This window comes from Clostridium lentum, from assembly GCF_014287815.1.
Classification (GTDB): domain Bacteria; phylum Bacillota; class Clostridia; order Clostridiales; family Clostridiaceae; genus Clostridium; species Clostridium lentum.
In genome coordinates this window covers 115,344-173,014 of sequence record NZ_JACOOQ010000003.1, presented here as the reverse complement: position 1 = coordinate 173,014, position 57,671 = coordinate 115,344, and the positions used below count along the sequence as shown (strand labels likewise).

The window sequence follows — 57,671 nt, the reverse complement described above, 5'->3', positions numbered from 1 at the left end:
TGTAAAACCAAAATACTCACCAAAGCTTCTGTCCTTCAAAAATGTATATTCATCAAACATATTAAGTGCTGAGCCACTTGAATATTTTTTTATTGGTAATACTCCTGTCATATAACAAAGAGATACATAGGGCTGATCCTTTAATAAATTTCTCAAAAACTCTAAAAAGTCATTTTGATTTTCTACAAACATATTATTATTAAAAATATAATCCCATTCATCAAAGATAAAAATAAATTTTTCTTGTGTATCCATAAGCATAGAACTTATATTAAAATATTTATCTGCTTTAATATGAGTATATTTTTCTGTTATATCTCTAATAAGTTGTGTTCTAATCATATTTATATAGTCATCATAACTTTTCATGTTATCAGGTATTTCATTAAATGATATACTTATAACATTGTATTTATTAAGATTTTCCATATAACTTTCACTACTACTTATTTTAAGATTATCAAAAATTTCTTTTGACTTTACGGCTTTTGAATAATAAGCTCCAATCATACTTGCTATTGAAGATTTTCCAAACCTTCTTGGTCTTGTTATACATACATACTTATCAGAGGTATTTAATAATTGATTTAAACTATCTATAATTAAAGATTTATCTATAAAATATTTACTTCTATATAAATTTTTATAGTTTTCTAAAAGTACATTAGTGTTTAAATAGTTTGACATTTATATCACCTCACATCTAAATAATATTAACTTCATTATTAAATTATAAATATTATAACATACCTTAATATTTTTATATAATACAAATAAGACAGCATATAATCATAAGATTTATATACTGTCTTTCTTATTTTTACTTATCTTAAACTCTTTATTCTGTCTGCTCCACTAACAATGTTATTAATTCTTACTCCGAAGTTTTCATCTATAACAACAACTTCTCCTTCAGCTATAACCTTGCCATTTACAAGCACTTCCACTGGCTCATCTGCTAATCTATTTAATTCTATAAGAGATCCATTTCCTAGATTTAAAATATCTCTTATACTCTTTTTAGTTCTTCCTAAAACAACAGATATATCTAATGCAACATCTAATATTAAATCAATATTATCATGAGACTTTCTTACGTGTTCTGTCCCTAATGGTGCAAAGTTTGCTTTTTGTACTTCCACTGATGGTTGCATCATTGGTTGTGTATGACTCATAGGTGGTGCATAATTTGCAGGTACTTCATATGCAGGCTGTTGATATGCTGGCTGCCCATGTACCGGTGCTTCATATGTTGGTTGTGGTGAACTTGGCATAGTAGATGCTGATGCCGGTGTTGGTGCTGGCTCACTTACAGGTGCATCTACCGGAGCTTGTACTTGCTCTTCTCCCATCATAATAGAAACAATTTTCTTTGCTGTATTTAAAGGTAATATTTGCATTATATTAGACTTTAATACATCTCCTACTTCTAAATCAAAAGAAATCCTAACTACCTTTTCTTCTTCTTCAATATCGTTTGAAAGACTTTGTTCTTTACTTTCCCATAATGTTGATTGAGGAGGTGATATATCAACTCTTCTGCCAAACATAGTAGCCATTGAAGTTGCTGCAGAACCTATCATTTGATTCATAGCTTCTTGCACTGCACTTATTTCTATTTCTGATAATTCATCACTTTCTATTTTTCCATCTCCACCCATCATGCAATTGGCGATGACAGCTGCATCTGATATTTTCATCATCAGCATATTTCTTCCAGAAATACCTTCAACATATTCTACATCTAGTATTATATTAGGAACATCAAAATTCTCTTTAATTTGTTTTATTGTTGTCACCGTTACTACTGGTGTTGTTATGTTAACTTTTTGATTAAGTAATTGATATAATGCTGTGGAAGCAGATCCCATAGATATATTTCCAACTTCCCCTAGCAAATCTTTTTCTAAATCACTTAATAATTCTTCATTATTTTCAACTTCATTATCATTATTTAACTCACCATTTAATAATGAGTTAATTTCATCTTGAGATAAAAAACCATTACTCATCTGTTTTCACATCCTTATTTATAGTATCTAAAAGTTCTACTCCTGCCATTTTCCCAATAATTCCTGGTTTTCCACTATAGCATAACTCATCTTCTACATATACCTTTATAGGCTCTATTGTTTTAGTATCTAGCTTTAGTACATCTCCAACTACTAAATCCAAAAATTCTTCAACATTTATTTGAGTCTTACCAAGTTCAGCTTTTATTTTTAACTCTACAGGTTGGATTGTTCCCTTAATAATTTCCACTAAATCTTCTTCATCTTCATCATCAGAACTTCTTAACCAATATTCTACTACTAACTTATCTAGAAGCTTTTCTATACTTAAATAAGGAATACATAAATTAATATATGTACTATCCTCTCCAAATTCCACTAAAAAGCTTATTAACGCCACAGGCTCATTTGGTGCTAATGTCTGGTTTGCAGTAGGATTTGTATCTAATGATTCAAACTCCGGAGTTACTTCCATTATTTCAGACCACCCAGATTCTAATTGTTCAATAATTTCTCTGCACACTTTAGATAGTATATTTTTTTCAATTTCAGTTAAATCTTTATCTATTCCTCGTTTAACTCCAAAACCACCCAAAAGTAAATCCAATATTTGAAAACCAAATTCCGGATTTAATTCCATTACTATATTTCCTTGCATTGGATGTAACTTAAAATATGAGATTATAGTAGGATTTGGAATAGATCTTATGAACTCTTCATAAGGAACCTGTTCAACATTTTCTACATTTACTTTAACACTCTTACGAGTTTGCATAGTTAAATAATTGCTTATTAATCTCGCAAATTTAGTATGAACCTTTTCTAATGTTCTAATATGATCTTTGGAGAATTTTTGTGGGGTTTTAAAATCATATTGCTTCACTTTATGTATGTCTTCTTCCACAGAATCTATAGTTTCTGGCTCTACATCTCCTGATGACAAAGCTGATAAAAGTGCATCTATCTCTTCCTGAGATAGTACTTCCGCCATAAATATTCCTCCTTATTTTTTACTAAATCTATATATTAACAATTTTATTTATATCAATAACAGTTAATAAATATTTATTAAATTCTATTACACCTTTAATATATTCTTTGCTGTCTATTGATGTGTTTTGCAACATATTTAAGTCTATATCTGCCACTTCTATCACTTCATCAACAGCTATTCCCACTTCTTCTTCATCAAGTTTTAATATTATTATATTTTGATTTTCACTTTGATTTTTAATATTTAAAAGCATACCAATATCAACTAAAGGTTTGATGCTACCTCTTAAATTAATAAGACCTTTTATATAAGACGGTGCTGTAGGAACTTTAGTTATTTGCATAATATCACTTATATTTTGTATTTTTTCAGTTTCTGTAGCAAAATATTCGCTACCTAATCTAAAGATTATAAATTGCATAGCTACTCCTCCGCTATAAAATATTATCCTACTATTTTCTTAACTGCTTCTAAAACTCTATCTGCTTGGAACGGCTTAACTATAAAGTCATTTGCTCCTGCCTTTATAGCATCCATAACCATTGATTGTTGCCCCATTGCTGAACACATTATAACTTTTGCAGCTGGATTAACTGCTTTAATTTGTTTCACTGCTTCTATTCCATCCATTTCAGGCATTGTTATATCCATTGTTACTAAGTCTGGTTGATGTGATTTATATAATTCTACTGCCTCTACTCCATTTGCTGCTTCAGCTACTACTTCATATCCATTCTTTGTTAAAATATCCTTTATCATCATTCTCATAAACGCTGCGTCGTCAACTATTAATATTTTTGCCATTTTTCTATTCCTCCTAAATTTAAACCATTCCTAATTGCTTCAATATATTTTCTAAAGACCCTGGCTGCGGTATGTAGTAAAAATGTCCTAATACATCTTGGCCATTGTGCCCTTTAAATAATGTTTCTATATCTAAAATATAATCATCATATTGACCTGACTCAATAAATGTCGAGGTCAGAATTGCATTAAACATATCATGAGTCACTGCTGGAACAGAAGCAATCATTTTAATCCCTGTAAATGATACAATGGAATTCATATAAGATGATGCTATTATATTACCTATTTCAGCTATAGCAGACATTCCTATATCGCTAAATACATCACTATGAGAAATCAACGCTTCTATTATTTCTTTAGCAACATGCTTATCAAAGGCATATAATATATTTCCTGGAGCTTCTCCTATGACTTTTACCAATACTGCAATGACCTCATTATTTAAGTCATTTTCTAAAATCTCTTCTAGCCTTACTATTTTTATATTGGGTATCCCCATATCTATCTTTCTATTCAAAAGAAATGACAATGATGTAGCTGCATTTCCTGAACCTATATTAAATACTTCTCTCAATGCATCTAACTGCATAGAACTCAAGTTTCTATAATCCATCGTTCTCACCTCATCACTATACCAATGAACCAACATCTAATATTAACGTTACTAAACCATCACCTAATATAGTTGCTCCTATATAAGCCCTAGTATCTTTAAATATCTTTCCTAATGGTTTTATAACTATTTCTTGTTGTCCAAGTAAAGAATCTACTAATAACCCGCTTAATTTATTGCCTATTTTAACGATTATTACATACTCTTTTCCTCTTGAACCTGATTCAATGCCTAATATTTTATTTAATCTTACTAACGGAATAATTTTATCTCTATATACAATCACTTCTTCTCCATTAGTTTGTTTCACATATTCATCTTTAAACTCTATAACTCTATCGATAAATCCTAAAGAAATTGCAAAAGTTTCTTCTCCAACTTTAACTAATAGAGCTTGAATTATTTGTAATGTTAATGGAAGAGTAACTATAAATGATGTACCTTTTCCTAGTTCACTATGTAATTCTACTGTTCCACCTAAAGCTTCTATCTTAGTCTTTACAACGTCCATTCCAACTCCTCTTCCTGAAACATCTGTAACAACTTCATTAGTTGAGAATCCTTGATGGAATATTAAATTCTTTATTTCTTGTTCAGTAAGCCCTGATGTAGAAATACCAACCTTTTCAGCTTTAGCTTTTATCTTATCAACATTGATTCCTGCACCATCATCAGTAACCTTTATGATAGCTTTTGTACCTTCTTGGTAAGCCATTAGCTTAACTGTACCTTGCACTGGCTTTCCAGCTGCTATTCTATCTTCCTTCTTTTCAATTCCATGATCAGCAGAATTTCTTAATAAGTGAATAAGTGGTTCACCAATTTCATCAATTACAGTTCTATCTAGTTCTGTATCTGCTCCTTCAATGATAAAATCTATTTCTTTACCTAAATCAACAGCTAAATCTCTCATCATTCTAGGGAATCTATTAAATACAACATCTAACGGAAGCATTCTAATCTTCATTACCAAATCTTGTAAATCAGAAGTAGTTCTCTCAACTTGTTCTAACGTCTCCACCAATTCTGGTGATTTGTTATTTACAACTATCTGTTCAAGTCTTGTTCTATATATTACAAGTTCTGATACCATATTCATAAGTGTATCTATTCTTTGTAAATCTACTCTTACTGACTGATGAGCCTTCTTGTTGTTAGCTCTAGGTTCTCTCTTAACTTCTGGAGCTTTTTTAGTTGCAATATCTTTAGGTTTAACAGGAGTTGCTACCACTTCAGATTTTTGAACTTGCGCTTCTTCTTGTTCTAAATCTTCAATATCTATATCTACATCTTCAACTGTTACACTTACAACTTCTGAAATATTTTCAACAATATCACTGATTTCTTGTGCAGATTTTTTAGTTACAAGAAGGAAATAAATATCAAAGTCAAAGTTTTCAGTTTCTATATCTTCAATTGTTGGTTTTGATTTTATTATTTCACCTTGTGATTCTAACTCTTGAAATATTAAGAAAGCTCTTGCAGATTTTAATAATGTTTCTTCACTTAATCTTATCTGAACATTTAAAGTGTTAAATCCACCTTTAATAGCTTGCCTTACAATTGATATATCATATTGATTTAACTCAACCTTTATTTTCTTATCTTCTTTTCCGCCTTCTTCACCATGTTCAACAACAACTTCTAATTCTTTCCCATTACCATTTACTATATTTCCCAAGGATTGTACTATATCTGTTACATCAACTTCATCATCTACCCCTGCTTCTATATTATTAACCATAGTTTCTAAGGTATCAAGACAATTAAATAGCACTGTAACAACATTTTCACTTACCTCTAATTTACCTTCTCTAAAATTAGATAAAACATCTTCCATTTTATGAGTTAATTCAGCCATTGCTGTGAACCCCATAGTTGCTGCCATACCTTTAATAGTATGTGCCACTCTAAAAATTTGATTTAACATTTCTATGTCATTTGGATTTTGTTCTAAATTAAGTAACGCTTCATTAAGTGTTTGAAGATTATCCATTGACTCATCCAAAAACATACTTAAATATTGTGATGTATCCAATTTTTACCCTCCTTATATTTTCTTATAAATAAATGGTGATAATTTTTCTAATCCACTTGTCTTATATGTGTTTATACTTTCTGTTGCTCCAACAAAAAGTAGTCCTCCTACCTTTAAAGATTTAATAAAATCTTCTATTATCTTTTGTTTTACTTCATCTTTAAAGTAAATTATCACATTTCTACAAAGAATTAAATCAAAGTCTTTTTCATAACTATCTAAAATCAAATCATGTCTCTTAAAATTTACTTTTGACTTTATTTTTGAATCTACTATATATTTATCGTCATATTTATTAAAATATTTATCTAAATATTTTTTATCCAAAGTTTTAACATCAGCTGCGGAATAAACTCCTTTCCTTGCTTTTGCCAAAATATTTTTGTCTATATCTGTAGCAAGAATAGAGTAACTAACTTTATCATTCATATCATCAAACATCATTGCAAGACTATAAGCCTCACACCCCATGGATGATCCTGCACTCCAAATTTTAATATTATTTCTATTGGGAATTATTTCTGATAGTAAATTTTTTCTTAACGCTTCAAAAAACTCTGGATTTCTAAAAAATTCTGTTACATTTATTGTTATGTGATCCATAAACTTTTCTCTTTCAACTGCATCTTCTTTTAGCAGTTTAGTATATTCCTCCAGAGTTTTTACACCTACTCTCTCCATAAGGCTTCCTATTCTTCTATTTAGCTGAGTAGGCTTATATGAATTTAAGCTTAATCCAATTTCTTTATATACCCAATTATGAAATTCTGTAAATTCCATTATTCCTCCTATCAATCAGTAAACCATTTAAATTTCCTTAATTCCTTGTCCCACTATTCTAATTAATACTTTTCCACTTTCAGATTCAACAAACATTGTTCTTCCTTTGCTGCCTCCAACATCTTCTGCTGCTATAATTATTCCTTCTCTACTAATAGCTTCTCTTACAGCTTCAATATTTCTATTTCCTATATCACTATTAATAGATTTCTCAGAAAACTTAAACATAGAAGCTCCTCCTGCTATCTTTGCTACCACATTCTTTTTAATACATCCTCGCTTTGTCATTTCCTCTAATATTAAAGGAATGGCCAAATCTGCAAATTTATACGGATTAGTTACACTTTTAAAGGCATGACTATCAGGAAGCATTATATGTATAAGTGCTGCAATTTTTTTCACTGTATCATATAATGCAATTCCAACACAAGAACCTAGCCCTATGGTCATAATACTGTTAGGCGCTGATATTATTTTAGCATCAGCAATTCCAACTCTGACCTCATTTTTTCTTACTGCTTCCATGTGCCTTACTCCACCCTTTCAAACACAAGCTCCTCTTCTTTTTCTAATAAAACCTTATTTAAATCTAATAAAATAATAAGATTTTGCTTTTCTTTTATAATACCTTTAATATATTTTTTTGAAATTATAGTTGCTACAGATGAAGAATAATCTATTACTTCTTCATTTACTGTAGTTACTTCATTAACATCATCTACTATAACCCCAAATTTTCCTAACTCTTTTTTTACAACAATAACTTTATTTGTTGAATCAACACTACAGCTATTAAAACCAAATTTTTTATATAAATTAATAACTGGTATTACTTCTTCTTCATGCTTTATAATACCTTCTAAGAAGCTAGGTGAATCTGGAAGTTTAGTAGTTCCAACATTGCCTAATATTCTTTCAACCTCCATTATATCTGTTGCAAAATATTCACCATTTAATTTAAATACTAATATTCTTATCTCGTTCATATAAACCTCCTTATAAGATACTTGTCAACTAAATTTCTGCAATTATATTATCGTATAAAATATTACAACCATTACCGCATTATTATCTAAATTATATCATAATACAAATTAAATTAAAATTATATTTATATATTTTTAATTACTTTTTTAATTTTATTTAAAATATCGCCTTTTAGATATAAAAAATAAGGTATATCATCTTTTTCATTGATATACCTTTATATTCATCACTTAAACTTATTGAGTTATTTCCATTTTAATATATCTATTTCATGTTGTTTTTTATAATTTATTAAATATGGATTACCTACAAGATCCAACAACGGTTTATCTGATAACGAATCAGAAAACATATAAGAATTTTTAAAGTCAGCTCGTATATTTTTTTCCTTAAGTACATCCTTAAGTCTACGAACTTTTTCCTGTCCCTTGCAATTATTGCCATCCATACTTCTTATAAATTTACCATTTTCAAATTTAAATCTTGTTCCAATAATTAAATCCACTTCATCTATTGCATAGAATTCCTTAATATAAAACTCTGGAGATGCTGATATTAAAATCACCATATATCCTTCGTTTTTTAATTTTTTTATCATTTCCACTGCATCTTTATAAAGAATAGTACTTAATCTATCATGGTAAAATTCCTTTGTTAAAATAGCTAAATCCTTTTCTTCTATATTTTCAATAAACTTCAAAAATGACTCTTTAACTCTTTTTTCATCATATATTCCAATACCATACATGGCACCAGAATATAAGGCTCTAGGTAAAAATTTAATATTTTTTATATCCCTACTTACTACATATTTATAAAATTCCATTAATGTTTCTTTTCTTGTTATAGTGTAGTCTATATCGAATAAAGCTAATTTCTCCATGCCATTCTACCTTTCACTAGTATACATTAGAAAAAACCACGGTTAAAAATTCGCAGTTTTTTATTCTAATTAAGTTATTTATTTTTAACTTTATAAATTTATTATCATATAAAATTTATTTAAGCTTACCTATAAAAAATTTAATTCTTTCCAACCCTTCCTCTATAACTTCCATAGAGGTAGCATAAGATAATCTTATATAATTTTCTAAACCAAAAGCCGCTCCTGGAATTACAGCTACCTTTTGTTCTTCTAATAATATTTTTGCAAAGTCAATAGAATTATTTATGGTAATTCCATTTATGCTCTTACCAATAAAGCACTCTATATTAACCATAATATAAAAGGCACCTTGAGGTTTAATGAATCTTACTCCATTGATTCCTTGTAACTTTTTCATCATAAAATTTCTTCTCTCTTCAAAAGCACTCTTCATCATCTTAATACTATCTTGTGGTCCAGTCAATGCCTCTAGAGCTGCATATTGAGATATTGAACATACATTAGACGTCATATGACTTTGAATATTGCTCATTACCTTAGCTAACTTAGCAGACGATGCTGTATAACCTACTCTCCATCCTGTCATAGCATAAGTTTTTGATAAACCATTAACGACAATAGTTCTTTCATATGAGTCTTCTGATAAACTTGCTATACTAACATGTTCTTTTCCATCGTATATAAGTTTTTCATAAATTTCATCTGATATTATTATGAGATTATGCTTTTTAGCTAATTCTGCTATTTCTTCAAGTTCCTTTTTATCATAAACAATTCCTGTTGGATTATGTGGTGAATTTAATAATATTGCTTTTGTCTTACTTGTCAACACTTTTTTAATATTCTTTGCAGAAAGCTTATATCCACTATTTTCGTCACAATCAACTATTACTGGCACTCCATCTGCTAATTTGATTAATTCAGTATAGCTTACCCAGCAAGGATTTTGTAAAATAACTTCATCTCCTGCATTTAAAATAGCTAAAAAAATATTAGCTAAACTTTGCTTTGCACCTGTAGAAACAACAATTTGCTCTTCACCATAATTAAGATTATTTTCCTGATTCAATTTTTTACATATAGCTTTTCTAAGTTCAACTATTCCTGCTGTTTTTGTATACTTTGTGTGTCCAGCTTTCATTGCTTTAACTGCTGCTTCTATTATATTTTTAGGAGTATTAAAATCTGGTTCTCCTGCAGCAAAACTCATTACATTAACGCCTTGATCTTTAAGTTCATTTGCTTTCCCTGTAATCTCTAAAGTTATTGATGGTGAAATACTTTTTGCTTTTTTCGATAAATTCATTCTCAATCCTCCATATCATACTACTTAAAACTTTTCATAAACTTATCTAGCATTATTTCATCTAGACCGTAACTACCTATGTTATTTTCTTTATATGTGCTTCCACCATGAAAATCACTTCCTCCAGTAATGGTAAGTTTATATTTCTTTGCTAAATTGTAAAACTCATTACTATCCCGCTTATCATGACTAGGATGATAAACCTCAACTCCACTAAGCCCAAAGCACTTTAATTCTTTTATGATCTTTTCCACTTCCATACGTTTATAAATCTGTCCTGGATGAGCAAGTACAGCCACTCCACCAGCACTTTTTATTATATCAATTGCTTCTTTATATGACAATTTAAAACCTCTTTCATAACCTGGTTTTCCTTTAATTAAAAATTTTTGAAACGCTTGTTTGTAATTAGCAAAATACCCCTTTTCTACCATAGCATTGGCTATATGACTCCGGCCCAAAGTTTCGTTGTTATTTTTATACAACTCATCAATTTCTAACTGTATATCATATTCTTTTAAGTTAGTTATTATTTTCTGCACTCTCTCTAACCTTTTATCATTAAGCATCTTAACACTTTCTCTTAACCGTTCATTATTTACATCAATACAATACCCCAAAATATGTAGTTCCATTTCATTATACTCCGCACTGAACTCAATTCCAGAAATAATTTTAATATCTTCTATCCCTTTGCTATTAATATACTGGCCACCAATAGAATCATGATCAGTTATAGATATATATTTAACTTCATTTTTTCTGGCAATATCTATTATTTCTTCAGGAGTATATGCACCATCAGAATAACTTGAATGAATATGTAAATCTGCATACTTCATTTTATACACCTTTTTTCTTTCGTTAAAGTTAGCTTTAATACCTTATAAGTCAACCTATATTTTTAATTAATTATAGTTAAAATATATCATTTTGGTATAAAAAAGTAAATGTATTAATACTAAAAAAAGTGCCCACTAAGGGGCACTGTAAATTATTGATCTGCTAACACTTCTTCGTAGTACTTAGAAACTTTATCAAATTCAGCTTCTTCTGGTACTGTTAACTCACCATTTTCCAATGATTTAAATAAGTATACTGAGTCATCTTCTGGATTTTGAGCTAAAACATATTCAGCTTCTTCATATTCAAAAGCATCTACTATTGGACATGAAATTATATTTCCGTTATCGTCTTCTAAATCTATTACAAAGTGTTCATGTTCGTGTTCTCCACAACCACATCCACATCCATCATGTCCGTGGTTGTCTCCACATCCACAGCTATCTCCACATCCACATTTATCTAATTCTTTTTCGCTCATTGTTTTTCCTCCTAATATTATTAATCTTTATCATTGTACCCCCAATCACTAAAAAATAAAAGTAAAATCTGATTATATTTAAGAAAAATTTTCTATTAAGAAAAAAACTCAGTATATTAGGTTAAGTAAGATTTCATCTTTAATTAAGTCAGTTGTTATAGCTATCGCAAACAACTTAGTTAAGTCATTTTTAAAATCCTATAAACATTTTTACTATTCATTTTCCTTTGAAGTTTTAATTATTTTTACTAGCATTACTATTATTTCTGTAATATATTTATTAAGTTTGATATATATCTCCTTATCTATGTATTCACCTTTCCAAAGTAACTTAATCCAATATTCACTTTCATTAGCTTCCTTTAAAGCAATATGCATTTTTGAAATAAAGTCTTTCTTACTTTGTGCAAATCTACTTTCAGCAACATTAGCACCTATAGATGTAGAACTTTTTAGTAATTGTTTTGACATAACGAATTCTTTCTTTTCTATTAACAATTTATAAATTTCTATAATTAACACTGAAAAATTTTCACATTTTACATATATAATGCTTTTATTCACTTTATCACCTCATTAAAAGCATTGACATATATTCTCTTTTATAAACTCTTAACAAATAAAATTTTCACTATTGCTTGCAATAACTTAATCGAATTATAACTTTAGTTCATAATTCCCTTAACAAAAAAGAGACTTAAAAAAGCCTCTTTTTTCTACTCTTGATTTGCAAGCCTCTTGTAGTTGTTTAGTCTTTCAATTGCATCAGCATGTGTCTTTTCAAATAATTGATCAGCCACTTCTGGGAAAGATTTAGCAAGAGATGCATATCTTACTTCACCCATTAAGAATTCTTTAAAATCGCCCTTAGGTTCTTTAGAGTCTAAACTAAATGGATTTTTTCCTTCAGCTTTTAAGCTAGGGTTATATCTATATAATGACCAATATCCGCAATCAACAGCCTTCTTAGCTTCTGCTTGTGAATTTGTCATACCAGCTTTAATACCATGGTTAATGCATGGAGCATAAGCTATTATTAATGATGGTCCATCATAACTTTCAGCTTCTGCAATAGCTTTAAGTGTTTGATTCTTATCAGCACCCATACAGATTTGAGCTACATATACATAACCATAGCTCATTGCCATCATACCTAAGTCTTTCTTCTTAGTTCTCTTTCCTGATGCAGCAAACTTAGCTATTGCAGCAGTTGGAGTAGCTTTCGAAGATTGTCCACCAGTATTTGAATAAACTTCTGTATCGAATACAAATATATTTACATTTTCTCCTGAAGCTAGTACATGGTCAACTCCGCCGTATCCTATATCATAAGCCCAACCGTCTCCTCCAAATATCCATTGAGATCTCTTAACCAAGTATTCCTTGTCTTTTAATATTTCTTGTGCTATTGGAGCATCGCATCCTTCTAAGGCAGCAACCATATCCTTTGCTCTTTCTCTAGTTCCCTCAGAATTATTCATATCTTCAAGCCATGCTCTTAATACTTCCTTTACATCTTCAGATATTTCTTCTTCTAAAGCATTTTTAACATTTTCAGCAATTCTATTTCTTATTGCTTCAACACCTAAAAACATACCCAAACCATATTCAGCATTATCTTCAAATAAAGAGTTAGCCCATGCTGGTCCATGTCCTTCTTGATTTACAGTGTATGGTGTTGCTGGAGCAGAACCACCCCAAATTGATGAACATCCTGTAGCATTAGCTACCATCATTCTATCACCAAATAATTGAGTAATTAGCTTAGCATATGGAGTTTCTCCACATCCTGCACATGAACCTGAAAACTCAAGTAAAGGCCTCTCAAATTGGCTTCCTTTAACTGTATTTTTGTTCATTGGGTTCTTCTTATTTTTAACCTTTGCTACTGCATAATCCCAAGCTTCTATTTGATCATGTTCAGTATCTTGTGGCTTCATTACCAATGCTTTTCCTGGAGCCGGACATACTTCAGCACAATTTCCACATCCTGTACAATCAAGTGGAGATACCCCTAATGAATAATAATATGGTGTTTCATTCTTTAACCCTTTAGCTGCAACTATCTTCATACTTGCTGGTGCATTGTCCTTTTCTTCTTCAGTTAATAAGAAAGGTCTAATGGCAGCATGAGGACAAACAAATGCACATTGATTACATTGAATACATTTATCTTCCTGCCATTTTGGCACATTAATAGCTATTCCTCTCTTTTCATATGCAGCAGTACCTGCCATGAAAGTACCATCTTCCATTCCATTTTTAATGAATATTGAAACTGGAATAGTATCACCTTGTTGTCTATTCATTGGTTCAACTATTTCTTTAACGAATTCTGGAATGTTAATTGTAGCTACTGCTTCCTCATTAGAAGTAGCTGTAGCCCATGAAGCTGGTACATCTATCTTAACTATAGCTTTTACCCCTGCATCTATAGCAGCATTATTCATGTTTACAACTTTTTCACCTTTATTACCATAAGAAGTTACAACTGCTTGTTTTAAGTATTTAATTGCATCTTCTACAGGAATTATATCTGCTATCTTAAAGAAAGCAGCTTGCATTATCATGTTAATTCTTCCACCAAGACCAATTTCTTGTGCAATCTTAACTGCATTTAAAGTGTAGAAGGAAATATTATTTTCAGCAATGAATTTCTTCATAAAAGCTGGTAATTTTTCTTCCACTTCTTCTGGAGTCCAAATAGTGTTTAATAAAAAACTTCCATTTTTCTTTAATCCCTCTAATACATCATATTTATATACATAAGATTGGTTATGACATGCTACAAAATCAGCTTTATTGATTAAATATGGAGATTTAATTGGTTTCTTACCGAATCTTAAGTGAGATACTGTAATACCACCTGATTTTTTAGAGTCATATGAAAAATAACCTTGAGCATACATGTCTGTATGGTCACCTATTATCTTAATAGCACTCTTATTAGCACCTACAGTACCATCAGATCCTAATCCCCAGAACTTACATGCTTTTGTTCCTTCTGGTGTAGCATCAATATCATCTGTAACTACTAAAGATGTATTGGTAACATCATCTACTATTCCTATAGTAAATCCATTTTTAGGCTCATCAGCATTTAAGTTTGCATAAACTGCTGCTATATGAGATGGATTTGGATCTTTTGAACCTAAGCCAAATCTTCCTCCTACTATCATTGGAGCATTTTCTTTTCCATAGAATGCTCTTATAACATCTAAATATAAAGGTTCTCCAATTGATCCTGGTTCCTTAGTCTTATCTAATACAGCAATTTTCTTAACTGTATCTGGAATAGCCCTTAATAATCTTTCAATTGAGAATGGTCTGTAAAGTCTTACTTTTACTAAACCAACTTTTTCTCCTTTAGCATTTAAGTAATCAACAGTTTCTTCAATGGCATCTATTACTGAACCCATTGCAATAATTACTCTATCAGCATCTTCTGCTCCATAGTAATCGAAACAATGATATTCTCTTCCTGTTAATTTAGTGATTTCAGCCATATAGTCTTCTACCACTGTTGGAATATCATCATAATATTTATTTACTGCTTCTCTAGTTTGGAAGTAAATATCAGGGTTTTGTGCTGTACCTCTTGTAACTGGATGATCTGGATTCATTGCTGTCTTTCTAAAATTTTCTATAGCTTTCATATCAACTAATGGTGCTAATTCTTCTTGATCTAAAACTTCAATTTTTTGAATTTCATGTGATGTTCTAAATCCATCAAAGAAATTTAAAAAAGGCATTCTTGTTTTTATAGCAGTTAAATGTGCAACAGCTGCTAAATCCATAACTTCTTGTACTGATCCTTCAGCAAGCATAGCAAAACCTGTTTGTCTTGTAGCCATAACATCTTGATGATCTCCAAATATATTTAATGATGATGTAGCTAATGCTCTAGCAGATACATGGAAAACTCCTGGTAATCTTTCACCTGCTATTTTATACATATTTGGTATCATTAATAATAAACCTTGAGATGCAGTATAAGTTGTAGTATAGGCACCTGCTTGTAATGAACCATGAACTGCTCCAGCTGCACCTGCTTCTGATTGCATTTCCATTACTTTAACTGGTCTTCCAAAAATATTTTTTCTCCCTTGTGCAACCCATTCATCAACATGTTCTGCCATTGGTGATGATGGTGTTATTGGATAGATTGCAGTTACTTCTGTAAACATATATGAAATATGTGCAGCAGCAGTATTACCATCCATAGTCTTCATCTTTCTCATAATATTCTCTTCTCCCCCTTTAAATTTATTAACTTTTCTATAAAACAGACAGAAGATATTCTTTAACGAATATCTTCCTCCTTAAGTATATATTAATACCCTTGCTTTTTAGCAAGACTGATTAACCTTATTAGCCAAAGTGCTACCTAGGTCTTCAGCAAACTTAATTTCCTCTTTTGTAAGCGATTCTTTTATAGCCAATTTACCAATTACATCAAATCCTGATTCCTTCATAATTGAGGACCATTTGTGTATAAATTTATCATCTCTCCACCCACAAGATCCGAATAATAGCACCTCATCAAAGATTGTTTATTATTTATCGCTCTATATTTATTATATATCACTGCAAATATTTTTCAAGATATCTTTTCCTTATTTACCATTTATTACTAAATACTTTTCATTATTATATCTATTATTGCATCCACTCCATTTTTTGCAGTACTTTTTTCCATATTCATTATTAATTCATTTTTCTTACTTTTTAATTCTTCTAATTTACTCATTAATAAATCTTTTTCCATCATTTCATCTTCATCTAACACTAAAGAATAACCTTCTTTTTCAAAGGAAGCAGCATTTAAAATTTGATCTCCCCTACTTACCTTTTTTGATAGAGGAATTAATAATGTAGGCTTTTTAAGTGCTAAAAGTTCAAATATTCCATTAGCTCCTGCCCTAGAAATAACATAATCACAAGCTTTAAGCATATGTGGCAATTCTTCCTTAACATATTCATATTGCTTATAGCCTACAATTCCTTCTAAACTAGCATCTAAGTTTCCTTTTCCACATATATGAATAACATTAAACTCTTTTAATATATTTGTTAAATTTTTTCTTACTTCATCATTTATGCTTTTGGCACCTAAGCTTCCACCTATCACTAATAATATTTCCTTTTCATCTTTAAATCCACAGATTTCCTTACCTTTAATTCTGCTTCCTTTTAATATCTCTTCTCTAATAGGTGTTCCTGTAAGTACTCCCTTACCTTCATTTATATATTTTAAGCTTTCTCTAAATGTTACACATAATTTATTACAAAATGGTGCTGCTAACTTATTAGCAAGACCTGGTGTTAAATCTGATTCATGAGCTATTACTGGTATTTTCTTAATTGAAGCTGCTATAACTACTGGTACAGCCACAAAACCACCTTTTGAAAATACTACATCTGGTTTTTCCTTAGATAATATACTTAATGCCTGGCAAATACCTTTCATAACTTTAAAAGGATCTGTAAAATTTTTAACATCAAAATATCTTCTTAATTTCCCTGAAGAAATAGGATAATATTCTATAGCTGCATCAGTAATTATTTCTTTTTCTATACCATTGTAGCTACCTATGTATTTTATCTCAAAGTCCTTTTCTTTAAGCTTTGGAGCTAAAGCTAAGTTTGGAGTGACATGTCCTGCTGTACCTCCACCAGTCATTATTATCTTATATTTACTCATTGTGTTACACCCCTATAATTATTTATTTCATTATCATTTTACCACTTCAATATTTTTTTTCCACCATTTCCTTGAATTAAATAAAATAGAGTTTTAATATTGGGGCAAGATATTACTGTCAAAGGAAAAGGAGATGAATAATTAATGTCAAACTCAAATTCAAAGTCACAAACATTAGTACCTGAAGCAAGAGGCGGATTAGAAAAATTTAAAAACCAAGTATCTAGCGAAATGGGAGTACCATTTAGTGATTACAATGGCGATTTAACTTCTAAGCAATGTGGTAGCGTTGGCGGAGAAATGGTTAAACGTATGGTAGAACAATACGAACAAGGCTTAAAATAAAATTTCACAAATCCTTTGATTTATAAAAGTAGAGGAGCTATTTTAAATAATAGCTCCTCTACTTTTATAATACTCTTCTAGCTGCATAGAAGTTAGTAACAGGTGTAACTCTTACAGTTGAACCTGGATATGTAGCATTAATGTACATTCCACCTCCCACATAAATTCCAACATGTTCATTGTTATAAGTAAATACCAAATCACCTGGTTGCATATTATTATATGAAACAGGAACTCCTACATTAATTTGAGTGTATGTAGTTCTTGTTATTTCTATACCTGCACAATGTCTATACACATAGCTTGTAAATCCTGAACAATCAAATGTATCTGGTCCTACTGCTCCCCAAACATATGGACGACCTAAAAAATTATAAGCATAATTAACAATATCTTGTCCCGTTGCAATTTCACCTTTTATTTCAAACCAATAATCTGGGGTTTGATTTTTAGATGACTCTTCCTGAGCAATACGCTCTGCTTCTAATCTTGCTTGCTCTTCTAAATAACTAATTCTTTCATTTGCAGCATTTATTAGTGAATCTACTTTATTTTTAGGTCCTTCCATAGTTAATTGATTTTCCTTTAGAGCCTGCAATTGACTAATTGCACCTTTTAAGCTACTAATAGAGCTTCCTGAATCATTTATTACATCCTCCTGAACTTTTAATAATGCCATTTCTGCCACTTCTAAAACTTCTACACCGAATTTTTTCTGTTCCTCTTTCAATTCTGTTAATAACTCTTCTTGCTCTTTTTTCTTTTCTTCTAATAGTATTTTATCTTCTTCAAGGGTTACTAATAACTCTTGAATTGTCTGCTTATTTAATTCTTGTTGCTCAAGTATATTGCTTAATTCTTTCTTATCTTCATTAATACTATCAGCTATTTCTCTATCCATTCTAATAAGCTTTGTAGTTACATACATCTTATCTAGTAAATCCATAATATTTTCAGCTTGAAAAATTAGCGTAGCATAATTAATATTTCCACCATTTTTTTGATATTCTCTTAGACGCTTGTCTTTAATTTTTTCTCTTTCTTTTATTTGCTCTTCTAAACCTTTAATTTTTAATTCATTATTTTGAATTTGTAAATTTAACGTAGATAATTCACTTTCTGCATCTTCAATATTTCCTAAACATTGTTCTATTTCACTGTTAAATTTTACTATTTCTTCAGTCATTTTATCTACATTTTTTTGATATTCTTCATATTTAGCTTGTGCATTAATAACATCTTCTTCAACATCGGCAAAAGTAACACTTGAAATAGAAGATACCACTACTCCTACAGCTAATAAAAACGAAATTATCCTCTTATTATTCATAATTCATCCCCTAAATTTTCTTTTGTAATATAATTACAAAAGGGATATGCCCACTATACTGACATATCCCTTTTTTAATCAAATACTATTTTACTTATTTTTTATCATTATGTCTATACTTTTATATTAATCTAATTTATATTTTTTTTATTTTTTACAATTATTGTGCTATTCTAAAATTATTTATTACTATTTGTACCTTTTTATTCCCCATATATTCGTTAATTTCTGGATAATAAACAAAATCCATTTTAATACCTCTTGCATTACCATCTAAAAGTTTCATATATTCCATTTCACCATAGCTATTTTTAACTTCTTCCTCAAAAGCATCAACATCACCAAAAAATATACCATCAATAAACAAATTTCCATCTGTTAAGTTTAATTTTAAAACGTTTTTATCTTTACCTAACACTCTAGCTCCTCTTACAGTTAAATTTTTCACTGCAAAACTTGGCTTAGAATTACCTTTTCCATAAGGTTCTAATTTAGCTATTTCATCAATAAGTCCATAATTTATCTCACTTAATTGAAGTGGCATATCAATAGATACCTTAGGAATTACATCTTCATCAGTTAAAACTGTAAGTTCATTAAGTCTTTTTCTAAACTCTTCAATATTTTCTTTGGGAATTGACATTCCAGCAGCCATTGGATGTCCACCAAACTTTCCTAAAATATCTTTACATTTTATTAATTCTTCATACATATTATATTCTTCTATAGAACGTCCTGACCCCTTAGCTCCATCATGGGTCTTTGTAAGCACAATAGCTGGTAGATTATACTTTTCTCTAATTCTTCCTGCAATTATCCCTGCTATACTTTCATGAACATCTTCTAGATATACCACCAAAACTTTATCTTTATTCATATTATTTTTTTCAATTACTTCAATGGCTTTTTCCAAACCTTCCTTTGTTAATTCTTGCCTATCCTTATTTAATTCATGAAGCTTATCAGCTAACTCTTCTGCCAACTCTTTATTTTCTTCCATTAATAATTTCAATGCCCATATGGCTTGCTCTAATCTTCCAGAAGCGTTAATGCTAGGCCCTATAACAAAACCTAAAGAGTAAACATTAATAATTTTTCCTTCTAAACCAGTTGCCTTAAATAACGCCCTTAAACCAATATTATTTGTATTATTAATAAGTTCCAATCCTTTTTTAAGCATTATTCTATTTTCATCTACCAAATCCACTACATCACAAACAATAGCTATAGCAACATATTGTAGCAGTTCAATAGCTTCACTTTTAGGGATATTAAATTGCCTATAAAGTTCTTCAATAAACTTAAAAGCAACTCCAGCTCCACATAAACTTTTAAATGGATAGTTGCAATCTTTTCTCTTAGGATTTACAACACAATTTCCCTCTGGAATTATATATTCCCTACTTCCATCCTCTTTTTCTATAAATGGAATATCATGATGATCTGTTACTATAACCTTTAACCCTAATTCTTTAGCTAATTTAATTTGATCTATGGCAGATATTCCATTGTCACAAGTAATAATGACATCAATATTATCTTCTGCTGCTTTTCTTATTATACTTTCATTTATTCCATAACCTTCTTTTATTCTATCTGGTATATGAAAACTTACATTGGCATTGCATCTACTCAATGCCTTATTTAAAATATAAGTACTTATAATGCCGTCCACATCATAATCTCCCACTATAAGTACTTTCTTATTGTTTTCTATACTCTCTTTTATTAAAGCTACTGCTTTAGATAAATCTTTCATACTCTTTCCATCATGCAAATTATCTATAGTTGAATTTAAAAAAGATTTTGCTTCATTTAATTCATATATACTTCTATTAACCATAAGTTTTGCAACAACAGGGCTAACACCTAATGCTTTTGCAAAACCTATAGTATTAAACTTTACATTTCTAACAGTCCATCTTTCCATCATAATTATCCTTTTAAAAAAGCATTGCTTTTTTTATCTCATCTACTTTTTCTGGTGCTATTTGTTTTAATATTTCAAAAGCAAATGGAATTGCTGCTGCTGGCCCTCTTCCTGTAATTATATTTCTATCAATAACTACTAATTCCTTTTGATAATTGCAGTTTCCTAATTGCTCTTCAAATCCTGGATAACATGTTACATTCTTACCTTCACTTATACCAGCTTTACCTAATGATATTGGTCCTGCACAAATAGCAGCAATTATTTTGTTCTTACTATTAAACTCTTTTAATAAATTAATAACTCTTTCATCATCTCTCAAATTTACTGCTCCTGGCATTCCACCTGGTAATACCACCACATCATAATCCTTAATTTCTTCATTAAAAACTTTATCTGCCTTTAATGTTATATGATGTGATGTTGTTACTTTTTGATTCTTTGTAGCAAATGTATGACATTCTATACCTGCTCTTCTTAATATATCCACTGTTGTTAATGCTTCTATAGTTTCAAATCCTTCTGCTAATAATACAGCTACTTTCATATATTTCTCCTTTTTAATTTAATATATTCTTGTTATATAAAATAACTTTTATCTATCATAATATAACTTTAATTATATCATAGCAATATTTAATTCACTAAAAATTAAACTAAAAAGGAAGCAGTAATTAATCTAAACTGCTCCCTTTATTTTTTCTTTAATTATTCAAATTTAAATACTAACTGGAATTTTCCTGTAACACTTCCACCTTTAAAGTTTTTACCATGTTTACTTATAAATCCTATACTAGCTTCTTTTGGTTCAGAACTCATTGTTTCTCTTCTTGGTAATACTCCTATTGAGGTATTTATTACATTAACTTGATTTTCATTAAAATCTTCATTTGCTCCAGTTCTTGAACTTGGCTCTTCTGAATCTCCTGGAGAACCCATATTAGATGTATCATTAGATTGTTTATCTGTTGATAACCATAAAGGATTACTTTCTGTATTATAATTTGATTCTGTTAAAGTTCCTTCTTTTACATAAATACCTAATGCCATCTTTTTCATTGATTCCTCAATTCCAAGATCTTCCCAATTACAAGAGTCTGGGTCTACAATTTCAAGTTCTCCTGAATTAGCTTTCTTAGCAAATGATGCAACGCTAACTTTTACTGGACTTGTATTATTATTTTTTAATTTTAATACTCCAGATACAAAGCCATCATTTTCTGTAATTTCATCTTGATTTTCACTTGGCATTAAGTTTGTTACAACTTGGAATGGAAGCTTAGTTGGTACTGTTACATTTATAGTTCTAACAACTTGTATATCAACTTCTTTCTCTGTTGTCTTTCCATATAAATCAGTAGCAACATATGTTGCATGATAAGTAGCAGCTTTATTAGGATTAACATCATTACTTTTAACTTCTACCTTAGTAGTTTTATTATAAAGCTTATCATCATCATCACTTACATCTACAGCTGTTTTTAAATACTTTTCAATAGATTTTTTATCACTTTCTACCGAATTAAGTTCTATGATTGCATTTTTATTTGTTGCAATTGTTGGTCTATCATAAACAGTTATTGTACTTGATTTTGTAGTAGTACGTTGATTACTATTAGTAACTGTATATGTAAATTCATACATACCAACTTTAGATGTATCTATATCTTCATTACCATACTGTATATTTTCAATTTTTCCATCAATGTTATCTTTAGCTGATACACTATCCTTTAATGTTTGATAATCTATACTTCCTCCTTTTTCTACTTCAATATCAATCATTCCCATTATTTGAGGAGCAGATTTATAAGTTGCTACTAAACCATCTTTCGTTAATGTAAATACAGCTTCTGTTAAATTTAAACTATTATCTACACCATCAGAATAATCCTCTCTAGCACCTTTTATATTACCTTTTATAATAACTTTTTTAGGTGTTGTATGAGAAATAGTTAATGTATCTCCATATTGATAATTAAAATCCCTAAATTGATCTCTAATTGACTGAGCATTACCATTTACATTACCATTAATAGTAATAGTCTTTTTAACAACTCCATTTTCCCCCTTTAACACCATTGTAAATACAGTTTTATTTACTCCATAATCAATTTGTGTACCATTACTATCTATAATAGATATTGTTCCACCATTAGATGTTCTAGTATTATTGGTTCTTGGAGAAATTTTAATCTTAAGTGGTATTTTTTCTGGTGCTACTAATGATATTAAATTTTCATTTTCATTTATTTGATCAGTTGTTGGAGGAACATACGTTGCCTTTAATCCTGCATCTGTAATTTCAAATTTAGTATTTATAAGATTTTCTGGATTTTGAACTTTATCTGAATAATCTTCTGCTGCATTTCTAACTGGTCCATCAATAGAAAAGATTTGTGGATGTCCTGCATAAATTTCAATTTTTGTTCCATAAGGAAATTCTTTTTCATTAATTGTTTTTAAAGCCTCACATACTCTTCTTTTATCAAAAATACCATCTAAAGTTACAGTTATTTGTTCTCCTTGTGGTTTAGTCACTTTTATTTCATAATACTTATCATGAGTAGAAGTTGTAAGCCTATCAAATTCTGAAACTTCAAACTTTATTTTAATTTTTCCCACTTCTTGTTCATTAGCTTCTACTTTTTCGAATTTCATTATTATTTTTCCATCAGAATCAAATTTAACTACATTTTGAACTATACCATTTTTTAACATTATATTTTTTCTTTCTCCAAAAGTAATTCTTCCCCAAGAATCTGTTACTTTATAATATAGTGTATTTTCACCAACTTTTTGCTCACCATATACTTTTATACCATTTCCTGCTAAAGTATGTTCTCCATCTGAGCTTTTTTCTAAAACAGTTTCTTCAGCATTTTCATAATTAGTATTATCACCTACAAACTTTTCATTCCATTTAACTTCTACATTATCTTTAGTTAAAGTATCATGGTCATCTGAAATTGTAACACCTCTTAAGTAATTAAAATCATCCCCTTTAGTACCATCAAAATCATCTGTATTAGCAGTTCTTGTAGGTTGTGATGAATTTTCTTCTACATTAGAATTAGTTTTTCTTTTAGTACCATCTAGCTTAATGTCTTTATCTATTTTTATTGTTGGTGCATTATTATAAACTGCTTCTAACCCTAAATCTGTAAACTTAAATCTAACATTTTGAATTTTATCAATATCACTAACTCCATTTTCATAAGTTACATCATTACCTTTATTAACAACAGTTCCTTGGATTTTTACAGACTTCATTGTTGCTTCAGTTACACCTTCTATAGCAATATATTGTCCATTAAAATATTCAAATTGTTTGTCATTTTTATTTGATGAATTACCTCCACCTTGAGAACTTCCATTTGCTGAGTTTGTTGAACTTTCTGTACTATCCTCAATATCTGAAGCGGTTTTAGTTTGTGGTTGTTCTGTTTCTTCGCCTTTTGTTTCATCTTTAGACTCTGAATCTGAATTAACTTTATTTAATTCATTTTCTATTTTTTCTTTTGCTTTTTTTCCAGTATCACTTCCTAAAATATCTACAGATTTTAATACCTTTCCATTTGCATCATAAATCTTTACTGTTAAAAATGTTCCAGTAGGATTATTAGAATCAAATTCCTTTTCATCATTGCTTCCAGTAATAACTTGAATTCTATTTTTATTATGCTCATTATCTCTAATAAATTTTATAGAAAACGAACTATTTTTAACAACTGCATTATCAATATTATTTCCATCTCCTGGAGTTGTAGTATCTCCTTCTCCACTACTCTCTTGATTGCTATTACCACCGTTTTCTCCTGGTGCAGTTTCAGTGCTACCATCTGTACTTCCTGCTGGAGTTTGAGTTCCCTCTGTTACTGAACCTCCAGCTCCTGGAGTATGATTAGTATTTTCACTATCGCCTTCAGCTTCAGTAGTTCTAGTTTGAGATGTTTCTCCTTCAGTAGTATTTTCTGATGATTGATTAGGTTGTTGTATGCTTTCTGAAGTACTTCCACTAGTTGTTGAATTTTCTTTTGGATAAATATTTATACTATTACTATCCATAGCAGATCTAATTTCAATTTTACCTGGCTTTTCTGCACGTCTTCCCCAACTGTCTTCAACAACATAAGTTATATTTTGAATTCCTAATGTATCATAATCAACATTATCATCATTTACCGTTACTTCAGTTGGACTTATTATACCATCATGGTCATCAATTATTGTTAAAGTATCTGGAGCCTTTAATAAGTTACCCTTGTAATATGGAATTGCTACATCAGTGTTTCCTTTAATTTCAGGTGCATTATTATAGATATATTTTAATCCATCACTTAAAATTTCAAATCTACCATTTTCTAATTTATCTCTTTTCTCATCTGAAGTAAGTGTTCTCTTATATCTATATTTTTTAGATTCTTCTTTAGAATTTTCTTTTTCAGTAGTAATACTGCCTGTTATATCTATTTTATTGTCTATTACTTTTGACCAAACACTTAATGAATAACCCTCTTCATAAGGGAATGCATTTATTCTATTTATTATAGTTTCATCAATTTGTTGATCTCCTCTTAAAGCAATAGTTCCTAAAGTTTTTCCTAAACTATCAAATGCATTTATTTCAAAAACCTGAGAGTTATCTAAATAATCAATACTTTTATTTTTATATTCCAATACTCTAAGTTTTCTTTCTATAGAATCAAATCCTATTACAAGAACATTATTATTATCTCTATCTTTTACAGTTAACTTTACTTTTTCTAAATCTGTTCTAGGTTCAACAGTTATTACTCTATCAACTGTAGTAGTAGCACCCCAACTATTTGTTGCAGTATATCTTACAGTATAAGTTCCTTCTTTTAATTTAGTAAACTTATTTTTATCTTCAGTTGTTGTTCCATTTTGACTTGAATCATCAGTATCATTTTCATCCTCTTCAGTAGTTACTGTTTTAGTATTAGAGGTTATTTCTTCTACTGTTAATTTATAATCATCATTATTTTGATCATTAACATTTACTGATACACCTTCTAAAAGATCTAAAGTATCTCCTCTTTTTATAGTTGTATTAGTTGCTCCATTTATAACTAAGTTCTTTTGTGTTATTTCTTTAAGCCCATCATCAGTTATTTTAAATCTAACTTGCGAATACTTATCAGTTGTTCCAAAACCATTTTCATAAGAATTAGCAACTGTTGAATTTCCATTAGAATTTTCTGAAATAATATTTCCTGTAATTTTAACTGCATTAGGATTTTGTGCTTTTAAACTTATAGTATCATATTTATCAAATTGTAACTCATGAAGATTCTTTAATTGTTCTTTATCATGTTCAGTATTACCATTTAATGATATATTAACTTTTTCTTCCCCTTTTGAATTTCTTACAACAATTTCAAAGTAATTTTCTGTACTTGTTCTAGCTAAACTTGAATCTTGATTTTCACTATTTTGATTACTATTAGTATTATTATTTTCTTGATTTGCAGATTCAGTAGCATCATCACTATCTTCTTTATCTACAATACTATTTTCATTAGGTCCTTTTAATAAAATTTTATTATTTTTAGTATCAAAAGTAATTCTAAATGCTGGATTATTTGTTGAATCTAAATCATTAGGCCCATAAACTTTTATTTCATTTTCTCTTGTTTTAGATTCTACTTTTACAGTAGTTTCTATCATGGTTGTTCTTGCCCATTTATCATAAAGTAAATATTTTACTTTATAAGTACCAACTTTATTAAAGTCATACTCTCTATAAGAATTTTCATTACTATTACGATTTTGATTTACAGTTCCTATAAGTTCATCATTTACATATATGTACAGATAATTTATAGATATATCTGTATCAATTTCATCACTTACATTTATTCCATCTAATAAATCTACAGTACCTTTACTAATAGTTCTAATCTTTTTAACTCCAGTTATAACAGGTGCTTTATTGTATTTAGCACTTAACCCATCATTACTAACTTTGAATCCAGTGTTTTTCATATAATCAAATTTATTATTATCATTATTCATTTGATCATTAGTTGGAATATCTCCAGTTACAGTTCCTGTGATTTCAATTCCTTTTAAATCACTTCTATATACTCTTATAATATCACCAGCAACATATTCTAAATCATTAAGTTCTGATAATTTAGGAGATGTACCTCTATCATTTCCAGTTAAAATAATTTTCTTTTTTTCAGTACCATTTTTACTTTTAATTTGGATTGCAAATGCAGTTTCATCTAATTTATCATTAGATAATCTTTCATTTGTTTGATTATATACCTTATATTTATTAGTAATAGTATCAAAACCTATTTCAAATGCAGGTGTTCTATTTTTATTTTCTTCATATTGCCAAGGTTTATTTTGTGTTGAAGAATTACTTCCTGAGCTTGAACTACTTGAACCTGTGTTTCCAGAACTTTCACTTCCTGAATTTAAATTAGAATCATCTGTATTACCACTTTTTAAATTTGAATTTGCTGGAGTAGTTACTCCGGGATTAGCACTTTCAATTGAACTATTACTATCTCCATTTTCTCCAGGTTTAGTGCCTGCTTGTTCATTACCAATTTGAGGATATACTTTAAATACATTTTTATATAAATTAGGTCTTACTGTAACTTTTCTTTCTACTCTTGTAGTTTTTCCCCAACGGTCAGTTGCTGTATAAACTAGTATTTTTTCACCTAGCTGACTTGTGTTAAGTTGCCAATTTATATTATTATTGCTATTAGAATTAGTATTAGTTGTCACCGTAGTTGTGCCATTTTGTTTAAGAGCAACTGATTTTGTTAAATTATTAGGATCATGATCATCAGTATATGTTACTCCATTACCGACATTAAATACTTCATTTTGATATACATCTATATCTTCTACACCTTTTATTTCAGGTGCCTTATTATATATAGACTCTACTCCTTCACTAGTTAACCTAAATACAACATGATTCATATTATCTGGATCATCAACACCATTACTATAATCTTCTCTTGCATTTTTTATATCACCTTTTATAATGGATCTATTTGGTTCATCATGCCATAAATATAAGCAATCATCATATTCAAATGTTTGACCATTCCAATTTTTGTTTTTACCGTTAAAATTCGAATCTTCGTTGCTAGTATCCATAATTTGTTTACCAAAATCATTACCTCGAAACTCATTTTGTCTCACTATTCTAGTACTTCCATTACTCTCTTTTCGTATAAGAGCTATTTTATAAACAATATTACTATCACCATATTTTAACTCTGTTCCCGTTGCCTCTACTACTTTAAATTTTTTATTTTCAAAATCAATTTGAATTTTGAAAGGAAATTTCTCTTGAGCAACTGGTCCAAATACAACTTTATTATTATTTATATTATTTTTATCTGGATTAGTATATATTGATTTTAATCCACTTTCAGTAATTACAAATTTTACATTTAATAAGTTTTCAGGATTTTGAACTCCATCAGTATAATCTTCTCTTTGATCATTTATACCACCTGTTATATAAAGCAACTGTGGATGTCCATGATAAATTTCAAAATAATCTCCATATTCAAATGTATAATCCTTCAAATTTTGCAAAATACTAGCTGTAACTGTTTGTGATGCATTAATTCTTATTTCTTGAACAATAACAGTTTCCCCAACACCATTTTCATTTGGTCTATGCACTGAAATTTTTACATAATCCGGATTTGAACTATTACTAAACTTTTCATCTTTAGTAGTAATATTTAATTTTTTAGTCTCATGATTAAATTTAATTCTTATTGGCTCTTGACCACTCCCAGACTTAAATATAATTTCATTTTTATCAATACCATTTTTTATCAATAAATCTCTTTCAATTGTTGTTGTTCTTCCCCAACTATCTGCAACTGTTAATCTAACTTTATTATTACCTATTTTTAAATGCTTCTTTTGTTCTTCTAAGAACTTTTCTTCTTCTGTTTTGTTTAAATCATCTTCTTCACTTGAGCTATCATTTTCATTTTGGTCATTATCCTCACCTGAATCACCACTTCCACTTGAAGGCTCATCATTTATAAGAGCTTCTTCTTCATTTTCTGTAGTTTGCTCTGTATTTTCTGAGCTAGAATCACCCCCACTTCCTGAATCTGGACTACTTTCTATTTCAGTACTTGAACCTGGATTTCCATCAGGTTGTGTTCCTCCACTATTAGTTTCTTTTGGAACAATAGTAATTTTTATCTTTGAATTATCAATAACATGATTACCTGTTGGATTATCTCTGTCATCTTTTACTTCTATATTTTTTGTATAATCAATAATATCACCAGCATATGCCGCAAGTGTTTCAGTATTTAAAATTTTTATTTTAGGTGCTTTATTATAAATAGCACTAACTCCATCTACAGTAAAAAGAAATCTTACATTATCAATATAATCACTTTCATCTGTTCCTTGTGAATAATTAATACTTTTGTTTTCTTCCTCACCTAATTTATCATTATCTTTAACTTCACCTTGAATTCTTATTCTTTTTGGTGTATTACTCCATAATGCAACATAATAATCATCATAAATTGTTATTTTTTCTAATTCTTTTTTTAATTCTTCTATATTTTTTGCTTTTTCTTCTGTTAACTCAATTTTTCCAACTTCTTGTTCATCAACATCAAATACAGTTAATTTAAATACAATTTCATTTTTTGTTTGTTGATTATTACTTTCTCCAGTTCCCCCCGGTTGTTCTACCCCCTGTGAATTATCAGGATTTTGTATAGTTGAATCTTGCTCTGGAGGAGTAGCTCCTTCTTCTGGTCTACTTGTACCTGAAGAACTTCCTTCTTCACCATTAATTGAAGGTGACGTTTGTACTATATCATTTCTATTATCAGCATCACCAGTTTTAGCTTGTACCTGCTCACCATTTGAACTATCTGTTCCTTGTGGTGGTTGTTCAGATGGATCTTCTGATTCACTAGGCTCTTGTTCTCCTTGTGAAGGTTGACTATTTTCTTTTTTACTTACATCAAATATATTTGATATAGGATTATACTTAAGTGAAAATAAATTTTCACTTCCATTCTCATTGTAAAATTCAATATCATTTGATACAGATCTTGATATTACAGATACAGTTCTTTGATATGTAGTACTTCTTCCCCAAGCATCAGTAACTTTATAATTTAATTTAAACTCTTCAATTTCATTAGTTTTTATATATTTATCTTCACTACTATCTTCAGATTTTAATTTAAATTTAAACTTACTTTTTGAGTTACTTTCACTCTTTTCAGGTTTAACTATATTTCCATCAACATCAGTAACTTCTATACTATCAATATTAATATCACCACTATCATCTTTTACTTCAAGATTTCTTGTTGCAACAGCTTGAGTTATATCATCATTTTTATATACATATAATTTTTCATTTAATCCTATAATTTTGGGTGCTTCATTATATATTGATTCTAAACCAGTTTCTTTAATTTCAAATCTAGTGTTCTTCATAGCTTCTTGACTTCTAGAAGCTTCAAAACCATTTAATATTACATCTGATTTACCAGAAATAAATATACCATCTTCAGAATCATAAACCCATAAAGAAATATAATCAGAATATTTATATGATAAATTATTAATTTCATTAACTTTATCATCCTTCATCAAATCTGCCTTAGTTAAAGTTATAGTTTTAACTACTTCTTCACCTTTACCAACTGAATTTTCTTCACTTGCTTTAGTACTTGAATTTTCATTCTTTTTTCTTATAAGTTTAAGTTCAAATACTTTATCATTATCTTTTAAACTACTTGGTATTTTACTTCTGTCAATTTTATCAACTACAAACTTTTTAGTTTCATCATTTAATTTAATAGTTAAAATAGGGTCAAATGTTTCATTATTTCTAAGAGTAATATAATTATACTCCAATGAATTTAAAGGATATACAGTTACTTTTCTTTTTACTAATGAACTTCTTCCCCAGCTATCTACAACTCTATATTCAACTTCTTTTTCACCTATAGTAGTTAAATCAAGGTTTCCTACTATAACTTTTTCTTTTAGCTCTTCACCTTTATCATGATCATCACTAACAGTTATGCCTTCCATTAATTTTTTCTTTAAATCTTCTTCACTTATATTTTGATTTCTATCAAACTCTAAATTAACTTTATCATCTATTTTAATTTTAGGTGCACTATTATATACATAAACTAATTTAGTATCTTTCAATTCAAATCTTACATTTTTCATAAAATCTGTATTATCAATTCCATTTTCATAGTTTTCATAATCATTAGAGTCTTGTTTTTCACTTGTACTACTTGATTCTTCTGAGTTACCACTTTGAGTTAAATTACCTTCTCTAGTATTTTGTTCTGAAGATTCTTGTCCATTATTTCCTGAGCTTCCACTTCCATTTTGAGTTCCTCCTGAAGCTTGTTCTTGATTTCCTCCTGAACCCTCTCCTTCAGTTGATGGTTGTTGTGGCGTTTCAGTTGAATCTTGCCCCGGTGTACTAATTGAAGGTGGTTGTACTGTTCCATTTGGTTTTGTCTCTCTATCTACACCATGAATTACTATATTTTTAGGATTATTTGACCATACTTCTATATAATCTTCTACATTATATTTATACCCATCAAACTTCTTTAATACAGTTTTTAAATTATCAGTACCTTTAATATTTAATGTTTTTTGTAATACTCCACCTTTAGTATAAACTTTTAACTTAAATATAGATGATGATACAGTTGGATCTATTTTCGTATCTTGTATATTTTCTAAATTATCTATCAATAGTTTGTGTTCTACTGAATCAAATTTTATTTTAAATAAACTTTGATTTCCATTTTTAAATTCTATATACTTAGCATCCATTGGGTTAGTTGATGTAACTGTTAATTTTCTTGTTGTAGTACTTGATTTTCCCCACTTATCTGTAGCAGTGTAAGTTATAGTTTGTTCTCCTACTTTTTTTACATCATAAGAAGTATACGTTATAGAAACAGCCTTGGTATCTAAATTATCAGCATCAAATTTATCAAAATCATCAGTGATTTTCTCCTTTATTCCGTCTAAGGGATCAAATGACTCCCCTCTTGAAATCGACTTTTCTTCTAAGTTTTTAATTGTTGGTGCATCATTTGTAACTTCCTGTAATCCAGTTGCTGTAATTTTAAATCTTCTAGATGAAATATCTTGATTATCCATACCATTAGAATAATCCTTAGTTGTACTGCTAGTTCTATTTTGTGTACTATTATTGGTCTTTTGATAAACACTTATATTTCCTCCTATTTTAAGCTTAGGTTTAACTATATTAGAATCTTGTGAAGTATCACTTGTTCCTTGTTCAGTTTCTGCATGCCATATCCCTATGTAATCTCCTTCTTCATAAAGTTGATTGGCAATTTTATCCAACTTATCAGAATCACTTTTATCATTTCCTAATAAAGATACCGAAGCTTTTTCATTCATATCCTTATCATATAATACAAATTTAAAATACTCACTATCTCCAGTATTACTTAATTTTCTACCATCTTGATCAGCAATTTGAATTTGCTTTGCTGTAGTATCAAACCTTATTAAAAATCTTGTTTTTTGTCCATTAAAATAAGGTGTACCTTCCACTGTTATTTCATTGGCAGCTAATCCAGTAGTAGCTTGGCTTGTACTATTATTTGTACTTGCAGTACGTAAATTTATTTCTTCCCTAATAATTTGGGGTTCTTCTTGCTTTACTTCTTCTTGCTTTACTTCTTCTTGCTTTACTTCTTCTTGTTCAACTTTCTTAGGTGAAATCTTTCTCTTACCAGTTGCTTTTCTACCCCAGCTATCTTCAACAGTATAACTTACATCTAAAACTCCATCTTCAAGTTCTGTTATTAAAGGTACAATCTTAGAATTATCAATATCTCCATCATAATCATCCTTTATTGATATTCCTGTAAAAATATCATTCGTAGGATTTTCTGATTCTTCAATATCTGTAAGTCCACTTATAACTGGTGCTTCATTATATACAGTTTTAAGATGATCTTCTTCTACTTGGAATCTTACATTTCCAATATAATCATAATTATCAATTCCATCAGAATAATCTTCCTTTTGCTTGTCCACATCACCTTGAATATTACCAGTAATCTTTAATACATCCTTACTATCAGTAGGTGTTATTTGTATAAAATCTCCTACTTCATAGTTTAAGCTTTTTAATGGCTCTAACTTTTCAGAATTTCCCGTATCCTTACCTTTAAGTTCTACTGAAAACTTTTCTTTTTGCTCTTTATCAAATATCTTTATCCTATACATTGTTTCTTCTGGAGATTCTTCTGATATATTCTTTTCAGATTGTTCACTAACAACGAACTTCTTTTCCTTTTCATCAAATCCAATAGAAAACAATAGTTCATTAGTTTTATCTATATATGCATTAAAAGTAACTTTATCAAGTCCTAATTCTTCTTTTGATTCAGTTTTTTCATTTTTGTTTACTTCATCAGTACTTGAATCATCTTCTTCCTTATTATTTTCTTCAGCATCAACCTGCGATTTATCGCTATTTATAACACTTTCTTTAATTGTTTTTGCAATTGTATCAACAGGTAATGTTTGAGAAAATAATGTTGCTGCACAAATAATAGAAACTAACTTTTTATTCATTTGTTCTTCACTCCTCTCTAATTATTATCTTTTTTCGACTATATAATCACCTCTTTTTTTATATATTTTAATAATATTTAATTTTAAAGAGCTCATTTTTTATATTAACATTTTAATAATATTTTCTCAATTATTAAACTTATCATTTTCTGTGTTTTTGCGTAGTATTTTATTCATTTGGCGTTTTTAAAAAATAAACACAGTAGAATATTGTATTTTTCACCAATATATCTACTGTATTTATCAATTAAAAGTTTACTTCTACTATTTCATCATTAAGTTCTGTTACCATAATTATACTTCCTCTTCCAGCCCTATTTTGTAACTTAATGTCTGTCATCTTAATTTCTTTCTTTTCCTTATTTTTAGATATTAATGTTATTATATCATTATTTATTACTTCTAAATCTTCATGATTTTCCTTAACATCTGCAGAAATTACTTCATCACCATCTCTTAAACTAATTCCTGTAACACCTGATGCTATTCTTCCCATTGAATTTACATTTTCACTGGAGAATTTAATTGCCATTCCACCTTTAGTTACTATAATAACATCACTTAAAACATCATCAGCCATTCTCACAGCAATTATCTCATCATTTTCATACTTGAATTTATAACCTTGCTGAACTAAATATTCTCCACCATACTCACTTAAGGCAGTCTTTTTAACCATCCCCTTCTTAGTGAAGAAGTACAGCATCTTTTCCATAGTGAAATCTTTTATAGAGTAAATATCTATAATTATTTCACCTTTACTGAAGCCATCTACTAAACTTGTTAATGGTATTTCTTTTTCATTGATCTTTGTAAGTAAGAATCCCTTAACCTTATATACATTACCTTTATTACTAAATAATATTAAATCACTTAAATTATCAGTATTTACCTTTAATCTATCATTTTTCTTAGCTTTGGCAAAAACTTTGAAATTATTCTTGGCAGTAAGTCCTACAGAGAATTCATAGTATTCAAACTCATTAGTATAAGCTACTTCAACAACTTCATCATCTGCTGTTAAATTAAATAGCTGTTGTCCTAAAACATTTCTTTGCATATCTTCAATCACTGGTACCTGTAACTTGAATTCTAAACCTAGTTTAGATTTTACTTCTAAGAATTGCCCGTCAAATTCACTATCTACAAGAACACAATTTACAACAAATTCATTTTCTCTAAGCTTTAAAGCTTGTAGCTTGCTATAATTTGTTACAAACTTGTCTAATGTACTTTTCTTTATAGTACCCTTATTAGTAATGAATAGAAAACTTCTTTCTGCATCAAATATATTTATGGACATTGCAGATATAATAGTCTCTTCATCTAAATCTAAAGCTTTAATAATGGAATCAATTCTTTCACCTTTTTCTTTCCATTTGCATTCGGGAATATTTATACCTTTAGTTTGATACATATTTCCCTTATCTGTAAACACTATGACGTTCTCTGCTGTATTAGATTTAAATAAGTATTTAAGTTCATCACCATCTCTATAATCTATATCATCAGCATTAGAATTAGATCTAGTGTAACTTCTTACTGGTAATCTCTTAATAAATCCATCTTTTGATAAAGTAATCATTACATCCTCAACAACAATAAGCTCTTCCACATCTATCCTAGCTTCACTATCATTTTCCACCACCATAGTTCTTCTTGGTTTTCTATATTTGTCAGTGATTTCTTTTAATTCAGTTTTAACAACTTTTAAAAGCTCTTTTTCGCTAGCTAAAATCTTCTTTAACTTACTTATTTTCTTTTCTAATTCAGCATATTCTTTTTGAAATACTGTTATTTCAAGGCCAGTTAATCTATAAAGCATAAGCTCTAAAATTGCTTCAGCCTGCTCTTCTGTAAAGCCAAATTTAGTAACAAGATTTATTCCAGCATCCTTTTTAGACTTAGAAGATCTTATGGTAGTAATAACTTCATCTAATATATTTATTGCCTTAATAAAACCTTCAACTATATGGAATCTCTTTTCTGCTATTGATAACTCTTTTATAGTTCTTCTAGTAATAATTTCTTTTTGATGTTCAATATAATGCATTAATATAGTCTTAAGCCCCATTGTTTGTGGCTTTCCATTGGCTAAAGCAACCATATTAAAACTTAAATTACATTGTAAATCAGTTTTCTTAAATAAATATTTAAGAACCTTATCTACTGATTCTCTTGTAGTAGACTTCTTAAATTCTATTACAGCTCTTACTCCACTTCTATCTGATTCATCTCTAATATCAACTATACTTTCAAGAACTTTTTGATGTTTCTTATCACCAGTCATTTCAGATATTGTCTGTAATAATTTCGCTTTACATCTTCTATATGGGAATTCTGTAATAACAATTCCCAATCTACCATTTTCCAATGTCTCTATAGATGTTTTAGCTCTTAAAGTAACCTTTCCTTCTCCTGTTTCATAAGCAGAAAGTAATGATTTCTTACCTATTAATATTCCTCCTGTTGGTAAGTCAGGAGCTTTTATATATTCCATTAATTGCTCTGTAGTTATTTCTGGATTATCTATAGTTGCTAGCACTGCATCTGTTACTTCTCCTAAATTATGAGGAGGTATATTTGTTGCCAATCCTACTGCAATACCAAATGTACCATTTACTAAAAGATTAGGATATCTTGAAGGAAGTACCTTAGGTTCAAAATCACTATCTGAATAGTTAGGAACCATATCCACTGTATCCTTATCAATATCTTTAAGCATTTCCATAGCTATATTGGAAAGTCTTGCTTCAGTATAACGCATCGCTGCTGCACTATCTCCATCCATTGATCCAAAATTCCCATGTCCATCAAATAATGGTTCTCTTGTTGAGAAATCCTGTGCCATAATAACCATTGCTTCATAAACTGATGAATCTCCATGAGGATGGAACTTACCTAATACATCTCCAACTATTCTTGCTGATTTATAATATGGTCTATCTGGAAAAGCCTTTAACAGATATGATCCATAAAGAATCCTTCTATGAACTGGCTTTAACCCATCTCTAACATCTGGAAGTGCTCTTTCTTTTGCAACTTCAACTGCATATGGAAGATAATTATCTGGCATAGCTTCTTCTATTGGAACCGTCATTATGTTCCTATCTCTAGGAATATTTATCTCTTTCTTTGCCATATTTAATTCTACCTCTTCTCTATTTTAAAACTCTGCATATTTATACATATAATTCTTTCTTGGTTCTACTACATCACCCATAAGAAGTGATACCATTTTTTCTGCTTTGGCAGCATCTTCTATGGTAACTTTATAAAGGGTTCTTGTTTCTGGATTTAATGTTGTATCCCAAAGCTGCTCTGGATTCATTTCTCCAAGTCCTTTATATCTCTGTATTAAGAATCCCTTTCCAATTTCTTTTTTAACTTCTTCTAGTTCATCATCACTAAAAGCATATTTAAACACTTCTTTACCTTTTACAGTTTTATAAACTTTATATAAAGGTGGCTGTGCTAAATATAAGTGTCCATTAGTTATTAATGGTTTCATATATCTATAAATGTAAGTCATCCATAATGTTCTGATATGATATCCATCAACATCTGCATCACTCATGATTATTATTTTGTCATATTTTAAATCTTCTTCTCTATAATTATCTAAAGTTCCTGTACCTATAGCAGTATTAAATATCTTAAGTTCCTCTGATGCTAAGACATTTTCAAGTTTTTGCTTTTCAGTATTCATAATTTTACCTTTTGAAGGCATTATGCTTTGGAATCTTCTATCTCTAGCTTGTTTTGCAGAACCTCCGGCAGAATCTCCCTCCACTACGATAAATTCATTTACACTTTTATCTTTTAAAGTACATACAGCTATCTTTCCTGCAAGAGGTGCTGTTCCTTTTCCTACCTTTTTCTTTTCTGCTTCATTGATTTTTTTTATCTTTTCTCTTCTTTGTGCTGCTGCTAAAGCATTGTTTATAAGACTTGTAGCTACTTCTTTATTATCTTCTATCCATTCACAAAACTTAGTATAGGATAAATCATTCATCATTGTATAAGCTTCTGAACTTCCTAGCTTAGTTTTAGTCTGTCCTTCAAAAACAGGATTGGTTATCTTGATTCTTACGATGGCCGTCATACCTTCTCTTAAATCATCACCCTCAAATTCTTTATCTTTTTCCTTAACTAATCCTAATTTCTTAGCCCACTCTTTAAATGCTCTAGTCATTCCTGTTTTAAATCCACTTTCATGAGTTCCAGCTTCTGTTGTTGGAATATTATTTACATAACTTGCTATATACTCTGTAGTTGAATCTGTAAATTGAATGCATACTTCACCAAACATCTGAGTGTTTCCAAGATTTCTTTCACCTTCAAAAATTATAGGATTTTGATGAATTGGTGTTTTACTTTCATTTAAGTATTTTATAAAGTCTAAAAGACCATTTTCTGAATAATATTCCCTTTTTACTTCTTCATCTTTTCTTCTATCTATAAGTTCTAAGTATATTCCTTTATTTTGAAATGATAATTCTTTTAATCTCTCATCTATAACATCGAATTTAAAATCTGTGGTACTAAATACTTCCTTTGATGGTTTAAAAGTTACTCTTGTACCAGTATCCTTTGATTTTCCTACTATTTCCAAAGTAGTAACTGCTGTACCTGGCATATCTTTGCCTAATTCTTTATCAAAAGCATATTCAAATCTCTGTCTATATATATTGCCATTTTGATGAACTTCTACCTCTAACCATTCTGATAGTGCATTTACTACAGCTGCACCAACACCATGAAGTCCACCTGATGTTTTATAATTCTTATTATCAAACTTACCACCAGTGTGAAGTTCCGTATAAACCATTTCCACACCTGTCTTTTTCTTAATTGGATGTACTCCCGTAGGAACTCCTCTACCATTATCTATGATTGTTACACTTTTATCTTTATTTAAGATAATACTTGCCTTATTTCCATAACCATTTGAAATTTCGTCAATGGAGTTATCTAGTATTTCCCATATGCAGTGATGTAATCCCTTTGTTCCAGTAGACCCAATATACATCCCTGGTCTAACTCTTACTGGTTCAAGTTTTTCAAGTGACGTTAAGTCAGTTACATCATACTTAACTCTATTTTCCATGTCTCTTCAATCCTCCAAAAACCATTCTTTAATTTTTAACTATAATATTCTATCACATTTTTATATTTTAACAAAACATACTTTCGATTACATATATTTATTTTTTCCTTTCACATTTTATTATATCTTTCATTAAAAACTTTAAATTATAATATTTTAGTTGCTCTTTATATATTATCTAAAAAGAAAAAAGTTCCCAAAATCTTTGAGAACTCCTTCTTAATTCGTATTTATTAATTTTTAATTTATTAACTTCTAAACAATTCCTTGTGCCATCATCGCATCTGCAACCTTTATAAAACCTGCTATATTGGCACCAGCTAATATATTTCCTTCACAGCCATATTCTTTAGCTGCTTCTGCGGAGTTTTTATAAATATTGGTCATTATATCTTTTAATTTTGCATCTACTTCTTCAAATGTCCATGATAATCTCATGCTGTTTTGTGACATTTCAAGAGCAGAACAAGCAACTCCACCAGCATTAGCAGCCTTAGCTGGTCCAAACAGTACACCTGCATTTTGTAATTCCTCTATAGCATCTAATGTTGTAGGCATATTAGCACCTTCTGAAACAACTTTTGTCCCATTAGTAATTAATACCTTAGCTGATTCTAAATCTATTTCACCTTGTGTAGCACATGGAAGAGCAACATCACATTTAATATGCCATATACCTCTACATCCTTCATGATACTCAGCAGTAGGTACATAATCTAAATATTCCTTTATTCTTCCTCTCTTAACTTCCTTTATTTCCTTTACAGCATCTAAATTAACTCCATTTTCATCATAGATATATCCATTAGAATCACTAATGGCAACAACTTTAGCTCCTAGTTCTGTAGCTTTTTCAGTGGCATATATAGCTACATTTCCTGAGCCAGAAATTACAACTTTCTTACCTGAAAAAGAAATATTGTTAGCATTCATCATTTCTTCTGTAAAATACACTAATCCATATCCTGTAGCTTCTGTTCTAGTAAGGCTACCACCATAATTTAAGCCCTTACCTGTCAAAACGCCCATATGACTTGCATTTCTTAGCTTTTTATAATATCCATAAAGATAACCAATTTCTCTTCCACCAACTCCAATATCACCAGCTGGAATATCAGTATCAGGTCCTATATGTTTATAAAGCTCTGCCATAAAACTTTGACAAAATCTCATAACTTCGCCATTTGATTTACCTTTAGGATCAAAATCCGATCCACCTTTTCCTCCACCTATTGGAAGTCCTGTTAAGGAGTTTTTAAATATCTGTTCAAAACCTAAAAATTTAATAATACTTGCATTAACAGTTGGATGTAATCTTAAGCCACCTTTATATGGTCCAATAGCACTATTAAATTGCACTCTATATCCTCTATTTACTTGTACTTTCCCTTGATCATCTACCCATGGAACTCTAAAAAATATTTGTCTCTCTGGTTCAACTACCCTTTCTAGAATACCAGCTTCAATATATTCTGGATGTGCATCTAATACTGGTGCAATGGAAGTTAATACTTCCTTAACAGCATCGTTAAATTCCTTTTCACCGCTATTTCTTCTCTCTACTTGTAAAAGTACGTCATTTACATATTCAATTCCTCTCACCTTTATAAGCCCCCTTAAAATTTTTTCACTTTATATTATACCCCTTTTCAAAGCAAAAAAGTAATGTTTTGTAAATTTTTTAATATTTTATAAAATCTCTCTTTACTTTTTTATTATTTTATTTCTTTTATTAAACTAAATATATTTTCGCAAGATTTACTTTTATCAAAAGCAATACATGCTTTTTTCATTGTTTTTAATTTTTCATCATTAGTTAATAAAACTTCAATGGTGTTTCTTATACTTTTATCGTCACTGCTTAATCTTATAGCCATATTATTCTTAATAAGAAAATCTGCATTGTCTTCCTCTTGGCCTGGTATTGCATCAAAGATTACCAAAGGTATATTACAAGCTAGTGCTTCAGTTACTGTAAGACCTCCAGGTTTAGTGATTATCATATCGGCACACTTCATATACTTAACAATTTGCTCTGTAAAGTATATAAGCTTTACATCCTTTTCACTTAAAGCAACCTTTTCTTGAAACTTTTCATAAAGCTTTTTATTTCTACCTGTAACTATAATTAATTCAAAATCATAGTCAATATCTATAATATCTTCATAAATTCCAAGTATATTTTTTACACCAAAACTTCCTGCCATCATAAGAACAACTTTCTTATGATGATTTAAATTTACATCATTCATATAAATGCTATTCTTTTTATCATCATAGAAATCATTTTCTATAGGGATACCAAAAGAATGTATCTTATCTTTACCTACACCGGATTTTATCATTTCCTTCATCATATCATCATTAGATACTATATATTCATTTACATTATCTCTTATCCAAGCATTATGTGGACCATAATCTGTCATAATACATATCAAAGGTACATTTATCTTTTTTTTATCTTTTAAATATGCAATCATTTCCGTAGAAAAAGGATGAGTCGTAAGTATTATTTGTGGTTTAAATTCCTCAATAAGAGGAATTAACTTTTTGGCAAATATACTATTCATCCTATTAACATAATTATTCATCATAGGTTTATCATTGCTTAATTTATATAGCTTTCCATATAATTTAGGAGTTTTCTTTGCTAGATATAAATATCCATTTGTTACCGTCTTATCAAGTAACGGATTAATATACTTAAAAGTATCCACTACATTTACGTTGATGGCATTATCTTTTTCCTTAAAATAACTTTTCAAAGCATTTGAAGCCCTTATGTGGCCACCACCGGTAGATGCAGTCAGTATGAGCACATTCATTTTATTCCTCCATAACTATTTCTATAGTTTCTTACTCTATCTATTCATTTCCTTAATAATATTTTCTATAAAAGATATATTTTTTCCTTTAATGTATAGATATATAGGTATATTAGTTATTATGCCCATAATGCTTCCACATATAATATCCATCATTGTATCTATAAGGCTATTATTTTGTGAATGAAATCCAAAAAGTATATCAGTGGAAAATTCCCATATCTCCCATACTCCTGCAGCTGCAATTGAAAATAAAATTGAAAATATAACTGCAAAATAAGTATTAAAATCACCTTTAATTTTTCCATTATTTAAATGTAAAAATAATATAAACCCTATGATAGCAATTATTATACCTGATAATAAGTGTAATAATTTATCATAAATAGGCACTATTCTATATAAATCCCATACATTACCTAAATATATGGCACAAATAGTAAATAATAGTATTACATAAAAACTTATTTCAGATTTCTTTAAAAATGTTATTTTACATGCAAAATAAACCATCCATGCTGTAACTGCAGATAAACCTATTCTAAACAACTCATCATAATCTTTAATCGCATACTTATATACAAATGTTATAATTAATACCACCATATAAATAAGATTAACTAAAAATGGTTTATTTTTTTTAATGGTCATTTAAAATTCTCTCCTTCACCTAATAATAATGCTATTAATGCTCCAACAATAAGCCCACCAAAGTGAGCTGCATTATCAATGTTGCTAGTACTTATACCTATTACTACATTTACAAATATAACTTGTAAAATATTCATCATATATGCTTTTCCTATTTGTTTTCTATGCTTTATACCAAATATAAGTATTGCACCAAGCAATCCAAATATAGCTCCTGAAGCTCCTACTGAAACTGATTGTGGTCCAAAAATATAACTAAATATACTTGCTGCAATAGCTGATAATAAATATATTGTTAAATACTTTATTTTTCCATAAACATACTGAATTTCTGGTCCTAATATTTTTAAAGCATACATATTAAAAAATATATGAACTAATCCTCCATGAAGAAATGCACAAGTTATTAATCTCCAAACCTGCCCTTTATCAATAAGTGAATTTACTTTTGCTCCCATGATTATTAAAGTATCTATATCTATATTAAATATATTTTTTGAAATCCAGGCAGATATTAAAAATACTAACAAATTAATCGCTATTAATATGTTAGTCAACATCATATGTTTATTTCTTTTATTATTTCTGTTTTTTGTAATATTCATTTCATTAATGATAGGAATAAGTAGTTTACAACTACTACTGCTGTAAACTACTTTCTTATCTCTTAATGAATAAATAAGCATATTATCATGTTCATAATAATTATAAGAACCATCTGTGGTTACAATTTCATTTATGACAAAATTTTTATTGCTAAAAGATTTAAGATATCTATATGCCTCATCATAAAGTGAAACATTATATGAATTTTCTACTATCACTATAGCGTAAAGTACCTTTTCATTTTCTAAAATTGCTATCCACTGTTCTTTTTTAAGGCTTTCACTATAAAAATTTCTAATATAAAAACCTGATTTGCTTACTAAAGTATTAAAAAACTTTTTTTCAAATTTATCCATTACTATATTTCTTTCTCTAACATCTCTAATAATTCATTAAATCTATCAATAGTTGCTTGTAGTGGCATAGATGTAGTCATATCCACACCAGCTTTCTTTAATATCTCTATTGGATAATCACTTCCACCACTCTTTAAAAATCCTACATACTTTTCTACAGCATTTTCTTTTCCATCTAAGATATTCTTAGCAAAAGCTGATGCTGCTGCATATCCTGTTGCATATTGATATACATAAAAATCGCTGAAAAAGTGAGGAATCCTTGACCATTCAACATCTATATCTTCATCAACTATCATATCTTCACCAAAATATTTAACATTTAACTCATGCCATTTTTCATTATAATCTTTAGCTGTTAAAGCCATTCCTTGCTCAAAGCTTTCATGAGTCCAAAGTTCAAATTCAGCAAACATCATTTGTCTAAATACAGTAGTTCTGATTTGCTCTAACTCTTGATTAATTAAATATAATCTTCTCTTTTTATCCTTTTCAGTATTTATTAAATGATGGATTAAAAGAGCTTCATTGGTAGTTGATGCTACTTCTGCACAGAATAAAGTATATCCTGCATAATAATAGCTTTGCTCTTTTCTTGAGTAATATGAATGTATTGAATGACCCATTTCATGAGCTAATGTTGATACATCACCTAATTGATAATTATAATTTAAAAGTACATATGGTTTAGTATCATATCCACCCCATGAATATGCTCCACCTCTTTTACCCTTATTCATATATTTATCTACCCAACCATCCTTAATTCCTTGAGTAAATATATCTAAATATTCTTTTCCTAAAGGTGCAAGCCCTTCAACAATCATTTCTACACCTTTATCAAACTCTATATGTTCCTTATCAAGCTCAATCACAGAAACATATAAATCATACATATGCATTTCATCTAAACCTAATAATCTCTTCTTTAATGAAACATATCTATGAAGACTTGATAAATTCTCATCTATTGTCTTAATAGCATTAGTATATACTTCAACTGGTATATCATTTGGTTTTAATGATGCCTCTAAAGCGCTATTATAATTTCTTATTTTAGCTCCAAAATTGAAAGTCTTGATAGAACTTGATAAAGTGGTTGCTAAAGTATTTTCAAATGCCTTATATTCTTTAAATAGTCCTTCAAATGCAGCTTTTCTAACAGCTCTATCCTTTGATCTTATAAATGAAGAATAGTTTCCTTCTGTTAATTCCACAGTGTGCCCTTCTTCATCTTTAATATCACCAAATTTCATATCTGCATTGGTCATTATATTATGAATAGAAGATGCTGAATCAAGACAATCTGATGCTGCTGCTAACAGTTCTTCTTCCTTTTCACTTAAAACATGTGGTTTTTCTTTTAAAATATTTTCCAATAAGAATTTATATTCTTTTAAGCCATCTAATCTTTCTATTTCTTTTTCAACAAATCCATCTTCCAATGAAAGAATTTCTGGTACAAAGTAAGCTGAATATGTAGCATACTCTGCCATATAGGCATCTATTCTATTCATCATGCTTTGATACTTAGTATTGGCCGTATCTTCATCACTTCTTAAATGTGCATATACATAAATCTTTTCTGCTTTTCTAGATATTTTTTCATTTACTTCAAAGTATTCTAATAGCTTTTCTCCAGAACCAAGCTTTCCTTGAAATTCTTTTAATTTAGGTGCTTCTGTTTTAAGCTCTTCAAATTCCTTTTCCCATACTTCATCATTGCTGTATATTTCATTTACAAGCCATTTATCTTCTTCTCTTATTTCCTCTCTTTTCTTTAAAACCTTATCGTCCATAGCCATATCGCTACAATCTATACTGTAGCACTCCTTTCTTATTTATACTCTTCTTCTTTTCCCTCAATATTCTTAAATACCTTTTCCATTGATTCTTCAACTAATTCTATACAAAGATCTAATTTTTCTTTTAAATAATCATAATCATCCTTATATTCAAACTTTACTAAAAATGTTGGATTATATTCATCTTCTATATCCTCTATATCTAACCCTTCACCTTTAAATAATTCATAATCAAATAAATCATAAATAGCAGAATATTGCCATTCTTCTACATCCTCTTTTGTATCAAATATGAAGTAAACTGTATCACCTTTTACATAAAAGTTTTTTACAAATTCAGCACCTTCTGAAACTTGAAAACTTCCAACTTCCTTCGATACAAATCCTGTTTCATTATCTCTTTCCATTAATATTAAACTTGAATAATCCATTGCATTTCTCCTATTTCTCTCTTGTAAAATTTTCATATATTTTTATTATAATATTAGCTTAAAAGTTTATCAAATCTTCTTACTGTTTCAAAGCAATGATAATTCATTCCTTCTTTTGAGTGATTATTAATAAAATCTTTTACTTCTACAGTAAAGTTTTCTGATTCATCTAATTCTATATCTATAGTATCATCTTCATTAAAAGTAAGACTTGTTACTTCTCCATGAGCAATTTCTTCATCTTCATAATAAAAAGTTACTCCTGCATCCACTAGTGTTTCATAAATGTCCATTAACTCTTCTATTTTATCGCTTCTCATTTGTTAATCTCTCCTTATATTATTCCTTTTAAAAATGTTATATAAAATGTAGTACCTTTATTAAGCTGGCTTTCCACTGTAATAGTGCCGTTATGTGCCTCTATTATTTAATGGTATTGTATCTTTATTATATTTCACAACATTACTTTCTATTCTGGCATATTTTAATAAGGTTGTTATAAGCCATTCCATTCTATCTAATTGCTTTGAAGTAAATTCTATAAACATATTTTTATCTTCTACAGACATACTTTCATGATTTTTTAAAATATCATTATAAGATATAAGTGCCGCAAGAGGTGTCTTTAATTGATGTGATATATCGCTTATTATATCTTTTAAAATTCACTTTATTCTTTAAAATCCTTATTCTATATCTAATAAAAACGTATCCTCTAACTCACACATAAATTTCATATATGTTAACATAAACTTAAGCCATGCATCATATTTACCAACTTTTAATGAATCTTCTATTGCATCATAGTAAAAGCCTTTATCTTGGTTTCTAATAATTATTCTTGGATAACTCTTAGCAGTTAAAAGACCATTCATAATAAGCCTTGATAACCTACCATTACCATCCATAAATGGATGTACTCTTACAAAATCTAACTTAAATTTAAAAATATCTATTAACTCTTTATCACTATTATTAAATCTATCTATAGCTTCATTTAACTGCTCTTTAACCTTTTCTGCTAGCGGTGGATTAATTAGGCTATTTGAAATATATACCTGACTACTTCTAATTTTTCCTTCCCATTCACTATTTTCTAATGTATTAAATGTTATATCTTTATGAATTCTACAGATAAGTTCTAAACTTAAATCATTATTTATAGAAAAATTATCTCTTATAGCCCTATTTAATTGTATTACTTCAGTTTGTGATCTTAAATCAGCATCTTGAGCAATTCCTTCAAGTACAGCTTTTGTTTGACCCTTTGTTAAGGTATTACCTTCTATTTTATTAGATGTATATACCTCTAAATATGCAATTCTATCATTAAATGGCCTATATCTGTATGTTTCTATAATCTTAATCATTTCATCTTGCGAAAGCCTACAATTTTTCACATTATAACTTTTAAATTTTACTTTTTTAAAATTAGTAAAAAACTGAACATCTCTAGCTTTAAAATCATCTGACATCTTACTAACCTCCCTATCATAATATTATTTCTTCTATACAATTTCGAATATATTTAGGAAAATAATTTGTAAGTTCGGCATGACTATTATATTTCATCACATCAAACTCACAATCATAATTTAATTTATTAAGCTCATTAACCAAGGGCTTTAAATCACTTTCATAAGTTTCCTCTTCACTGGAATAATGTAAGAATATCTTAGTATTATTCTTAGTGCTTTCTTCTAATTTTTTCTCCATAAGCACATTTAAATACTTTATGGATTCTTCACATGTATTTCCCATAATATATTCTAAAATTTCTTTATGGCCTGGTAAATTTAAATAATTACCTAACATATATTGAGGCGCCCCTGCAATAACATAAGTGTTCTTTCTATCTAAAGCAAAATATAATGCTCCATAAGCACCTTTGCTTGAACCTATATAAACTTCTTTTTTAGGCTTTATCTTATTGCAAATGCTGTTTATCAAACCTTGTACATCTTCTGCAATCTTAAAATCCTTATCTTTTCCTAAATAATATGCTCCTCGTCCATCAAAGCCAAAATCATCTAAGATAAAAAGCTTATTAACATCATAATTTTCAACTGTTCTCATATAGTTATATCTAGCCTTTTGACCTTTAGCTGTGCATGAAGTAAAAAGAACTAATAAAACTTCTGAATTTTTATTTTCTTCTAATATATATTTAACCTTATATTTTTTGCCTTGATAGATTTTCTGTTTCCTTACCATTTTATATTTTGTCTTTAACAAATCTATTGCCTTACTTATCTTCCTCATTTTTACCTCTTAGCTACTTATATTTAATTTCTAATTTTTTTAAACTCCATGAATTTATTCCATAACTCTTAATTAACCTAAGTATTTATAATCTATTAGCTTTATAAACCTACTTTCTTCTCCTATTTTTCCATAAGCATCTTCAAGGCTACATGTCATGTAAAGTCTTTTCTTTGCTCTTGTCATAGCAACATAAAAAGTCCTTTTTTCTTCATCAATATTATTTGCTTTCACTGACATATATGAAGGGAAAGTATTTTCCTTTAGTCCTGCTAAAAATACCGTATCATATTCTAGTCCCTTTGACTGATGCACTGTAATTATAGGTATCTTAGGAAATTTGCTTCTATTTATAATAAGTGCTTCTAAATCACCATTAGATAATGCAGTGATCTTAATTATTTCCATAAGAGCATCCCTATTGCTCTTTTCTTCTTCATCTAACTCCTTTAAAAGCATATAAAAATCCCTCAGACGCTCTATTTTTTCACGTCCCTCTTCTCCTGGATATAAGGTCTTTATACTAAACCCATTAATAACTTCAGCCACAATATCACATGGTCTTAAAGATTCAGCCTTAATAAATAAAGCATTTAATTTATTTCTTATGGCTGTAAAAGCCTTCATATGTCTTGACATATAAGCAATTCTCTCTAGTGATGTAGGTATTATCTTATTTTCTATTGCCATCACTAAAAGTTCTTTTGTGGCTAAAATATCATCCATAGCATCATGGCTTGGTTTGTTAACAGTTTCAAAAATCCTGCTTAATGTATCTAATTTATGATTAGGTAAATTGGAATAAAATCTCTTATAAATATCTAAGGTATCAAAAAAGCCTTTAAATTTTACTTTTCCTAAATTTAATCTACTTAATTCACTAGTTAATATATTTATATCAAATTGTACATTATGCCCTACAATTATTGCATCTTTTGAAAATTCTATAAACTCTTTTAATACAACTTCTTTATCTTCTCCATTTTCCCTTAAGAACTCATCACTAAATCCATGAACATGCTCCGATGATTTTACTGACTTCTTATTCTTTAAGAACTTTTCAAATTTTTCTGTAACCTCACCATATTTATTTATCTTTATGGCTGCTATTTGAATTATTTCATCTTCAGTAACATCAACACCAGTGCTTTCCACATCAAAGACAATAATATTATTATTTTCAAATTCATTGATTAAAAGCCCGTATTTCTCACCAAATAAAACAGTATTTTCATCAATATAATCACAAAGGCTTATGCCTATTGATTTATACTCATCAGATTCTATAGCCTCAAAAGCCTTATCTCCTACACCAGTAGGTAGTCTTTTTACAATTCTTTTTAAACTAATTGCATCATTTTTATTGCCAATAAGCTTTAAAAAAGCAATAATATCTTTTATTTCCTGCCTTCTAAAGAATCTAAACTGATCCACTAAGGCAAAAGAAAAATCTGCTCCTTCTCTAGATAATATATTCTCAATGTTTCCGCTAAGCTCAACATTATATCTATTATTTCTTGTTAGTACTGCTATCTTATTTAAATCTTCACCTTTAGCTTGTAGTCTTCTTATTTCATCCACAATGAATCTTGCTTCTTCCATGGAGCTATTTAAAGCTTTATATTTAATCTTTTCACCTTCAGCTTCCGTAAAAGCCTTTATTTCTTCTTTATATATTTCATTTACTTCATTTTCAAAGGCATTTTTTAAATATGATAAAGATGCCTCTGTAAGATTCTTAGTTGCCCTATAATTTTTTACAAAGATAATTTCCTTTGGTTTATATTTGTTTTTAAACTTGTCAAATATCTTATCAGGTTCTGACCCTCTCCATTTATATATGGTTTGAAAAATATCTCCACAAATTAAAATATTGTTATTGGCAAATATCTTTTCTATTATTGAATATTCCAATAAACTAGTATCTTGTACTTCATCGATATTTATATATTTATATTTGATTTTTAATGCCTCTATCAACTGTTCATCTTTAAATAGCTCTTTTACACTAACAATTATATCGGCAAAATCAACAGCATGATTATTACGTAAAGTCCCATTATAACTATTAATAAGTATATGACCTTTTTCCTTAAGAAATTTTTTTAAATTTAAATTTATATTACCTCTATCTGAACATAAACTATTTATTTTCTCTTCATTTTCTTTAAAAGATAACTTTACTACTTCTTCATAATCTTTTTTTTCATCTTCTGAATAAATATCTCTTCTTGCTCTTTCTAACTTTATAAAATCTAAAAATCTTTGAATTAATGGAATAGGAAAGTTAAAATAATTACATGTCTTTATTATTTCTATACAATCATCTTCATCAAAAACCACAAAATCAGTAAATATATCTGTCCTCTTTTTAGCTTGTTGCTTAATAATATCAAAACAAAAACTATGGAAAGTGCTTACCTTAACCTTATTTCCTTCAGCACCAACAATCTGCTCCACTCTTTCCTTCATTTCCTTACAAGCCTTATTTGTGAAGGTAATACATAATATTTCATCACCAGGCGCCTTCTTAGTTTCTATTATATTAGCAACTCTTCTTGCTAAAGTTTCAGTCTTACCTGTTCCTGCAGAAGCTAAAAGCATAATATTTTCATTTAATTCATTAATAACTGTAAGTTGCTCTCTATTTAGTGCCACAAAAACACCTCCAAAAAAAATATATACTACATTTAATTATATCTAAAATTAAATAAACTACAGATAAAATTATAAAAAATATTACTGGAAGTGTTATTTTCCAGTAATATTTTTCTATAATCCATTAACATAATTAATGCTCCTATTGTTAATAGTCCTATAGTGTTTTTGTTACAATTTTGTGTCAATAAAAGAAAAATTTTATTATTTCTTTATTTAAAAGAATATCATTTTTATTGCAAATAAAATAAGTATTATTCCTCCAAAAAAATCTGCATATTTAGTAACAAAACTTATCCTTCTTATAAAACGACAAAAATAAAATCCTGCAGTGCATATAATAAGAGTTATGATTCCTACAAAAATAGAATCAAGAAAAATTATTTCGTAAGATATTGTAGTTCCTATTGTAGTAAATCCTACTACCAAGGCATCTATACTTACTGAGACACCTAAAATTAAATACATAATATTTTTTAAAACCAAATCTTCATTTTCATTTTTTTCAAAGCCCTCTCTTATCATCATTACCCCTACTATACCTATGGCTATTCCTCCAATAATATTGGGAATTGCAGTAATATATTTTTCAAATAAAAAGCCCATAATAGCGCCACTAAAGAAAAATAAAAATTGAAATAATGCAAAAGATATAATGAAACCTATTTTTTTGCTTCTATTTACATGTTTATTTAATCCAATACTTATAGTTATACCAAATGCATCCATAGCCAAAGCTACTCCAACTATAAGAATATCTTTAATATTCATATGCACACTCCTAAATTATACTTATATAACATTGTATTATCTAATATTTTTACATATGTTACTTGGATACATATTTTCATTTTACTTTTACTTTTTTACATTATATTGTATTTTATTATAAAAATAATACTTTTATTTATCTATTTTTTGTTGTATAGTATATATTGTATTACGAATTAACTTTAAATAGTATAGCATATATAGAAAAGGAGTGTATTTTAATGACAAATTGTATCATAGCACAATCAGGTGGTCCGACTTCTGTAATAAACTCAAGCGTAGTAGGACTTTATAATGCAAACAAAGAGTTAAAAGCATACAATAAGGTTTTTGCAGGCTTAAATGGAATTGAAGGTATTTTAAACGGTAATATAATTGACTTAACTTCTTATAGTGATGAAGAAATTAATAAATTTAGATTTACTCCATCTTCTGGCTTAGGTTCATGTAGATATAAAATGAAAGATTTAGATGAATCAACTGAAGAATATGACAAGTTATTGGACATACTAAAGGCTAATGATATAAAAGCGTTTTTCTATGTAGGTGGCAATGACTCTATGGATACCACTGCCAAACTTAGTAGATATGCAAAAGAAACTGGCATAGATATTACATTTATAGGTATTCCTAAAACTATAGATAATGATTTAATGTATACAGATCACACTCCTGGTTTTGGAAGTGCTGCACAATTTATTGCAAATTCAGTTTTAGAAACATATTTAGATTCTTCTGTATATACTAACAATGGTATATTCATATTAGAAACCATGGGAAGAGATACTGGCTGGTTAGCTGCTGCTGGAGCATTAGCACAAATGAATGGCAAGTCAGTTGCAGATTTTATTTATCTTCCAGAAAGAGCTTTTGATATTGAAATATTTTTAAAAGATGTTACAGATAAATTTAAAGAACAAAACCAAGTATACATAGTTGTTTCTGAAGGTATCAAAGATAAAAAAGGAAAATTCATTTCTGAAATTCAAGCAGATGCCAATGATAAATTTGGGCATGCTCAATTAGGTGGCGTAGGTAATTACTTAAAGAAGCTTATTATAAATGCAGGCATAACAAAAAGAGTAAAGTCTTTAGAGCTTGGCGTACTGCAAAGATGTGCAATGCATTGTTCTTCAGAAATAGATTTAAAGGAAGCTTATGAGGCTGGATATGAAGCATTAAAATATTCACTTACTGGAAAGTGTGGATACATGGTTACAATTGAAAGAACTTCTAATGAACCCTATGAAACTTCTTATTCACTTATTGAAGCTGATAAAGTTGCTAATAATATTAAATACTTTCCAACTGACTGGATTAATGATAAGGGAAATCATATAGAACCACAAGCTCTTAAATATTTACTACCACTAATTTCTCCTCTTCCAGAGTTCAAGGTATTTAATAAATAATATAAACAAAAGGCTCTAGTTTAATTACTGGAGCCTTTTATTTACTTATTTCTATAAAATAGTATCTTCAGATTTTCTATAGCCCTCTCTGCTTCTATTAGAACAGCAATTGTTGTTTCCTAAACATGAACCAACTTGGCAATTACAAATTAGATTGATATTATCTACATTAATATCATCTTTATATATCTTTAGCATATAAGTTGTATTAGGGCATAAAGGTCCAAATACAAACTGGCCATATCTATCTGTAAAAGTATGAGTTATTGGTGTTGGAATTGAACATCTATCAGTAACTTTTAATAATACAACTACAGCATCTGCTATTGCTCTTCCAGAATTATTAACTACAGTACCTAATATTGCAGATCTATCTTCATTTTCTATTCTTGCTATAGCATTTATTTGCTGATTGCACCCAGTTGAAAAAGTACAACTACCTATTCTTCCGCTCATAACATTTCCCTCCTAAGTTGTTATACTATAAAGTATGATAAATTTACAAAAAGGGTGAATTTAATGCAATAAATATATTATTATTTACAAACATTTTTTACATATATATTCTATAGTTTCTAAAAATATATTTACTTCTTTTTCTGAATTATATGCTCCTAAGCTAACCCTTACCATTCCTGGCATACCATTTCTTGCAATATATTCTTCTATTTCATCACTCTTTATACCAAGTAGCCTTCGTGTATACGGGTGTGCACAAAATCCTCCCTGTCTTACTGCAATACCTCTAATACTAGCTAAATATTCTCCAACCATCTCATATCCTAATCTATCTATATTAAACACCATTATTCCTAATCTATCTTCGATATTTTCATTGTCACCATACATAATTACTCTTGGAAAATTTTTCATTCCATCAATCAACATTTTCAGTAATTTCTTTTCATTATTTTCAATTAACCCAAGTCCAATTTTATTCATTTCTTTTAAGGCCTGCATTAATGCAACTGCCCCGAAAAAATTTGGACTTCCTGCTTCATTTTTCTCAGGTGTAGATAGCCATATTAAATGATCATCTAAAACTCTCTCTACAGTTCCTCCACCTTTGGTATCCGGTGGATACTTCTCTATTTCATCCCGCAAACCTATTATTGCACCACTACCAAATGGTGCATATACTTTATGTGCTGAAAATATTAAAAAGTCTATATAATCATCATCTTCTTCTCCACACATATTTACTTCCCTATGTGGTACTAATTGAGCTCCATCAATTATAACCTTTGCTCCATATTTATGGGCTAATTTAGCTACCTTTCTTATATCAGTAATATATCCAGAAACATTAGAAGCACCTGTAATAGTTACATACTTTATTCTTTCTTTATAAATATTAAACATTTCTTCTAACTCTTCCATGATTATGCGACCTTTTTCATCAACTTCTATATATTTCAAATCACACTTATCTCTCCAGGGAAGGTCATTAGAATGATGCTCCATTCTGCTGGTTATTACTATATCATCTTTATTTTCAATTAAAATATTAGACAATTTATTAATTCCTTCAGTGGTATTACTTACAAATATAGCTGTATATTTATTTAGAGGTGCATTAAAATAATCTATAACGTATCTTCTACATTCCTCATATAAATCGCTACTATACTGTGATTTTTGTCCATCGCCACGAGCAATAGATCCATAATTTTCACTAGCTTTTAATACAGCTCTCATAACTTTTTTTAAAACTGGAGTAGTAGCGGCATTATCGAAATTTATAGGAATAATTTGTTTTTTTCCATTAATTACAATCTTATTGTCTAAACCTATAAATAATTTTCTAATTTCATCTATATTATCTCTACGCATGACATTCTCCCCTCCCTTACATACTATTCATTCTAATTTGACATTGCTACTACCTCTTTTTATTATATTTTTATTATAAACTTCTAAGGATAAAGCCCCATTCATAAACTTAAGTAACAGATAAATTATTTTTTTCATACATTATTAATAAATTATTTCTGGAGGATAAAAATGAAAATGGAGAAGAAAAAAGTAAAAAATAATAATAATAATAATGATTTAAAATTTACACCTTTAGATATTAATCCTTCCTTGAATATAGGCAACGAGAAGCTAAATTCAATTACTCCACCAAATACTTTAGATGGGATTTCCATAAATAGTGATTGTAATAATATTTATATAGGCTTCCCTCCTCTAGGATTAACTTCATCTAAATATAGTCCATTAATGACTAATTCATCATTGCTTAATTCTACTTTAAATTCCAATAACACCACAGGATATTATCCACCAATGCCTTATCCTAATAATATTCCTTCAATGGATACCAGCAATACTATACCTATTACGTCACCTAATGAAAATATCTTAAATAATGAATTTCCATCTGAAACATCTTCTGATAATTTATATTCATATAATACCAACGATTCTCGCAATATAAGTTACTATCTTCCTTCTATAAATCCATTAGATATTTTAAGAAATTTTGACTTATCATTCTCTGGTGATGACTCTAGGGATTCTGTTTCTAATAAGGAAATTGATGATATATTTGAATGCATAAAAACTGATAATTCTTCTATTCTTTCTACCTTAAAAGCCTACAGAATACCACTTCCTATTGCATCCTTAATAATTAAAAAAATTATTAAAATAACTTTAGAACATAAATAAGTAGGTGATTAAATGAGTTTATTTAATAGAAATGCACCTGTTATTGATTCTAATATTAGAATACTTCATGCTGTTCCAACTGCTACTGCTATTGATATATATGCCAATGGTAATCTCATTGCTAGAAATGTATCCTTTAGCCAACTGACTAAATATTCTGCTCTACCAGCTGGTAGCTACCAATTCCAATTATATGCTGCATGTACTTATGATAAACCATTACTTTCTCAAGATATAGCAATCACTCATGGTGCAAATTACACAATATCAGTGGTTACATTACAAGATAACTTATATCTTTTTAGACTTAAAGATGATAATGTTCCTTCCACCAAAATATCTACTTTCCTTAGGTTTATGAATCTTTCTCCTAATTCTCCATTGCTTAGCCTTTCGTTGCCTAACAATACGGAGCTTTTTAATAGTGTGGAATATTTGGAAACTACAGGCTACTATATGATTTCTTCTGGAATTTATAATTTACAAGTTACCATTGCTTCAGATGAAAGCGTTAAAAAATATATAAATAATATTTCTTTTGATAATGGCAACTTCTATACCATTTATATAATTGGTCTATTTAATGATACTCCAAAACTGGGATATCTTCTTACTGTAGACTACCAATAAAACTTAGGAACTGTTGTAATTGAATTAAATATTCAAATAACACAGTTCCTAAATTTTATTTTTCATAAATATTCATTAATTATTTTTCCACCTTAGATTATTACTTTACTTTTACAATAGCTTTAAATTTCTTATTATAGTATAATAATTACGACTCTACTTAATATGGAGGTTAAATATAATGATAGTTTTAAGTTGTAAAGATATATGTAAAAGTTATGGTATTAGAGATATATTAAAAAACATTACATTCTCTATAAATGAAGGAGATAAAGTTGGTGTAATAGGCCCAAACGGCGAAGGTAAATCAACTCTTTTTAAAATAATAACTAAAGAGCTTTCCCAAGATTCTGGTGAAGTATTTATAGATAAAACCAGTAATCTTGGATACTTATCACAAAATTTATCTCTTGATTCTTCAAAAACAATATATGAAGAAACCTTATCTGTCTTTGAAGAATTATTAAATATTGAAAATAGATTAGCTACTTTAGAAGTTAAAATGAACGAGCCTTATGATGCTAGCAATGCAGCTTATCATGATAAATTAATAAAAGATTATACTACTCTTCAAGACATCTATTCACATAAAGGTGGTTATATTTATAAAGGTGAAATATCTAGAGTGTTAAATGGACTTGGTTTTGTAGAAGAACTTTTTGATAAAGAAATATCTACTCTAAGTGGTGGCCAAAAAACAAGAGTAGCTTTATGTAAGCTTCTTTTAAGAAAACCAGATATACTACTTCTTGATGAGCCTACCAACCATCTTGATTTAGAAGCAATAACTTGGTTAGAGGAATACTTAAAAAGCTATAAAGGAACTGTGCTAGTTATCTCCCACGATAGATTCTTTCTTGATTCTGTAACAAATAAAACTTTTGAAGTAATCGGTGGAAGCGTTGAAACTTATAATGTTCCATATACTAAATATCTTGAACAAAGAAAGAAAAAATATGAAGCTTTACAAAAAGCATATGATCTTCAACAAGCAGAAATTAAAAGACAGGAAGCTATAATTGAAAAATTCCGTTCTTTCAATCGTGAAAAAAGCATTAGAGCTGCAGAAAGTAGAGAAAAAGCCCTAGAAAAAATGGATAAGATTGATGCTCCTCCTACTGATAAAGAAAGCTCTAAGATAAAATTTGAAGCTCAAGTTAAAAGCGGATATGATGTTTTACATATTGAAAACTTGAAGAAATCCTATAGTGATAAGATGCTTTTTACAAATCTTTCATTAGATTTAAAACGTGGAGAAAAAGTAGCTTTAATAGGTGAAAATGGTAGAGGAAAAACAACATTATTTAAAATAATAATGGATAAAATTGAACCTGATTGCGGATTAAAAGTATTAGGTACCAATGTAAATGTAGGTTATTACGATCAAGAGCAGTCTAGTCTTGACATGTCAAAAACTATTTTAGATGAAGTTTGGGATGAATTCCCTAATATGACTACAGCTAAGCTTAGAAGTGTACTTGCCTCATTCTTATTCACTGGTGATGATGTTTTTAAAGAAATAAGTAAATTAAGTGGTGGAGAAAAATGTAGAATTAACTTATTAAAACTTATGCTTTCTAAGTCAAACTTGCTTTTACTTGATGAACCTACAAATCACTTAGATATACTATCTAGAGAAGCACTAGAAGATGCCATCCTTCAATATGATGGCACATTAATGATCATATCTCATGATAGATATTTCTTAAATAAGGTTATAAATCGTATTTTAGAACTTACGGAAGGTGGAATTACTGAATAC

The 57,671-nt window shown here is 29.0% G+C and carries 42 protein-coding genes and 1 pseudogene (2 of these 43 cut by a window edge); 5 read left to right on the top strand and 38 right to left on the bottom strand.

The window, feature by feature from the left end; translation table 11 throughout:
* The 18 genes and pseudogenes from H8R92_RS03245 to murG form a co-directional block, all read right to left on the bottom strand.
* Positions 1-687, bottom strand: a pseudogene (locus H8R92_RS03245) (AAA family ATPase) (its annotated part extends 459 nt beyond the left edge of the window); the annotation flags it as partial.
* A 137-nt stretch (positions 688-824) separates the two neighbouring features.
* Positions 825-2,012, bottom strand: a complete 1,188-nt coding sequence (gene fliY, locus H8R92_RS03240) for a flagellar motor switch phosphatase FliY (protein ID WP_186834719.1) — start codon at positions 2,010-2,012, stop codon at positions 825-827.
* On the bottom strand, positions 2,005-3,003 hold the full coding sequence (gene fliM, locus H8R92_RS03235) for a flagellar motor switch protein FliM (protein WP_022169229.1): 999 nt from the start codon (positions 3,001-3,003) through the stop codon (positions 2,005-2,007). The genes fliY and fliM overlap by 8 nt, the downstream gene beginning before the upstream one ends.
* Before the next feature lie 28 nt (positions 3,004-3,031).
* On the bottom strand, positions 3,032-3,427 hold the full coding sequence (locus H8R92_RS03230; protein ID WP_022169230.1) for a chemotaxis protein CheW: 396 nt from the start codon (positions 3,425-3,427) through the stop codon (positions 3,032-3,034).
* 23 nt (positions 3,428-3,450) lie between these two features.
* The gene (locus tag H8R92_RS03225; RefSeq protein WP_022169231.1) at positions 3,451-3,810 is read right to left on the bottom strand and encodes a response regulator; all 360 of its coding nucleotides are present in this window, start codon (positions 3,808-3,810) and stop codon (positions 3,451-3,453) included.
* 19 nt (positions 3,811-3,829) lie between these two features.
* Positions 3,830-4,426 carry a chemotaxis protein CheC gene (locus tag H8R92_RS03220; RefSeq protein WP_186834718.1) on the bottom strand — a complete coding sequence of 199 codons (597 nt, stop codon included), beginning with the start codon at positions 4,424-4,426 and terminating at the stop codon, positions 3,830-3,832.
* Positions 4,427-4,442: 16 nt separating this feature from the next.
* Positions 4,443-6,464 carry a chemotaxis protein CheA gene (locus tag H8R92_RS03215; protein WP_186834717.1) on the bottom strand — a complete coding sequence of 674 codons (2,022 nt, stop codon included), beginning with the start codon at positions 6,462-6,464 and terminating at the stop codon, positions 4,443-4,445.
* Between the two features lie 12 nt (positions 6,465-6,476).
* Positions 6,477-7,244 (bottom strand): CheR family methyltransferase, encoded by a 768-nt coding sequence (locus tag H8R92_RS03210; protein ID WP_022169234.1) that lies wholly within the window; start codon positions 7,242-7,244, stop codon positions 6,477-6,479.
* Between the two features lie 27 nt (positions 7,245-7,271).
* Positions 7,272-7,769, bottom strand: a complete 498-nt coding sequence (locus H8R92_RS03205; RefSeq protein ID WP_022211446.1) for a chemoreceptor glutamine deamidase CheD — start codon at positions 7,767-7,769, stop codon at positions 7,272-7,274.
* A gap of 5 nt (positions 7,770-7,774) precedes the next feature.
* Positions 7,775-8,230, bottom strand: a complete 456-nt coding sequence (locus H8R92_RS03200) for a chemotaxis protein CheW (RefSeq protein ID WP_022211445.1) — start codon at positions 8,228-8,230, stop codon at positions 7,775-7,777.
* 245 nt (positions 8,231-8,475) lie between these two features.
* The gene (locus H8R92_RS03195; RefSeq protein ID WP_186834716.1) at positions 8,476-9,114 is read right to left on the bottom strand and encodes an HAD-IB family hydrolase; all 639 of its coding nucleotides are present in this window, start codon (positions 9,112-9,114) and stop codon (positions 8,476-8,478) included.
* 115 nt (positions 9,115-9,229) lie between these two features.
* Positions 9,230-10,423 (bottom strand): pyridoxal phosphate-dependent aminotransferase, encoded by a 1,194-nt coding sequence (locus tag H8R92_RS03190; protein WP_186834715.1) that lies wholly within the window; start codon positions 10,421-10,423, stop codon positions 9,230-9,232.
* Positions 10,424-10,443: 20 nt separating this feature from the next.
* A complete protein-coding gene (locus H8R92_RS03185; RefSeq protein WP_186834714.1) occupies positions 10,444-11,265 on the bottom strand; it encodes a PHP domain-containing protein in 822 nt (273 codons plus the stop codon).
* 152 nt (positions 11,266-11,417) lie between these two features.
* Positions 11,418-11,747 (bottom strand): DUF1292 domain-containing protein, encoded by a 330-nt coding sequence (locus H8R92_RS03180; RefSeq protein ID WP_022211441.1) that lies wholly within the window; start codon positions 11,745-11,747, stop codon positions 11,418-11,420.
* A gap of 213 nt (positions 11,748-11,960) precedes the next feature.
* On the bottom strand, positions 11,961-12,311 hold the full coding sequence (locus H8R92_RS03175; protein WP_186834713.1) for a four helix bundle protein: 351 nt from the start codon (positions 12,309-12,311) through the stop codon (positions 11,961-11,963).
* Between the two features lie 152 nt (positions 12,312-12,463).
* Entirely contained in the window at positions 12,464-15,988 is a 3,525-nt protein-coding gene (gene nifJ / locus H8R92_RS03170; protein WP_186834712.1) for a pyruvate:ferredoxin (flavodoxin) oxidoreductase, read from the bottom strand.
* Between the two features lie 108 nt (positions 15,989-16,096).
* Positions 16,097-16,222, bottom strand: coding sequence for an NADPH-dependent FMN reductase family protein (locus H8R92_RS13295; protein WP_279287094.1), 126 nt, complete (start codon positions 16,220-16,222; stop codon positions 16,097-16,099).
* A gap of 158 nt (positions 16,223-16,380) precedes the next feature.
* Complete coding sequence (gene murG, locus H8R92_RS03165) at positions 16,381-17,451, bottom strand: undecaprenyldiphospho-muramoylpentapeptide beta-N-acetylglucosaminyltransferase (RefSeq protein WP_022211439.1); 1,071 nt, start codon at positions 17,449-17,451, stop codon at positions 16,381-16,383.
* A gap of 144 nt (positions 17,452-17,595) precedes the next feature.
* On the opposite strand from murG, the gene H8R92_RS03160 reads away from it, so the two are divergent.
* Positions 17,596-17,796 (top strand): alpha/beta-type small acid-soluble spore protein, encoded by a 201-nt coding sequence (locus H8R92_RS03160; RefSeq protein ID WP_022169247.1) that lies wholly within the window; start codon positions 17,596-17,598, stop codon positions 17,794-17,796.
* 64 nt (positions 17,797-17,860) lie between these two features.
* On the opposite strand, the gene H8R92_RS03155 is transcribed toward H8R92_RS03160, so the two are convergent.
* The 18 genes from H8R92_RS03155 to H8R92_RS03070 form a co-directional block, all read right to left on the bottom strand.
* Positions 17,861-19,126, bottom strand: coding sequence for a C40 family peptidase (locus tag H8R92_RS03155; RefSeq protein ID WP_186834711.1), 1,266 nt, complete (start codon positions 19,124-19,126; stop codon positions 17,861-17,863).
* A gap of 160 nt (positions 19,127-19,286) precedes the next feature.
* On the bottom strand, positions 19,287-21,059 hold the full coding sequence (recJ, locus tag H8R92_RS03150) for a single-stranded-DNA-specific exonuclease RecJ (RefSeq protein WP_186834710.1): 1,773 nt from the start codon (positions 21,057-21,059) through the stop codon (positions 19,287-19,289).
* A gap of 10 nt (positions 21,060-21,069) precedes the next feature.
* On the bottom strand, positions 21,070-21,603 hold the full coding sequence (locus H8R92_RS03145; protein ID WP_186834709.1) for a DJ-1 family glyoxalase III: 534 nt from the start codon (positions 21,601-21,603) through the stop codon (positions 21,070-21,072).
* A gap of 161 nt (positions 21,604-21,764) precedes the next feature.
* A complete protein-coding gene (locus H8R92_RS03140) occupies positions 21,765-33,716 on the bottom strand; it encodes a DUF5011/hyalin repeat domain-containing protein (protein ID WP_186834708.1) in 11,952 nt (3,983 codons plus the stop codon).
* A gap of 247 nt (positions 33,717-33,963) precedes the next feature.
* Positions 33,964-36,858, bottom strand: a complete 2,895-nt coding sequence (locus H8R92_RS03135) for a DNA topoisomerase IV subunit A (protein ID WP_186834707.1) — start codon at positions 36,856-36,858, stop codon at positions 33,964-33,966.
* 24 nt (positions 36,859-36,882) lie between these two features.
* Positions 36,883-38,826, bottom strand: coding sequence for a DNA gyrase/topoisomerase IV subunit B (locus tag H8R92_RS03130; RefSeq protein WP_186834706.1), 1,944 nt, complete (start codon positions 38,824-38,826; stop codon positions 36,883-36,885).
* Positions 38,827-39,081: 255 nt separating this feature from the next.
* Entirely contained in the window at positions 39,082-40,419 is a 1,338-nt protein-coding gene (gdhA, locus tag H8R92_RS03125; protein WP_334297744.1) for an NADP-specific glutamate dehydrogenase, read from the bottom strand.
* A 122-nt stretch (positions 40,420-40,541) separates the two neighbouring features.
* A complete protein-coding gene (locus H8R92_RS03120; protein WP_186834704.1) occupies positions 40,542-41,654 on the bottom strand; it encodes an MGDG synthase family glycosyltransferase in 1,113 nt (370 codons plus the stop codon).
* A gap of 36 nt (positions 41,655-41,690) precedes the next feature.
* Positions 41,691-42,305: a DUF2238 domain-containing protein gene (locus H8R92_RS03115; protein WP_186834703.1), complete on the bottom strand. Its 615-nt coding sequence runs from the start codon at positions 42,303-42,305 to the stop codon at positions 41,691-41,693.
* Positions 42,302-43,267: a rhomboid family intramembrane serine protease gene (locus H8R92_RS03110; RefSeq protein ID WP_186834702.1), complete on the bottom strand. Its 966-nt coding sequence runs from the start codon at positions 43,265-43,267 to the stop codon at positions 42,302-42,304. The genes H8R92_RS03115 and H8R92_RS03110 overlap by 4 nt, the downstream gene beginning before the upstream one ends.
* A gap of 2 nt (positions 43,268-43,269) precedes the next feature.
* Positions 43,270-45,066, bottom strand: a complete 1,797-nt coding sequence (gene pepF, locus H8R92_RS03105) for an oligoendopeptidase F (protein ID WP_186834701.1) — start codon at positions 45,064-45,066, stop codon at positions 43,270-43,272.
* A gap of 38 nt (positions 45,067-45,104) precedes the next feature.
* On the bottom strand, positions 45,105-45,503 hold the full coding sequence (locus H8R92_RS03100) for a DUF6762 family protein (RefSeq protein WP_186834700.1): 399 nt from the start codon (positions 45,501-45,503) through the stop codon (positions 45,105-45,107).
* A 53-nt stretch (positions 45,504-45,556) separates the two neighbouring features.
* Positions 45,557-45,823 carry a hypothetical protein gene (locus tag H8R92_RS03095; RefSeq protein ID WP_186834699.1) on the bottom strand — a complete coding sequence of 89 codons (267 nt, stop codon included), beginning with the start codon at positions 45,821-45,823 and terminating at the stop codon, positions 45,557-45,559.
* A gap of 90 nt (positions 45,824-45,913) precedes the next feature.
* Positions 45,914-46,153, bottom strand: coding sequence for a sensor histidine kinase (locus tag H8R92_RS03090; protein ID WP_330606866.1), 240 nt, complete (start codon positions 46,151-46,153; stop codon positions 45,914-45,916).
* A 36-nt stretch (positions 46,154-46,189) separates the two neighbouring features.
* Positions 46,190-46,978 (bottom strand): Fic family protein, encoded by a 789-nt coding sequence (locus H8R92_RS03085; protein ID WP_022211622.1) that lies wholly within the window; start codon positions 46,976-46,978, stop codon positions 46,190-46,192.
* A gap of 16 nt (positions 46,979-46,994) precedes the next feature.
* A complete protein-coding gene (locus H8R92_RS03080) occupies positions 46,995-47,765 on the bottom strand; it encodes a hypothetical protein (RefSeq protein WP_186834698.1) in 771 nt (256 codons plus the stop codon).
* Positions 47,766-47,837: 72 nt separating this feature from the next.
* The gene (locus H8R92_RS03075; protein WP_186834697.1) at positions 47,838-50,423 is read right to left on the bottom strand and encodes a 3'-5' exonuclease; all 2,586 of its coding nucleotides are present in this window, start codon (positions 50,421-50,423) and stop codon (positions 47,838-47,840) included.
* Between the two features lie 216 nt (positions 50,424-50,639).
* Entirely contained in the window at positions 50,640-51,194 is a 555-nt protein-coding gene (locus H8R92_RS03070; protein WP_022211625.1) for a manganese efflux pump MntP, read from the bottom strand.
* A gap of 221 nt (positions 51,195-51,415) precedes the next feature.
* Here H8R92_RS03070 and H8R92_RS03065 point away from each other — a divergent pair, with 221 nt between their 5' ends.
* On the top strand, positions 51,416-52,606 hold the full coding sequence (locus H8R92_RS03065; RefSeq protein WP_022211626.1) for a 6-phosphofructokinase: 1,191 nt from the start codon (positions 51,416-51,418) through the stop codon (positions 52,604-52,606).
* A gap of 51 nt (positions 52,607-52,657) precedes the next feature.
* Here H8R92_RS03065 and H8R92_RS03060 read toward each other — a convergent pair whose 3' ends face one another.
* Together H8R92_RS03060 and H8R92_RS03055 are read right to left on the bottom strand one after the other, a co-directional pair.
* Entirely contained in the window at positions 52,658-53,062 is a 405-nt protein-coding gene (locus H8R92_RS03060) for a carboxypeptidase-like regulatory domain-containing protein (RefSeq protein ID WP_186834696.1), read from the bottom strand.
* Positions 53,063-53,146: 84 nt separating this feature from the next.
* Positions 53,147-54,439, bottom strand: coding sequence for an aminotransferase class V-fold PLP-dependent enzyme (locus H8R92_RS03055; RefSeq protein ID WP_186834695.1), 1,293 nt, complete (start codon positions 54,437-54,439; stop codon positions 53,147-53,149).
* A 177-nt stretch (positions 54,440-54,616) separates the two neighbouring features.
* On the opposite strand from H8R92_RS03055, the gene H8R92_RS03050 reads away from it, so the two are divergent.
* The 3 genes from H8R92_RS03050 to abc-f form a co-directional block, all read left to right on the top strand.
* Positions 54,617-55,279, top strand: a complete 663-nt coding sequence (locus tag H8R92_RS03050) for a hypothetical protein (RefSeq protein WP_186834694.1) — start codon at positions 54,617-54,619, stop codon at positions 55,277-55,279.
* 12 nt (positions 55,280-55,291) lie between these two features.
* The gene (locus H8R92_RS03045; RefSeq protein ID WP_186834693.1) at positions 55,292-55,909 is read left to right on the top strand and encodes a DUF4397 domain-containing protein; all 618 of its coding nucleotides are present in this window, start codon (positions 55,292-55,294) and stop codon (positions 55,907-55,909) included.
* A 181-nt stretch (positions 55,910-56,090) separates the two neighbouring features.
* On the top strand, positions 56,091-57,671 hold the 5' portion of the coding sequence (gene abc-f / locus H8R92_RS03040) for a ribosomal protection-like ABC-F family protein (RefSeq protein ID WP_022211631.1). It continues 339 nt past the right edge of the window; the window shows 1,581 of its 1,920 coding nt (coding positions 1-1,581); it begins with the start codon at positions 56,091-56,093; the stop codon falls past the right edge of the window.

Coding starts and splice junctions, on each gene's coding strand:
- fliY (WP_186834719.1), bottom strand. CDS start 2,012: ATGAGTAATGGTTTTTTATCTCAAGATGAAATTAACTCATTATTAAAT.
- fliM (WP_022169229.1), bottom strand. CDS start 3,003: ATGGCGGAAGTACTATCTCAGGAAGAGATAGATGCACTTTTATCAGCT.
- H8R92_RS03230 (WP_022169230.1), bottom strand. CDS start 3,427: ATGCAATTTATAATCTTTAGATTAGGTAGCGAATATTTTGCTACAGAA.
- H8R92_RS03225 (WP_022169231.1), bottom strand. CDS start 3,810: ATGGCAAAAATATTAATAGTTGACGACGCAGCGTTTATGAGAATGATG.
- H8R92_RS03220 (WP_186834718.1), bottom strand. CDS start 4,426: ATGGATTATAGAAACTTGAGTTCTATGCAGTTAGATGCATTGAGAGAA.
- H8R92_RS03210 (WP_022169234.1), bottom strand. CDS start 7,244: ATGGAATTTACAGAATTTCATAATTGGGTATATAAAGAAATTGGATTA.
- H8R92_RS03205 (WP_022211446.1), bottom strand. CDS start 7,769: ATGGAAGCAGTAAGAAAAAATGAGGTCAGAGTTGGAATTGCTGATGCT.
- H8R92_RS03200 (WP_022211445.1), bottom strand. CDS start 8,230: ATGAACGAGATAAGAATATTAGTATTTAAATTAAATGGTGAATATTTT.
- H8R92_RS03195 (WP_186834716.1), bottom strand. CDS start 9,114: ATGGAGAAATTAGCTTTATTCGATATAGACTACACTATAACAAGAAAA.
- H8R92_RS03190 (WP_186834715.1), bottom strand. CDS start 10,423: ATGAATTTATCGAAAAAAGCAAAAAGTATTTCACCATCAATAACTTTA.
- H8R92_RS03185 (WP_186834714.1), bottom strand. CDS start 11,265: ATGAAGTATGCAGATTTACATATTCATTCAAGTTATTCTGATGGTGCA.
- H8R92_RS03180 (WP_022211441.1), bottom strand. CDS start 11,747: ATGAGCGAAAAAGAATTAGATAAATGTGGATGTGGAGATAGCTGTGGA.
- nifJ (WP_186834712.1), bottom strand. CDS start 15,988: ATGAGAAAGATGAAGACTATGGATGGTAATACTGCTGCTGCACATATT.
- H8R92_RS13295 (WP_279287094.1), bottom strand. CDS start 16,222: ATGAAGGAATCAGGATTTGATGTAATTGGTAAATTGGCTATAAAAGAA.
- murG (WP_022211439.1), bottom strand. CDS start 17,451: ATGAGTAAATATAAGATAATAATGACTGGTGGAGGTACAGCAGGACAT.
- H8R92_RS03160 (WP_022169247.1), top strand. CDS start 17,596: ATGTCAAACTCAAATTCAAAGTCACAAACATTAGTACCTGAAGCAAGA.
- H8R92_RS03155 (WP_186834711.1), bottom strand. CDS start 19,126: ATGAATAATAAGAGGATAATTTCGTTTTTATTAGCTGTAGGAGTAGTG.
- recJ (WP_186834710.1), bottom strand. CDS start 21,059: ATGATGGAAAGATGGACTGTTAGAAATGTAAAGTTTAATACTATAGGT.
- H8R92_RS03145 (WP_186834709.1), bottom strand. CDS start 21,603: ATGAAAGTAGCTGTATTATTAGCAGAAGGATTTGAAACTATAGAAGCA.
- H8R92_RS03140 (WP_186834708.1), bottom strand. CDS start 33,716: ATGAATAAAAAGTTAGTTTCTATTATTTGTGCAGCAACATTATTTTCT.
- H8R92_RS03135 (WP_186834707.1), bottom strand. CDS start 36,858: ATGGCAAAGAAAGAGATAAATATTCCTAGAGATAGGAACATAATGACG.
- H8R92_RS03130 (WP_186834706.1), bottom strand. CDS start 38,826: ATGGAAAATAGAGTTAAGTATGATGTAACTGACTTAACGTCACTTGAA.
- H8R92_RS03120 (WP_186834704.1), bottom strand. CDS start 41,654: ATGAATGTGCTCATACTGACTGCATCTACCGGTGGTGGCCACATAAGG.
- H8R92_RS03115 (WP_186834703.1), bottom strand. CDS start 42,305: ATGACCATTAAAAAAAATAAACCATTTTTAGTTAATCTTATTTATATG.
- H8R92_RS03110 (WP_186834702.1), bottom strand. CDS start 43,267: ATGGATAAATTTGAAAAAAAGTTTTTTAATACTTTAGTAAGCAAATCA.
- pepF (WP_186834701.1), bottom strand. CDS start 45,066: ATGGACGATAAGGTTTTAAAGAAAAGAGAGGAAATAAGAGAAGAAGAT.
- H8R92_RS03100 (WP_186834700.1), bottom strand. CDS start 45,503: ATGGATTATTCAAGTTTAATATTAATGGAAAGAGATAATGAAACAGGA.
- H8R92_RS03095 (WP_186834699.1), bottom strand. CDS start 45,823: ATGAGAAGCGATAAAATAGAAGAGTTAATGGACATTTATGAAACACTA.
- H8R92_RS03085 (WP_022211622.1), bottom strand. CDS start 46,978: ATGTCAGATGATTTTAAAGCTAGAGATGTTCAGTTTTTTACTAATTTT.
- H8R92_RS03080 (WP_186834698.1), bottom strand. CDS start 47,765: ATGAGGAAGATAAGTAAGGCAATAGATTTGTTAAAGACAAAATATAAA.
- H8R92_RS03070 (WP_022211625.1), bottom strand. CDS start 51,194: ATGAATATTAAAGATATTCTTATAGTTGGAGTAGCTTTGGCTATGGAT.
- H8R92_RS03065 (WP_022211626.1), top strand. CDS start 51,416: ATGACAAATTGTATCATAGCACAATCAGGTGGTCCGACTTCTGTAATA.
- H8R92_RS03060 (WP_186834696.1), bottom strand. CDS start 53,062: ATGAGCGGAAGAATAGGTAGTTGTACTTTTTCAACTGGGTGCAATCAG.
- H8R92_RS03055 (WP_186834695.1), bottom strand. CDS start 54,439: ATGCGTAGAGATAATATAGATGAAATTAGAAAATTATTTATAGGTTTA.
- H8R92_RS03050 (WP_186834694.1), top strand. CDS start 54,617: ATGGAGAAGAAAAAAGTAAAAAATAATAATAATAATAATGATTTAAAA.
- H8R92_RS03045 (WP_186834693.1), top strand. CDS start 55,292: ATGAGTTTATTTAATAGAAATGCACCTGTTATTGATTCTAATATTAGA.